Raw genomic sequence first — 57357 nt, 5'->3', positions numbered from 1 at the left:
ACTTGCGCTCCGGCACCCAGAACAGCGGGTCGTAGCCGAAACCGTGTTCGCCGCTGGCTTCGAACAGGATGCTGCCGTGCCACAGGCCTTCGCAGAGGATCGGCAGCGGGTCGTCGGCGTGCCGCACCAGGGCCAGAACGCAGACGAACTGCGCGCCGCGCTGGTCTTCAGGAACGTCCTTGAGCGCATCGAGCAGCTTGGCGTTGTTCGCCGCGTCGCCCTTGCCGTCGGCATAGCGCGCCGAGTAGATACCCGGCGCGCCGCCGAGGAAGTCCACCGCCAGGCCCGAGTCGTCGGCCAGGGCCGGCAGGCCGGAGATGCGCGCGGCATTGCGCGCCTTGAGGATGGCGTTCTCGACGAACGACAGGCCGGTTTCCTCCGGCTCAACCTGGCTGAATTCACCAATCGAGCGAAGGTTCACGGACTCGCCGAGCATGGCCTGCAGTTCCTTGAGTTTGCCGGCGTTATGGCTGGCCAATACGAGTTGCTGGATATTCATCATTCGCCTGGGAACACTTCCTGATTGAAGCTGAGTTTATTGCTGACGCCGCCGGTCTCGACGTTGAGGTCGAAGGTGACGGTCTCGGCCTGGTCGATCTTGAACTGTGCGATGTAGTACACCGCACCCTGATCGGTAATCTGCTTGAACGACAACGGACTGCTGCGCCCGGTGAGATCTTTCACTGTGCCGCTGACTACCGCCATCGCGGGTTTGCTGGCCTTGAGCACGGCGATGTTGAGTACGCCCTGGTTCTTGCTGCGGGTCAGGCCCGTGGCGGCAGCGATGTCGGGTTGCAGCATGCTTGAGGTGAAGGCGCTGTAGTGGATCGTCACATCACCGAACACTTCCTTGCGCTCGGGCCTGGCGGCATCGGCAGCCAGTACCGGCAAGGCCAGGCACAGGCTGATCAGAAACAGTGCTAGTCGACGCATGATGCCATTCCTCCGTTGAGGGTCAGACCGCGAGCTGATGCTCCTGCAGGCCCGGGCTGCTGACCCGATAGATACCGATCTCACCTAGAAGATTAGGCCAAAGCCGTCCACCCAACCCGTTACGGTGCAGGTGGTCGACGGCGAGGCGGTCGAGGACCTTGGCCTTGCGCTCATGGCACAGGTTCTCGAAATCCTCGAAGGTGCAGAAGTGGATGTTCGGTGTGTTGTACCAGGTATACGGCATGAAGTCCGAGACCGGCATGCGACCCTTGGTCGCCAGGTACCAGCGGCAGCGCCAGTGGCCGAAGTTGGGGAAGGTGATGATGCACTGGCGGCCCACCCGCAGCATTTCGTCGAGGATCCGGTCAGGGTACTCCACGGCCTGCAGGGCCTGGGTCATGACCACCACGTCGAAGCTGTTGCTGGCGAAGTTGCCCAGGCCCTTGTCCAGATCCTGCTCTATTACGTTGACGCCCTTGGCCACGCAGGCGGCGATGTTGTCGGGGTCGATCTCCAGGCCGTAGCCGGTGACGTTCTTGCGCTCGCGCAGCGAGGCCAGCAGTTCGCCGTTGCCGCAGCCCAGGTCGAGTACCCGGCTGCCGGCGGGGATCCAGTCTTGGATGATTTCCAGGTCGGCTCTCATTGGGTCCTCAAACGGCGATGCGGTTCATGTAGTTGGCGAAACCCTGCATGTAGCGGGGGGTCGGGATGAGGAAGGCGTCGTGGCCGTAAGGCGAGTCGATGTCCAGGTAGCAGACGTTCTTGCGCGCGGCCATCAGGGCGTCGACGATCTCCCGCGAACGGGCCGGCGAGAAGCGCCAGTCGGTGGTGAACGACATGATGCAGTAGTCCGCCGTCACATGTGCCAGGGTCGCCGCCAGGTCACCGCCGTGGGCGGCGGCCGGGTCGTAATAGTCCAGGGCCTTGGTCATCAGCAGGTAGGTGTTGGCGTCGAAGCGCCCGGAGAACTCCTCGCCCTGGTAGCGCAGGTAGCTCTCGACCTGGAATTCGACGCTGTGGAAGTCGTAGTTGAGCTTGTCGCTCTTGAGCTCGCGGCCGAATTTCTCGCCCATCGAGTCGTCGGACAGGTAGGTGATGTGACCGACCATGCGCGCCAGCATCAGGCCGCGCTTGGGGATCACGCCCCGGTCCTGGAACGAACCACCGTGGAATTCCGGGTCGGTGAGGATGGCCTGGCGCGCCACTTCGTTGAAGGCGATGTTCTGCGCCGACAGCTTGGGCGCCGAGGCGATGTCCACGCAGTGGCGCACCCGGTCCGGGTAGGTGATGGTCCATTGCAGCGCCTGCATGCCGCCCAGGCTGCCGCCGACGATGGCGGCCCAGGTGTGGATCCCCAGGCGATCGGCCAGGCGCGCCTGGCTGTGCACCCAGTCTTCCACGGTCAGCACCGGGAAATCGGCGCCGTAGGGCTTGCCGGTGGCCGGATTGAGACTGCTTGGGCCGGTGCTGCCATTGCAACCGCCGAGGTTGTTCAGGCTGACCACGAAGAAACGGTTGGTGTCGATGGGCTTGCCGGGGCCGATGCAGCTGTCCCACCAGCCCGGCTTGCGGTCGGTGGCGGCATGGTAGCCAGCGGCATGATGGTGGCCGGACAACGCATGGCAGATCAGCACGGCATTGCTGGCGTTGCTGTTGAGGGTGCCATAGGTTTCGTAGATCAGCTCGTACGAGGCCAGGGCGCGGCCACAGGCCAGGGCCAGCGGTTCATCGAACCGGGCGATCTGCGGTGTTACCAGACCGACGGAATCTTCGGGAAGGACAGTGGACATCGACCCTGCTCACGCTTGACGGAGGCGTAAGTCTAAAGAGCGCTACCCCCAGCGGCAAGCAAAGGCTTGCCGCTGGATGCAGGGTGGGTCAGATCATCCGCCACAGCTCTTGCGGCATGCCGGCGTAGGCTGCCAGCTGGGGCATGAGGAACGACTGGATCACCTGGATGGCGATGAAGGCGAAGATCGGCGAAATGTCCATGCCGCCGAGGTTCGGCACCAGGCGGCGGAACGGCGCCAGCACCGGTTCGCTGATCTGGTAGGCCAGTTCTGCAGCAGGGTTATGGCTGTTCGGCGCGACCCAGGAGACGATCACCATGACGATCATCGCCACCCAGAAGATCTTCAGGAACAGCGAGGTGATGCCCAGGATCGACCACATCAGCAGGTGCAGGACGTCGCCGAAGGTGCCGTAGGTGACCATCAGCACGAAGGCCATCAGCAGCGCCTGGATGATGATCGACAGCAGCAGCGAGGAGGTATCCAGGCCAGCGATGCTGGGGACCACGCGGCGCAGCGGCTTGAGCAGTGGCTGGGTGGCGCGCACGGCGAACTGGCTCAGCGGGTTGTAGAAGTCGGCCTTGACCAGCTGCAGCACGAAGCGCAGCAGGACGATCACCAGGTACAGGCTGACCAGGGTTTGCACCACGAAGATCGCGGCGCCGGACAGTGCATTCATCAAAAGCTCCTTATTTGCCCAGTTTCTCGGCCAGCTCGGCCGAGCGTTTCGCCGCGGCCTGCAGGGCCTGTTCGACGATGGCCTCGAAGCCGTTGGCCTGGAACGATTTGATCGCCGCTTCCGTGGTGCCGGCCGGCGAGGTCACGCGGCGACGCAATTCGGCGGCGTCGACGTCGCTGGAAACCGCCATGCGGGCGGCGCCCAGGGCGGTCTGCAGGGTCAGTTGCGAGGCGGTCTCGCGCGGCAGACCGAGTTTTTCGCCGGCAGCGGTCATGGCCTCGATCAGCAGGAAGAAGTACGCCGGGCCGCTTCCGGAAACAGCGGTCACGGCGTCCAGCTGCTGTTCTTCATCAAGCCACAGGGCGGTGCCCACGGCCGACAGCAGTTGTTCGGCCTGGCGGCGTTGTTCCATGGTTACTTCCCGGGTCGCATACAAGCCGCTGACGCCTTGGCGCAGCAGCGCCGGGGTGTTCGGCATGCAGCGCACCAGGGGGATCGCGCCCAGCCAGGCCTGCAGGCTGGCGCAGGTGATGCCGGCGGCAATGGAAACCACCAGCTGGCCTGGTTTCAGGTTCGGCTTCAGCGTTTCGCAGACCGCTTTCATTACCTGCGGTTTGACTGCCAGGACGACCACGTCCACGCCATCGATGGCCTGGGCGTTGTCTTCAAAGGCTTCGATGCCGTGCTCGGCCGTGATCCGTGCGCGGGTTTCGGCACCCGGGTCGCTGGCGCGGATCAGCGCGGTGTCCAGGCCCTGGGCGCGCAGGCCGCCAATCAGGCTGGCGGCCATGTTGCCGGCGCCGATAAAGGCAATACGAGTCTTGCTCATGTCGGGTCCTTGTGGGGGAAGGGAGAGTTAAGCATGGATTCAGGCCTGACCGTAGTCGCGGGCGCCGAACAAGGCGGTACCGATGCGGACCCAGGTCGCACCTTGGGCGATGGCGGCTTCCAGGTCATGGCTCATGCCCATGGACAGGGTGTCCAGGTCGAGGCCGAGCTGGGCCTGCAGTTCACGTAGCGTGGCGAAAGCGGCCTCTTGCTCGGCGCGGTCCTCGGTAGGTTCCGGGATCGCCATCAACCCGCGCAGGCGCAGGCCGGGCAGGGCGTTCACGGCCTGCGCCAGGGCTGGCAGTTCGGCGGGCGAGCAACCGGACTTGCTGGCCTCGCCGCTGACATTCACCTGCAGGCAGATGTTCAGCGGCGGCAGCGCGGCGGGGCGCTGCTCCGAGAGGCGTTGGGCGATCTTCTGGCGGTCCACGGAATGTACCCAGTCGAAGTGCTCGGCGATGGCCTTGGTCTTGTTCGACTGAATGGGGCCGATGAAGTGCCAGATCAAGGGCAGGTCGGAAAGCGCCTGTTGTTTTGTCAGCGCTTCCTGAAGGTAGTTCTCACCCATGTGGCAAAGGCCGGCGGCATGAGCTTCGCGGATGGCGCTGGCGGGCTTGGTCTTGCTCACTGCCAGCAGCTGCACGCTGGCCGGATCACGCCCGGCGGCCCGGGCCGCGCTGTCGATGCGGTGGGCAATGACGGAAATATTGTCTGCTAGGGTGGACATGGTTCGTCGCCGACGGCTTTGGGGTCTGCGGCATTCTACCTGCTTGATCGCCGTTGGGGAGTCTCATGGATGTGACTGAGCTGCTGGGCCGGGCCGTGGCCGCGGGCGCCAGCGACCTGCACCTGGCCGTGGGCGAGCCGCCGTTGCTGCGCCTGGATGGCGAGCTGCGGCGCATGGCGGTGCCGGTGCTGACCTGCGCAGCTCTGGAGCAGGGAATGGCCGACCTGCTCGATGACGGGCAGCGGCGGCAATGGCTGAGCGGTGATGAACTGGACCTGGCGCTGAGCTTGCCCGGTGTGGGGCGCCTGCGCTTGAACCTGTTCCGCCAGCGCAATGGGTTGGGCGCAAGCGCGCGCCTGATCCCGGCTCGGGTCCCGAGCCTCGATGAGCTTGATCTGAACGATGTGTATCAAGTCGTTGCGCAATGCCGGGATGGCCTGGTGCTGGTGGGCGGGCCGACGGGTAGCGGCAAGTCCAGCACCCTGGCGGCGCTGCTCGATCAGATCAATCGCGAACGCGCGTTACAGGTCATCACCCTTGAAGATCCTATCGAATTTATCCACAGCGGCCAGGGTTGCCTGGTCAACCAGCGGGAGATCGGCGTGCACAGCCGTGACTTCGCCCAAGGGCTGCGCAGCGCCCTGCGCCAGGATCCGGATGTGATCATGGTGGGTGAGTTGCGTGATCTGGAGAGCATCCGCCTGGCGTTGCGCGCGGCAGAAACCGGGCATCTGGTGCTGGCAACGGTGCACACCCGCTCGGCGGTGAACAGCATCGACCGGCTGGTAGAGGTGTTCGCGGCCGAGGAGAAGCCGCTGGTGCGCATGATGCTGGCTGAATCACTGCGCCTGGTGGTGGCTCAGGTGCTGCTCAGGCGGGTGGGCGGCGGCAGGGTCGCCGCAAGAGAGGTACTAATAGCGACGCCAGCGGTGCGCAACCTGATTCGCGAGGGGCGCATGGCACAGGTGCAGTCGGTGATGCAGGCGGGGGCGGCATTTGGGATGCAGACGATGGAGGGAGCAATGCGGGCGCTCAGGCAGAACGGCCTGGTTGATTAGCATTGCTGCCTGCTGGGGCAAGCCCGCGATTGAGGGCTTAGCGCTTGGCCAGGGCCAACGCCTGCTGGTTCTTGGGCAGGACGCGCTTGGCTACCACGTAGTGCTTTTGCCAATAAGGTTTTTCCAGGCTGTCGATGCTCACCCGTTTGCCGGTGCGTGGCGCGTGGATGAAGCGATCGTTGCCCAGGTAGATGGCTACGTGATTGACCCGGCGACTCTTGATGTTGAAGAAGATCAGGTCGCCCGGCTTGAGATCGCTCTTGGCCACCTTGACGCCCTGGCCCCGGGCCATTGCGTTGGAGGTGCGCGGCAGGTCGACATCGGCCACATCGTTGAACGCGTACTTGACCAGGCCGCTGCAATCGAAGCCCTTCTTCGGGCTACTGCCGCCCCAGCGATAGGGCGTGCCAAGTACGTTCACGGCGCGGCTGAGCACTTCGCTGCTCTGCTTGGGTGACATGGCCACCGCCTGCATGCCCACAGCTTGTTGCTGCTTGGCGGCGTTGGCCGGGCGAGCGCGCGCGGAACTGCTGCGATACTGGATCGGGGTGCGTTTCACCGTGGCATCGGCGTTGGTCGTATAGCCGGTGAATCCGCTGGGAAGTCGTTGCTCACGGTTGGTGGCGTGGGCGGCCAGGGGTAACAAAAGGCAGAGGGTCAGCCATGTCTTGATAAAAGGTGGCATAGATGAAGCTCTTATAAGTGTTGGCGCGCAACTTTATAACAGCTTTTTGATCAAATTCTGATCCGTTGGTCGCTCAAGCACGTACCATATGTCGGGTAAAAACGAAAAAGTCACATTTTTCCTTAGAAAATTTTCGGCTATCCCACGAGGGCTTCGAATGAATGGTTATCAACAGGGTGCTCCCTCGCACGACACCCATAGCAAGGTTCTCGGCTACCTGCTGTGGATCTTCGGCTTCACCGGCTCGCACCGCTTCTACTACGGCAAGCCGATCACCGGAACCATCTGGTTCTTCACCCTGGGCCTGCTGGGCATCGGCTGGCTGATCGACCTGTTCCTGATCCCGTCGATGGACCGTGAGGCAGACATGCGTTTCGAGTCGGGCGGCGTGGACTACAACCTGGCGTGGATACTCCTGACCTTCCTCGGCATCTTCGGCGTGCATCGGCTGTATCAGGGCAAGTGGATCAGCGCGCTGATCTACCTGTTCACCGGAGGGTTGTTCCTGTTGGGTGTGCTGTATGACTTCTGGACGCTCAACAGCCAGATTTCCCAGGTCAACGCCGAGCGTCGCCGGGTATGAAAAAAGGCCTTGTCGCTGAGCGGCAAGGCCTTTTTCGTTACTGACGCCGCTGTTGCAGCAGCAGGTTGCTGAAACCTGCCCCGGCCAGCTGTTTCTGCGCCACGGTCAGCTGTTCGCGGTTGCTGAACGGGCCGACCATCACGCGGTACCAGGTCTCTTCCTTCACCGTGCCCGACTCAACCTTGACCGCCTGGCCAAGCAGGATGATCTGCGCACGGACCTTGTCGGCATCGGCCTGCTTGCGGAACGAGCCGGCCTGCAGGAAGAACTGGGTCGTGGCCGCTGGCTTGATCACCGGTGGTGCCGGTGGCGGTGTCTGGCCCAGCAGGGCGGCCTGGGCCCGGGCGGTGTCGATCTTCGCCGCTTCCGCAGGGGTGACCGGCGTGCTTGGCACGGGCGGTTGCGCCGGTACCGGCGGAGTTTTCTCCGGCACGGCCTCGGGCGGTACGATCACTTCCGACTCCGGCAGCAGCGTATAGAAGTCGTACTTCGGCTTCACCGGTTGCTGTGGCGTCGGCGTGGTGGTCTTGCTCGCTTCGGCGACCTTCTCCTGCTTATGTTGCTCGGGCTTGGTGCGCTTGATATCAGCGCCACCGGGTTCGAGCTTCATCAGGAAGACGATGAACGCCCCCACGGTCAGGCCGACCGCCAGCCACACCCAGCCCGGAATCGGCTGCTTGCTGGCGGGCGGCTGGGAGCGGCTGGCGCCGCGCTTGGGTGCGGGTTTCTTCTTTGCAGCCAACTTACATGCGCTCCAGGGTTTCCAGGCCGAGCAGTTCCAGGCCCTGCTTGAGGGTGCGGCCGGTCAGGGCGGCCAGGCGCAGGCGGCTCTGCTGTTGTTCGGCGGTTTCGGCGGAAAGGATCGGGCAGTTCTCGTAGAAGCTGGAGAACAGGCCGGCGAGGTCGTACAGGTAGGTGCACAGCACGTGAGGCGTGCCTTTTTCGGCGACGTTGTTGAGGATCTCGCCGAACTGCGCCAGGCGCGCGGCCAGGTCCTGCTCGTGCGCTGCCTGCAGGACGATGCTGCCGTCGACTTCGTCGAAGCCCTTGCCGAGCTTGCGGAACACGCCGGCCACGCGGGTGTAGGCGTACAGCAGGTACGGCGCGGTGTTGCCCTCGAAGTTCAACATCAATTCGAAGTTGAAGCTGTAGTCGCTGGTGCGGTGCTTCGACAGGTCGGCGTACTTGACCGCGCCGATGCCGACCACTTCACCGATGTGGCGCAGCTCGTCCTCGGCCAGCGACGGGTTCTTCTCCTTGACCAGCGCATAGGCGCGGTCCTTGGCCTCGGTGAGCAGGTCGATCAGCTTGACGGTGCCGCCATCGCGGGTCTTGAACGGGCGGCCATCGGCGCCGTTCATGGTGCCGAAGCCCATGTGCTCCATCTTCATCGGGTGGCCGACAAAACCTGCGCGGCGGGCCACTTCGAACACCTGGTTGAAGTGCAGGGCCTGGCGCTGGTCGACGAAGTACAGGGCACGGTCGGCCTGCAGCTTGTTGCTGCGGTAGCGCACGGCGGCCAGGTCGGTGGTGGCGTATAGGTAACCGCCGTCGGCCTTCTGCACGATCACCGGCAGCGGCTCGCCCTCGGCGTTCTTGAATTCCTCGAGGAACACGCACTGCGCGCCCTGGTCCTCGACCAGCAGGCCCTTGGCCTTGAGGTCGGCGACCACGTTGGCCAGGTCGGCGTTGTAGGCGCTCTCGCCCATCACGTCGGCCATGGTCAGCTTGACGTTGAGCAGCTCGTAGGTCTTCTGGCAGTGCGACAGCGAGATGTCCTTGAAACGCGTCCACAGCGCCAGGCACTCGGGATCACCGGCCTGCAGCTTGACCACCAGCCCGCGGGCGCGGGTGGCGAACTCTTCGGACTCGTCGAAGCGCTTCTTGGCGGCGCGGTAGAAGTTCTCCAAATCCGACAGCTCGTCACTGGTGATCGGGTTTTCCTGGAGGTAGGCCATCAGCATGCCGAACTGGGTACCCCAGTCACCCACGTGGTTCTGGCGGATGACGTCGTCACCGAGGAACTCCAGTACCCGGGCAACGCTGTCGCCGATGATGGTCGAGCGCAGGTGGCCGACGTGCATCTCCTTCGCCAGGTTCGGTGCCGACATGTCGATCACCACTTTTTCCGCCGGGCCGGTCTTGCGCACGCCCAGGTGGCCATCGCTCAGGGCGGCGTCGAGGCGGCCTGCCAGCGCTTCGGTGTTCTGGAAGAAGTTCAGGAAGCCGGGGCCGGCGATCTCGGCCTTGCTGATGTCGGCGCTGGCCGGCAGGGCGGCGATGATCTTTTCGGCCAGGTCGCGCGGTTTCATGCCGGCCGGCTTGGCCAGCATCATGGCGATGTTGCTGGCGAAGTCGCCGTGGGTCTTGTCCCGGGCGTTTTCCACCTGGATCGCCGGCGTCAGCCCTTCAGGCAGCACACCGTCGGCGACGAGTTGGGTGAGGGCTTGCTGGATCAGCTGGCGAATGGTGTCTTTCATGAGGGTCTCTTTTCGACCGCAAGCGCGGTGGAGCGCTTCGATGCGCAGGTGGAAAAACTGGGCATTATCCGTTGCCGGGGGCGGGTTGCCAACCTTTTGGGGCACAGTCCATTGTCGGTGTGGGAGCGGGCTTGCCCCGCGATGACGCCATCGCGGGGCAAGCCCGCTCCCACGCCAACCCTCAAAAAGTCAGTAAAGGTCGACCGGATCGACATCCAGCGACCAGCGCACCTGGCGCCCCGACGGCATCTGCTCCAACACTAGCAACCAGGCACTGATCAGTCGATGCAGGGGTGCCCGGGCATTGGCCTGGAGCAATAGTTGCGCACGGAACCTGCCCGCCCGTCGCTCCATGGGTGCCGGGACCGGGCCGAGCAACTCGATGCCGTGCAGCCCCTGCTCGGCAAGTATGCGCTCGGCGGCGGCGCAGGCTTCGTCAAGGAAGCCTTCCGCCTGGCCCGGCTTGTGCGCGTCGGCGCGCAGCAGCGCCAGGTGAGCGAACGGCGGCAGCCCGGCCGCACGGCGCTCGCTCAAGGCCTGTTCGGCAAAGGCGAAGTAGCCCTGCTCTGTCAACTGCACCAGCAGTGGGTGATCGGCCAGGTGGGTTTGCACGATGACCTTGCCCGGCTCTTCGGCCCGGCCGGCCCGGCCGGCCACCTGGACGATCAGCTGGGCCATGCGTTCGCTGGCGCGGAAGTCGCCGGAGAACAGCCCGCCGTCGGCATCGAGGATCGCGACCAGGGTGACGCGGGGGAAATGGTGCCCCTTGGCCAGCATCTGGGTGCCGACCAGGATGCTCGGCTGACCACGCTGGATAGTGGCGAACAGGTTGTGCATGGCGTCCTTGCGCGAGGTGCTGTCGCGGTCCACGCGCAGGATCGGGTAATCCGGGAACAGCACCTTCAGGCGCTCCTCGGCACGCTCGGTACCGGCGCCTACCGGGCGCAGGTCGACGTGGGCGCATTGCGGGCACTGCAGCGGCAGGCGCTCGTCGTAGCCGCAATGGTGGCAGCGCAGCACGGCGGAGCGTTGGTGCACGGTCATGCGCGCATCGCAACGTGGGCATTCGGAGAGCCAGCCGCAGTCGTGGCACAGCAATGTGGGGGCGAAGCCGCGGCGGTTGAGGAACACCAGCACCTGCTGGCCGGCCTCGAGTGTCTGGCGGATGGCCTGCTGCAATGGGCCGCTGATGCCGCTGTCCAGTGGCAGGCTGCGTACGTCAAGGCGCAGGAAGCGCGGTGCTTTGGCGCCGCCGGCGCGCTGGTTCATGCGCAGCAGGCCGTAGCGGCCACTGTGGGCGTTGTGCAGGCTTTCCAGCGACGGTGTGGCCGAGCCCAGCAGAATCGGGATGTTCTCCTGGTGCGCACGCACCACGGCCAGGTCGCGGGCGTGGTAGCGCAGGCCTTCCTGCTGTTTATAGGAGCCGTCGTGTTCTTCGTCGATGATGATCAGGCCCGGGTTCTTCATAGGGGTGAACAGTGCCGAGCGGGTGCCGATGATGATGTCCGCATCGCCATCGCGTGCCGCCAGCCAGGCGTCCAGGCGCTCGCGATCACCCACCGCCGAATGCAGCAGGGCGATGCGCGCGTTGAAGCGTTGCTCGAAGCGTTGCAGGGTCTGCGGGCCGAGATTGATCTCGGGGATCAGGATAAGGGCCTGCTTGCCGGCTTCGAGGGTTTCGCGAATCAGCTGCAGGTAGACCTCGGTCTTGCCGCTGCCGGTGACGCCAGCCAGCAGGTAGGCGTGGAAGGCGCTGAAGCCCGAGCGCACGGCCTCGAAGGCAGCGCGCTGTTCTTCGTTGAGCGGCAGTTCCGGTTGGGCCAGCCAGTGCTCGTGGCGTGCGGCCGGCAGATGGCGGCGTACTTCGACTTCCACCAGTTCCTTGGCCAGCAGCAGGTCGAGGCTGTCCTTGTTCAGACCAAGCTTGCTCAACAGGCTGTGGGCTACGCCGTGGGGGTGCTGCGACAGGGTCTTGAGAGCGTCGCGCTGGCGCGGGGCGCGGGCGATGCGCGGGTCTTCCAGGCGCGCACCGGGCGCGACATGCCAGAAGCGTTCCTGGCGCGCCTCGGCCGGTTCGCCCTGGCGCAGCAGCGTCGGCAGGGCCCAGTTGAGAGTGTCGCCCAGGCTGTGCTGGTAGTACTGGGCCGTCCACAGACACAACTTGAACAATGCCGGCGGCAGGGGGGAGACCGGGTCGAGCAGGGCGCTGGCCGGCTTGAGCTTGTCGGCTGGCACCTCGCTGTGCTCGGCGACTTCCACCAGTACCCCGATCATCTCGCGGCGGCCGAATGGCACGCGGATGCGCATGCCTGGCGTCAGTGCCTGGCGCGCCATGCTCGCGGGTGCCCGGTAGTCGAACAGGCGACGCAGGGGCGAGGGCAGGGCAAGGCGCAGAATGACGTCGGACACGCGGAAGGTCTCTGGAGGGTGTTTCACAAATCAGGCGAGCCTAGCAGACGACGGTCGGTGCAAGCGACAACTTGCGCTACGGCTGCTCTCTGGTATTATTCGCCGCCTAATTACGTGCGGTATTCAACAATAGGTGTTGGGTGGCGGCACGCAGCTCGAGGAAGTGACCATGAAAGCAGATATTCATCCGAACTACGAAGTAGTTGCAGTCACCTGCAGCTGCGGCAACAAGTTTGAAACTCGTTCGACCATGGGCAGCGTCCTGGCGATCGACGTTTGCAACCTGTGCCACCCGTTCTACACCGGTAAGCAGAAAGTCCTGGACACCGGCGGCCGCGTACAGAAGTTCGCCGATCGCTTCGGCATGTTCGGTGCCAAGAAGTAATCATGCACGTGGCGAAGCCTTCGGGGTTCGCGCTGTTGCAAAAGAAGGCGCCCCTTGTGGGCGCCTTTTTTGTGGGCGCGATCTGGCACTTTCCTGCCCTGGCCTTCTGCCCGATGCCCGAAAGGGTGCAAGCGGTGGCGGTACGTCAGGTGGTCGATGGCGACACCTTGCGCCTGAGCGATGGGCGCAGTGTGCGACTGATCGGTATCAATGCTCCCGAGATCGGCCGCAAGGGGCGCCCCAGCGAACCTTATGCCGAGGCTGCCAAGAAGCGCCTGCAGGCGCTGGTGAAGGCCAGCGATGGCCGTGTCGGGCTGGTTCCGGGCGTCGAACCCAAGGACAAGTATGGCCGTATCCTGGCGCATATCTACGGCCGCACTGGCAACAATCTGGAAGCACAACTGCTCAGCGAAGGCCTGGGCTACCAGGTGGCGATTGCACCCAACGTGCAACTGTCGGGCTGCCAGCAGCAGGCCGAGCAGCAGGCGCGCAAGGCCAGGGCAGGACTGTGGCGACAATCGCCGGTCACGCGTGGGCGCGATGTGCGGCAATCCGGATTCGCGGTGATCGGCGGCAGGATCAACGGGATCGAGCGTAATCGCGGCGGCATCTGGCTGGAGCTTGACGAGAGCGTCGTCCTGCAGGTTCCCGCTCGTCTGCAGCGCCACTTCCCCGCCAGCTTCTTCGCTAACCTCAAGGGACGCCAGGTCGAGGCGCGTGGCTGGGTGCTGGATCGTTCCCGCAAGGGCGGGCTCAAGCCTGGGCAGCGACGCTGGCTGTTGCCATTGACCGATCCGAGCATGTTGGCGCTTGTTTCTGGCTAAATAGTTGTAGACATTTTGCTATTGGATTGTACACACTGGCTCCCGAAAGCCCCGTGGGTTATAGCGTAAAGTCGTAGGCCAAAGGCCTTGACACATAGTGACCGGGCAGTCTTGTCGCCCCCCGGCTCTTTGCGTATCCTCGGCGGTCCGTCAGAACAGTAAATAGCGGAATGCCCATCATGTCAGACCTGAAAACCGCCGCTCTCGAATACCACGCTCAGCCTCGTCCGGGGAAACTGAGCGTCGAGCTCTCCAAGCCAACCGCCACCGCCCGTGACCTCGCCCTGGCCTACAGCCCGGGTGTCGCCGAGCCTGTGCGCGAGATCGGCCGTGATCCGGAGCTGGCCTACAAGTACACCGGCAAGGGCAACCTGGTTGCGGTGATCTCCGATGGCACCGCCATCCTCGGTCTGGGTGACCTCGGCCCACTGGCCTCCAAGCCGGTCATGGAAGGCAAGGGTGTTCTGTTCAAGCGTTTCGCCGGTATCGATGTGTTCGATATCGAAGTCGAGTCGGAGAGCCCGCAAGCCTTCATCGACACCGTTCGCCGCATCTCCATCACCTTCGGCGGCATCAACCTGGAAGACATCAAGGCACCTGAGTGCTTCGAGATCGAGCGCACGCTGATCGAGCAGTGCGACATTCCCGTCTTCCACGATGACCAGCACGGCACCGCTATCGTTACCGCGGCCGGCATGATCAACGCCCTGGAAATCGCCGGCAAGAAGCTCGAAGACGCCAAGATCGTCTGCCTGGGCGCCGGCGCCGCGGCCATCTCCTGCATGAAACTGCTGGTGAGCATGGGTGCCAAGGTCGAGAACATCTTCATGATCGACCGCAGCGGCGTGATCCACGCTGGCCGCGACGACCTGAACCAGTACAAGGCCCAGTTCGCCCACGCCACCGACAAGCGCACCCTGGCTGACGCCCTGAACGGCGCAGACGTGTTCGTCGGCTTGTCCGGCCCGAACCTGCTGAGCGCCGAAGGCCTGAAGTCGATGGCCGCCAACCCGATCGTGTTCGCCTGCTCGAACCCGGACCCGGAAATCGCCCCGGAACTGGCTCACGCCACCCGCAGCGATGTGATCATGGCCACCGGTCGTTCGGACTACCCGAACCAGGTCAACAACGTACTGGGCTTCCCTTTCATCTTCCGTGGGGCCCTCGACGTTCGTGCCAAGCGCATCAACGAAGAGATGAAGATCGCTGCCGCCATCGCCCTGAAGGACCTGGCCAAGTTGCCGGTGCCGAAGGAAGTCTGCGAGGCCTATGGCGTTCAAGGACTTGAGTTCGGCCGTGAGTACATCATTCCGAAGCCGCTGGACGCGCGCCTGATCACCGTGGTTTCCGATGCCGTGGCCAAGGCCGCCATCGAGTCCGGTGTGGCCACCCTGCCGTATCCGAAGCACTACCCGCTCAAGAGCGTGGATGACGTGTTCAACGGCTGATCCAGTCGTAGCGTCATGAAAAAGCCCCGGCTCGCAAGAGTCGGGGCTTTTTGTTGGACTGGGTTATTGCGGGGCAGGCCTGCTTACGCGGAGTTCAATATCATCCCTTTCAAGGCGATCGCGTCAGGGCTTGCTGGTGCTCGCCAACAGTCTTGCAGCGCCTGCCAGATCGAGCGCCGCCCGCGCGGCGCTCGATCTTGAGAGCGCTGCAAGGTTTTCGGCGAGCACCTGGCGGCCCTCACCGAAAACCTTCAAAGGTTGCCCTTTAGAACAGATCCATCGGCGCTGCTTCGTCTGCCGGCAGCGGGCTGCCCGGTGCTGCACCGTTACCCAGTTCGTCCGCCGACGGTGGCGAGTCCTCGGCCTTGAACAGTTCGAAGTAGGCGTTCGGCGTGCTTGGTGTGGCGGCGCGGCCGCTGATCGGGTCGACGCGCAGGCTGAGGATGCCCTCGGGTTCGGCTGGTGGATGCTCGGGCATGCCCTTGAGCGCGGCGCCCATGAAACTCATCCAGATCGGCAGGGCCACGGTGCCACCGTATTCGCGACGCCCCAGGGTTTCCGGCTGGTCGAAGCCGACCCACACGGTGGTGACATAGTCAGCGTTGTAGCCTGAGAACCAGGCGTCCTTGGATTCGTTGGTGGTGCCGGTCTTGCCCGCCAGGTCCGAACGGCCGAGGGCCAGGGCGCGGCGGCCGGTACCACGCTTGATTACGTCCTGCAGCATGCTGGTGAGGATGTACGAGGTACGGCCGTCGATGATCTGCTCGGCCACGGCGGGCACCTGGGGCACTTGGGATGCCGGGGTGACCTGGCCTGCGGCCGACGGCGCCTCGCCTGGCATCGGGGCGGCGCTGATGGGTGCCTCAGGTGCGGCGAGGCCGATCTGGTCTTGGCTGCCCTGCGGCACGCGTGGCGGGTTTGCGGTGAACAGCGTTTCGCCGTTGCGGCTCTCGACACGCTCGATCAGGTACGGGCTGATCTTGTAGCCGCCGTTGGCGAAGGTGCTCCAGCCGGTGGCAATCTCCATCGGCGTGAGCGTCGCGGTGCCCAGTGCCAGCGACAGGTTGCGCGGCAGGTCCTGCTTGTTGAAGCCGAACTTGGCGATGTAGTCGATGGTGCGATCCACGCCCATGGCCTGCAGCAGGCGGATCGATACGAGGTTGCGTGACTTGTACAACGCCTCGCGCATGCGGATCGGGCCGAGGAAGGTGTTGGTGTCGTTCTTTGGACGCCAGACCTTGTCCAAGTACTCGTCGACGAACACGATCGGCGCATCGTTGACCAGGCTGGCGGCGGTGTAGCCGTTGTCCAGCGCGGCGCTGTAGACGAAGGGCTTGAAGCTCGAGCCCGGCTGGCGCTTGGCCTGCATGGCGCGGTTGTAGTTGCTCTGCTCGAATGAGAAGCCGCCAACCAGTGCGCGGATGGCGCCATTGTAAGGGTCGAGGGTGACCAGCGCGCTCTGGGCGCCGGGAACCTGACTGAACTTGAGTTTGCCATCTTCCAGGCGTTGCAGGCGCACCAGGTCGCCGACCTGGGCCACATCGGCCGCTGATTGCGGCGAGCGTCCTTGGGAGTTGCTGTTAAGGTACGGGCGGGCCCATTTCATGGTGTCCCAGGCCACGTCTTCCTCCAGGCCGGCGCGGGTCATCACCTTCAGGCCGTTCTTCTCGACCTGGGTGACAATGGCGGGCTCAAGGCCGCCGAGGGTGCGTTGCTTGTTCAGTTCCTGCAACCACGCCGTGCGTGTCTTGCCAGGGAAGCGTGCCTCCGGACCGCGGTAGCCGTGGCGTTCGTCGTATTGGCTGAGGCCGTTGAGGACCGCGCTGTTGGCCATCTGCTGCATGTCGCTCGGCACTGTGGTGGTGACCCGGAAACCTTCGGTATAGGCGTCGCTGCCGTAGCGACCGACCATCTCGGCGCGGGCCATTTCGGCGACGTACGGCGCATTCACTTCCGGGGTCGGCACATGGTAGCTGGCATTCAGCGGTTCACCCAGGGCGGCCTGGTAGCTGGCCTCGTCGATCTTGCCGAGCTTGTACATGCGCCCGAGGATCCAGTCGCGGCGCTCCTTGGCGCGTACCGGGTTGGCCAGCGGGTTGAAGCGCGATGGGGCCTTGGGCAGACCGGCGATCATGGCCATCTGCGCCAGGCTGACGTCGCGAATCGACTTGCCGTAGTACACCTGCGCCGCGGCATCGATGCCGTAGGCACGGTTGCCCAGGTAGATCTTGTTTACGTACAGCTCGAGGATTTCGTCCTTGGTCAGTTCCCGCTCGATCTGCAGGGCCAGGAGAATCTCGTTGGTCTTGCGCGAGAAGCTGCGTTCGCTGGTAAGGAAGAAGTTCTTCGCCACCTGCATGGTGATGGTACTGCCGCCGCTCTGGATATGCCCGGACTTGACCAGCTGTGAGGCCGCACGCATGAGGCTGCTGGGGTCGACGCCATAGTGATTGAGGAAATTGTCGTCCTCGGCGGACAGAAGCGCCTGGATGAATTGTGGGGGAATTTCCTGGAACTTGATCGGCGAGCGCCGCATCTCGCCGAACTCGGCGATCAGCTTGCCGTCGCTACTGTAGACCCTCAGGGGGATTTGCAACTGGACGCTTCTGAGCGCGTCGACCGAAGGCAGGTTAGGACTAAGATACAGAAACGCACCGCTCACACCGAGTACGAGCGCGCAGATGACGGCGACGAGAGACCACCAGAAGAACTTCAGCAGGCGTATCAAGGCTTTTGGGTGTCCAGGTTGAGAGTGGATTGCGCGCAGGGCCGGCGGACAGGAAAAACGCTGGTCATTATAAGCATTTTTCGTCCCGCCGGGTGACCGCCCGGGGAGAGCGACGACCGCCTGCACCGCAAGGGTTCAGGCAGCCAATGACCAGGAAGGAACAGCCATGCTTGGACGCTTTGGCAGGGACACCGGTTCACTGCTGGGGGTGGAAATTACCTCCGACGCGATACGAATGCTGCACCTGCGCCGCCAGCGTGGCGGTTGTCGGGTGGTGGGCTGGGCGCACGAGCGCCTTGGGGCTGCGTCAGGTAGCTCATTGGAGTTTGATCAGATGGAGCGCCTGGTCGCGGGTTTGCGGCAGGCCCATGCCCGGTGTCGAACTTCGCAGTGCCGGGCCGCCCTGGCGTTGCCTGCATCGCAGGTCATCTGCAAGGTTTGCCGCCTGCCTGCCGGGTTGCCCGGCCATGCCGTCGAAGCTGCCTTGCTCGCGCAGGCCGAGCAGCTGTTTCCCTTTCCTGTGGAGGACCTTGCCCTGGATTTCCAGGTGCATGACCCATGCGTGGAGGATGTCGGGCAGGTCGAGGTGTTGGTGGTGGCCTGTAGGCAAAGTCAGCTCGACCCACTGGAGCGCGTGTTCGCGCAAGCCGGCTTGCAGTTGGTGGCCGTGGAGGTGGACAGTTTCGCGTTGCGGCGGGCGCTGGTGCCTGAGCCGCAGGCAGGCGACATGGCGCTGCTGCAGTTGGAGCCGGACGAGGTGATCCTGCACCGTTGGCAGGGAGGCCGCGTGCCGCATCGGCAGCGCATTGCCTTGCCTTCTCTGGAGCGCTGGGCCGAGGCTGTCGATGGGCTCTGGCAGCCGGATATCCAGGGCGCGTTTGAGCAGGTTGTTTTGTTCGGGGCCGCCGCCGATGAAGCTCGAGCGGCAGACTTGTCGGAGCGTCTGGGCGTGAAATGCCATGTCGGTCGCCCGGGCCCTCTGGTCAGCGGTTTCGATGAAACCAGCGTGCCCGCTGCTGCCATGGCTCTTGCCTGTGGTTTGGCAATGGGAGGCCCGGTATGAAAGGGCGACTGAACCTGATGCCCTGGCGCGAACAGCGCAGGGCAAGCGCTGTGCGGCGATTCCAGATCACCTTGGTCGGCACGCTTGTGGTGGCGCTGTGCGGGGTGATGTTGCTTGATCGAATGGCGCGGTCGCGTCTGGCCAGGCAGGCGCAGGTCATCGCCACGCAGCAGGCGGCCGTTGAGCGGTTGGACGCTTCGCTGCGGCAGATCGATAAGTTGCGTGAAGCACGGGATGCGTTGTTGGCCCAGCAAGCGACGGTGTCTGCGCTGAGCGCCGGACGGGCGCAGTTGCCTGGGCTGTTTCGCGCACTGGAGCAGGCAATGCCCGAAGGCGCGCGCTTGACCGAGGTAGGTGTGGAGGACGGGCGTCTGCGCCTTGCCGGGTTGGCTGCCTCTGCTTCAGTGGTGGCCAGGCTTATGCGCAGCCTGGAGCAGGTAAAGATGGTGCGGGACCTGGAGCTTGTTCACTTGCGGCGTCATGGCCAGGGCGATGAATTCCTGCTGGCGGCACGCTTGTTGGCGGGTGAGTCATGAACCGCCCGTGGCTCCAGGATTGGCAGGGCCTGGTGGCCCGGTCTTGGTTGGTCCGGTGGGTGCTGGCAGTAGGGCTGCTGTTTCTGGTGGTTTTCGCGGGTTATATCGCCCGCTTGCGTGAGCCGCTCAATAGCCATGCCGAGGCAGTCCAGAGGCAGTTGCAGCTACAGGGTGTCTTGGCGGATGGGGCGGAAAAACTTGTCGAGCTTGAGAGAGCGCAACAGGCTCTGGAACAAGCCATGACCGGGCTGCAAGCGTTGCGCTGGCGATTGGCTGCGGGAGAGGGCATGAGTGAACTGCTCGACCAGCTGGCTTTGTCGGGTCATGAGCATGGTCTGTCATTCGAACGCATCGAAGTAAACGAAGCGCAGGAGGCAGCAGGATATCGTCTGCAGCCTTTGGAGATCAGCGTGCACGGGCGCTACCCGGCGTTGCGCTTGTGGCTTGAGCAGTGGCTGCAGCAGTTGCGGTTGTTGAATGTGCCCCAGCTCAGGCTGGCCTTGCAGGAGGAAGGCTCAGAAGTGGTTGGCGCCCGGTTGCTGATACATGCCTATCACCCAGGGGAAGAGCTACCCGTGCCGGCTGCCTTGGCGGATGAACCTGCGCAGGCCGCTCTGTCGAAGACCACGTTCGATCCATTTCAAGCCTGGTTGCCCGCCACACCTGGTAAAGAGCTGCGGCATATTCCCTTGGCGCGACTGGAAATGGTCGGAAGCCTGTACCAGTCAGGGCGCCGGCAGGCATTGTTGCGTTCGGCGGAGCACTTGTACCGGGTTGGGCAAGGCGACCGGCTCGGATTGGATGAGGGGGTCGTGGTAGCCGTTGATGCTGGTCAGCTGGAGGTCCGCGAGCGGATCTACCTCGGCGGGCGCTGGCTGGCGCGTTATCGGTATCTGGTGCTTGAGAAGCGTGAGTAAGGAGAGGTCAGGGATGAGGCCGAGGCGATGGTTGAGTGGCTTAGGGTTGATGTCGAACATCCTGGCAGTGCAGGCAGCGCAATTCCAGGGTGAGCCGATATCGCTCAACTTCCAGGATGTCGAACTGCGCTCAGTGCTTCAGGTCATGGCGGAGCACGCCGGCGTCAACCTGGTCGCCAGCGATTCGGTGCAGGGGCGAATAACCCTGCACCTGGAAGACGTGCCTTGGGCCCAGGCACTTGACCTTGTGCTGCGCAGCAAGGGGCTGGGCCGGCGCCAGGAGGGCAACGTGCTGTTGATCGCTCCCGTTGCTGAGCTGGCCGGGCAGGCCCGGGGCATGGGCGAGGAGGTGTTGCTGGAGCCTTTGCGACGAGAGCTGATCCCTGTCTTTCATGCAAAAGCCGCCGAGCTGGCGGAACTGTTGCTTGCGAGCTTGGCCGATGACGGCATCCTGACTGGGCGCGGCAGCCTCAGTGTGGATGCACGGACCAACACGCTGGTGGTTACCCAGCCTGGCGAACGACTTGCCGATTTGCGAAGGTTGGTAGCGCAGTTGGATGTGCCGGTACGCCAGGTCATGATCGAGGCGCGTATCGTAGAAGCCAGTGTCGATTACGAGAAGGGCCTGGGTGTGCGATGGGGCGGCCCGTTGTATGGGGTGGACAGTCGCCTGGGTAGTGACCTGTTCGTCGACCTTGGGGTTGAACGGGCCACTTCCGGGCTCGGCGTGGGCCTGCTGCGCAGCGACATTCTGCTGGATCTGGAGCTCAGCGCCATGGAGAAGAGCGGCAATGGCGAGATCATCTCCCAGCCCAAGGTGGTCACGGCTGACAAGGAAACCGCCCGCATACTCAAGGGGACCGAAGTACCCTATCAAGAGACCACTCGCAGTGGGGCTACCTCCATTTCTTTCCGTGAGGCCTCCCTGTCGCTGGAGGTAACGCCGCAGATCACGCCGGATGGCAAGGTAGTGATGGATGTGCGCGTGACCAAGGACGAGCCCGACTTCATCAATGCACTCAACAATGTACCGCCGATCCGCAAGAACGAGGTTACGGCGAAGGTCCGGGTGACCGATGGGCAGACCATTGTGATTGGCGGCGTGTACTCGACGTCGCAGAACAAAGTGGTCGACAAGGTGCCATTTTTCGGCGATCTGCCGTATGTTGGGCGGCTGTTTCGACGCGATGCATTACAAGAGAAAAAATCCGAGCTGCTGGTCTTCCTGACTCCGCGTATCATGAGTGACCAGGCGATTGCTGTGAGTCGTTGATTCTGTGCGAAATTTGATACTTGTAGGGCCCATGGGCGCTGGGAAAAGCACCATCGGACGCCTGTTGGCCAAAGAGCTGCGCCTGCTGTTCAAGGATTCCGACAAGGAAATCGAGCTGCGAACCGGCGCCAATATCCCGTGGATCTTCGACAAGGAAGGCGAGCCGGGCTTTCGCGACCGCGAGCAGGCGATGATTGCCGAACTCTGCGCGCTTGATGGCGTGGTCCTGGCGACCGGTGGCGGCGCGGTGATGCGCGATGCCAACCGTGCCGCGCTGCACGCCGGTGGCCGGGTGATCTACCTGCATGCCTCGGTGGAGCAGCAGGTGGGGCGCACTTCCCGTGACCGCAACCGACCGCTGCTGCGCACAGCCAACCCGGAAGCCACCTTGCGTGCCCTGCTAGAAACCCGCGACCCGCTCTATCGCGAGATTGCCGACCTGGTGGTGGAAACCGACGAACGGCCACCTCGCATGGTCGTGCTCGACATTCTCGAGCGTCTGCAGAAGTTGCCGCCCCGCTGAGCGGGGTCTATCCTCGGCGACCAACGCCGAGACGGGGTTGAACGTCACCGCGTGGGGCCACAGTGCCACCGCGCCCAAGTACATTGTGGGGAAACATGCAGACACTTAAGGTCGACCTGGGCGAGCGTAGCTACCCGATCTACATTGGCGAAGGCCTGCTTGACCAGCCCGAGCTGCTGGCGCCGCACATTGCCGGCCGGCAGGTCGCCATCGTCTCCAACGAGACCGTCGCGCCCCTGTACCTCGAACGCCTGAGCAAGACCCTGGGTGCCTACTCGGTGCTGCCGGTGGTGTTGCCCGACGGCGAGGCCCACAAGAACTGGGAAACCCTGCAACTGATCTTCGATGCCCTGCTGACCGCGCGTCATGACCGGCGCACCACCGTGGTCGCCCTCGGTGGCGGCGTGATCGGTGACATGGCCGGCTTTGCCGCAGCCTGCTACCAGCGTGGGGTCGATTTTATCCAGGTGCCGACCACGCTGTTGTCCCAGGTGGACTCCTCGGTGGGCGGCAAGACCGGCATCAACCACCCGCTGGGCAAGAACATGGTGGGCGCCTTCTACCAGCCCAACGCGGTGCTGATCGATACTACCAGTCTGAAAACCTTGCCCGCGCGTGAGCTGTCCGCCGGTCTCGCCGAAGTCATCAAGTACGGCCTGATCTGCGACAAGCCATTCCTTGCCTGGCTCGAAGACAATATGCAGGCACTGCGTGCCCTGGACTCCGTTGCCCTGACCGAGGCCATCCGTCGCTCCTGCGCGGCCAAGGCTGCCGTGGTTGGCGCTGATGAGCGCGAATCGGGCGTGCGTGCCACGCTCAACCTTGGCCACACATTCGGCCATGCCATCGAAACACACATGGGTTATGGCGTCTGGCTGCACGGCGAAGCCGTGGCGGCCGGCACGGTCATGGCCCTGGAAATGTCCATGCGCCTGGGCTGGATCGACCAGCCGGCGCGTGATCGCGGAATTCGCCTGCTGCAGGACGCAGGATTGCCGGTGGTGCCACCACAGGAAATGACCCCGGCGCATTTCATGGAGCACATGGCGGTCGACAAGAAAGTGCTCGACGGGCGCCTGCGCCTGGTGCTGCTGCGCCAGCTGGGCGAGGCCGTCGTCACTGACGACTATTCGACAGAGATTCTTCAGGCCACGCTGGCGGCGGATTACCGCGCGATCGTGGCCCAGCTTTGAGGTTGTGACAACGCAATGACCAGTCTGCATGCCGATGAGGCGTTTCTCGATCATTACCAGCTGAGCCACGATCCGTTCGCCCCCCGGGTGCCCGGTTTCAAGTTCTTTCCCGCCCAGCGCAAGCCAGTGCTTGGCCAGCTGCATCATCTGGCGCGCTACAGCCAGCTGATGCTGGCGGTCACCGGCCCTGTGGGCAGCGGCAAGACCTTGCTGCGCCAGGCACTGGTGGCCAGCACCAACAAGCAGTCGGTGCAAAGCGTGGTGGTATCCGCCCGTGGTGCCAGCGACGCGGCCAGCGTGCTTGGCCAGGTGGCGCAGTCGCTGGGTGTGGCGCAGCCGGAAGTGCAGGCGATCCTGTCGCAGGTGGTGCAACTGGCGCTGACCGGCCAGGAAGTCTATCTGCTGGTGGACGATGCGGAACAACTGGACGAGTCGGCACTCCAAGCGTTGCTGGAGTTGGCGGCAGGCGTAGCTGAAGGACGCCCGCATGTGTTCCTGTTCGGCGAGCCTTCGCTGATCGCCGGGTTGGATGAGCTCAATGCCGATGGCGAGCGATTCCACGTCATCGAACTGGCCCCGTACAGCGAGGAAGAAACCCGCGAGTACCTGGAGCAGCGCCTGGAGGGTGCTGGCCGGGGCATCGAGGTGTTCACCGCCGAGCAGATCGTCGACATCCACGAAAACTCCGACGGCTGGCCTGGGAACATCAACCAGGTCGCCCGCGATACCTTGATCGAAGCCATGATCGCCAGCCGTACCACGGTCAAGCGACCATCCATGGGGTTCAAAATGCCTAAGAAACACGTGCTCGCGTTGTCCGCAGTGGTCGTGGTTGCCGTTGGCGCGGCGGTCCTGATGCCCAAGAAAGGCGACAAGGCCCCGGCCGACGCGCCCCCCGCTGCCCAGGCCCAATTGCCCCTGGGCCAGGGTGGCAACGGCGGCGCGCCCGCCATCGAGTTCTCCGGCTCCTCGCAGCCGATGCCGTTGCCGCTGGTCGGTCAGTCGCAGCCGGTGATGCGCGAACCGCTGGCCCAGGCCGCTGGCATGGGTGAAGGTGAAGACGGCGGGCCGGCCGACAACACTGCACTGCAGCCAGCCACGCCATCGGCTGCCGTGCCGCCGACCGTGACCACCATCGCGCCGCCGCAAGGTGCCACCGCCAGCCCTGCGCCGACTCCGGCCCAGCCGGTGACCAGCGCTCCGGTACAGCCGGTTGCGCCTGCGACAAAACCTGTAGCAACCCAGCCGGCAAAGCCGGTTGCACCTGCCAAGCCAGCCCCGGCTCCGACCCAGGTCGCGAGCGCCAAGCCCGCAGCCAAACCTGCCGAGAAACCGGCTGCCGGCGGCGCCGGCAACAGCAGCTGGTATGCTGGCCAGAAGCCCGGTAACTACGTGGTGCAGATCTTCGGCACCAGTTCCGAGGCGTCGGCACAGTCGTTCGTCAAGGCACAGGGTGGCGACTATCGCTACTTCAGGAAAAACCTGCAGGGCAAGCCGCTGTATGTGGTGACCTACGGCAATTTCGCCAGCCGCGATGCCGCCGCTGCGGCAATCAAGAACTTGCCAGCCAAGGTCCAGGCTGGTAAACCTTGGCCACGTACCGTGGGCAGCGTCCAACAAGAGCTGGCCACGGCCCGCTGATACCTTCCGGGCGGCATCACCCCGCCGCCCAGTTGCTGAGCGACTTTCTAGCTTTCAACTAGCCTGCTGCGCCCGAGCGCGGCAGGCTTTTCTGTCCCAGACTGCCGGCCACGAGCCCTTTCTTGCAGTCCTGGCTGAAACGCTTCAGACTCCAGTCATGCCGCTATCACGGCGTACGACTTAAAAACATTCAAAATTACGACATAAATTTTCAATGGTGAGACATGAAAATTTGTGGGCGTTGCTGTCGCTGTGCAAAAATGGTTTTCCATGGCCACCGCAAAAAAGCTGGCATTTGATCGGCGTGGATGGTAAGTGGTTGTTAAAAAAGAGATTTGCCTCCGGTTGAGAGGTGAACCTGGTGAGAAAGTGTCTATGAAAACAGGTCTGTACCATCCCGAAGAATTCAAGGACAACTGTGGTTTCGGCCTGATCGCCCATATGACGGGCGAGCCGAGTCACCACCTTCTGCAAACCGCCATGCAGGCGCTGACCTGCATGACCCACCGCGGCGGCATCAACGCCGACGGCAAGACCGGCGACGGTTGCGGTCTGCTCATGCAGAAGCCCGATCAATTCCTGCGCGCCGTGGCCCAGGAGCACTTCGCCGCCGAGCTGCCCAGGCAGTACGCCGTCGGCATGGTGTTCTTCAACCAGGACCCGGTCAAAGCCGAAGCCGCCCGCGCCAACATGGATCGCGAGATCGTCAATGCCGGCCTCACGCTGGTGGGCTGGCGCAAGGTGCCGATCGACACCAGCGTCCTTGGCCGTCTGGCCCTGGAGCGCCTGCCGCAGATCGAGCAGGTGTTCATCGGCGGCGAAGGCCTGAGCGATCAGGAATTCGCCATCAAGCTGTTCAGTGCCCGTCGCCGTTCGTCCGTGGCCAACGCCCACGACGCCGACCACTACATCTGCAGCTTCTCGCACAAGACCATCATCTACAAAGGCCTGATGATGCCGCGCGATCTCGCGGCGTTCTATCCGGACCTGGGTGACGAGCGCCTGCAGACCGCAATCTGCGTGTTCCACCAGCGCTTCTCCACCAACACCCTGCCGAAGTGGCCGCTGGCGCAGCCCTTCCGCTTCCTCGCCCACAACGGCGAGATCAACACCATCACCGGCAACCGCAACTGGGCCATGGCCCGTCGCACCAAGTTCGCCAACGACCTGATCCCCGACCTCGAAGAGCTCGGCCCGCTGGTCAACCGCGTCGGTTCCGACTCATCCAGCATGGACAACATGCTCGAGCTGATGGTCACTGGCGGCATCGACCTGTTCCGCGGCGTGCGCATGCTGGTACCGCCAGCCTGGCAGAACGTCGAGACCATGGACGCCGACCTGCGTGCCTTCTACGAATACAACTCCATGCATATGGAACCGTGGGATGGTCCGGCCGGTATCGTCATGACCGAAGGCCGCCACGCGGTGTGCCTGCTCGACCGCAATGGCCTGCGCCCGGCGCGCTGGGTGACCACCACCAACGGCTACATCACCATCGCCTCGGAAATCGGCGTATGGGGTTACCAGCCCGAGGAAGTCCTGGCCAAGGGCCGTGTCGGCCCAGGCCAGATCCTGGCTGTCGATACCGAGACCGGCCAGATCCTCGACACCGACGCCATCGACAACCGCCTGAAGTCGCGCCACCCTTACAAGCGCTGGTTGCGCCAGCACGCCACGCGCATCCAGGCGACCCTGAGCGACGACCAGGGCGTGGCCAGCTACGACGCTGACCAGCTCAAGCAATACATGAAGATGTTCCAGGTCACCTTCGAGGAACGTGACCAGGTGCTGCGCCCGCTCGGCGAGCAGGGCCAGGAAGCGGTCGGCTCGATGGGCGACGACACGCCGATGGCCGTGCTGTCGCAGCGCGTGCGTTCGCCGTACGATTTCTTCCGCCAGCAGTTCGCCCAGGTGACCAACCCGCCGATCGACCCGCTGCGCGAAGCGATCGTGATGTCCCTGGAAATCTGCCTGGGCGCCGAGCGCAACATCTTCCAGGAGTCCCCCGAGCATGCCTCGCGGGTGATCCTCAGCTCGCCAGTCATCTCGCCTGCCAAGTGGCGTTCGCTGATGAACCTGGAGCGCGAAGGTTTCGACCGCCAGCTGATCGACCTCAACTATGAGCAAAGCCTCGGCCTTGAAGCGGCCATCCGCAATATCGCCGACCAGGCCGAAGAAGCGGTGCGCGGCGGCAAGACCCAGCTGGTGCTCAGCGACCGCTACATTGCCCCGGGCAAGCTGCCGGTACACGCCTCGCTGGCCGTAGGCGCTGTACACCACCGTCTGACCGAACAAGGGCTGCGTTGCGACAGCAACATTCTGGTCGAGACCGCCACTGCCCGCGACCCGCACCACTTCGCCGTGCTGCTGGGCTTCGGTGCCTCGGCTGTATACCCGTACCTGGCCTACGAAGTGCTGGCCGACCTGATCCGCACCGGCGAAGTGCTGGGTGATCTGGACGAAGTGTTCAAGTACTACCGCAAGGGCATCTCCAAGGGTCTGCTGAAGATCCTGTCGAAGATGGGCATCTCCACCATCACCTCGTACCGTGGCGCGCAGCTGTTCGAAGCCATCGGTCTGTCCGAGGAGGTGGTTGGCCTAAGCTTCAAGGGTGTGTCGAGCCGTATCAAGGGGGCGCGTTTCGAAGACCTGGAGAGCGACCAGAAGCTGCTCGCAGCCGAAGCCTGGAGCGCGCGCAAGCCAATCCAGCAAGGTGGCTTGCTCAAGTTCGTCCATGGTGGCGAATACCATGCCTACAACCCGGACGTGGTCAACACCCTGCAGGCCGCCGTGCAACAGGGGGACTACGCCAAGTTCAAGGAATACACCTCGCTGGTCGACCAGCGTCCGGTGTCGATGATCCGCGACCTGCTGAAAGTGAAGGTGGCCGACCAGGCCCTGCCGTTGGATGAAATCGAGCCACTGGACGCGATCCTCAAGCGGTTCGACTCCGCTGGTATCTCCCTGGGCGCGCTGTCGCCAGAGGCGCACGAAGCCCTGGCCGAGGCAATGAACCGCCTCGGCGCGCGCTCCAACTCCGGCGAAGGCGGCGAAGACCCGGCCCGCTACGGCACCGTCAAAAGCTCGAAGATCAAGCAGGTGGCCACCGGCCGCTTTGGCGTGACCCCGGAATACCTGGTCAATGCCGAAGTGCTGCAGATCAAGGTCGCCCAGGGCGCCAAACCCGGCGAGGGCGGCCAGTTGCCGGGCGGCAAGGTCAACGGCCTGATCGCAAGGCTGCGCTATGCGGTACCGGGCGTGACCCTGATTTCGCCGCCGCCGCACCACGACATCTACTCGATCGAAGATCTGGCCCAGCTGATCTACGACCTCAAGCAGGTCAACCCGCAGGCCCTGGTCTCGGTCAAGCTGGTTGCCGAAGCCGGCGTGGGCACCATCGCCGCCGGCGTGGCCAAGGCCTATGCCGACCTGATCACCATTTCCGGCTACGACGGCGGCACCGGCGCTTCGCCGCTGACCTCGATCAAGTACGCCGGCGCTCCGTGGGAACTGGGCCTGGCTGAAACCCACCAGACCCTGCGCGGCAACGACCTGCGCGGCAAGGTGCGGGTGCAGACCGATGGCGGCCTGAAAACCGGCCTGGACGTGATCAAGGCCGCGATCCTCGGCGCCGAGAGCTTCGGTTTCGGCACCGCGCCGATGATCGCCCTGGGCTGCAAGTACCTGCGCATCTGCCACCTGAACAACTGCGCCACCGGCGTGGCCACCCAGAACGACAAGCTGCGCAAGGACCACTACATCGGCACCGTCGACATGGTGATCAACTTCTTCACCTTCGTCGCCGAAGAGACCCGCGAGTGGCTGGCCAAGCTGGGCGTGCGCAGCCTGGGCGAGCTGATCGGCCGTACCGACCTTCTGGATGTGCTGCCGGGCGACACCGAGCGCCAGGGCCACCTCGACCTGACGCCGCTGCTGGGTAGCTCGCATATCCCGGCTGACAAGCCGCAGTTCTGCCAGGTGGACAAGAACCCGCCGTTCGACCAGGGCGAACTGGCCGAGAAGATGGTCGCCATGGCCCTGCCGGCGATCCGCGACATGGCTGGTGGTGAATTCGCCATGGACATCTGCAACTGCGACCGTTCCATCGGTGCACGCATCTCTGGCGAAATCGCCAGGCTGCACGGCAACCAGGGCATGGCCGCCGCGCCGATCACCTTCCGCTTCAAGGGCACCGCGGGCCAGAGCTTCGGCGTGTGGAACGCCGGCGGTTTGAACCTGCACCTGGAAGGCGACGCCAACGACTACGTCGGCAAGGGCATGACCGGGGGCAAGGTGACCATCGTGCCACCGGCCGGAAGCCCGTTCGAAACCCAGCACAGCGCCATCGTCGGCAACACCTGCCTGTATGGCGCCACCGGCGGCAAGCTGTTCGCCGCAGGCACCGCGGGCGAGCGCTTCGCTGTACGTAACTCCGGCGCCCACGCTGTGGTCGAGGGCACCGGCGATCACTGCTGTGAATACATGACCGGCGGGTTTGTCTGCGTCCTGGGCAAGACCGGTTACAACTTCGGTTCTGGCATGACTGGCGGCTTCGCCTACGTGCTCGACATGGACAACAGCTTCTTCGACAAACTCAACCACGAGCTGGTGGAAATCCAGCGTATCAGTGGTGAGGCGATGGAAGCCTACCGCAGCCACCTGGCGCGGGTCCTGGGCGAGTACGTGGAAGAGACCGGCAGCGAGTGGGGGCGTGAGCTCTCGGAGAACCTGGACGACTACGTGCGGCGCTTCTGGCTGGTCAAGCCGAAGGCGGCCAACCTCAAGCACCTGTTGTCCAGCACCCGTGCCAACCCGCAGTAAGAACAGCTGCAAGTGACGGGCCCCGTGTGCGGGGTTCGTCGGGCTTAAGTGATCGTCTTGCAGCTTGCAGCGTGTAGCTGGCAACTGCGGTAAAGAGGTTTTGAAAAATGGCTGAACGTCTGAGCAACGACTTCCAGTTCATCGAAGTGGGGCGTAAAGACCCCAAGAAAAAGCTGCTGCGCCAGCGCAAGAAGGAGTTCGTCGAGATCTACGAACCTTTCAAGCCGCAGCAGTCCGTGGAGCAGGCGCACCGCTGCCTGGGCTGCGGTAACCCGTATTGCGAGTGGAAGTGCCCGGTGCACAACTTCATTCCCAACTGGTTGAAGCTGGTTTCCGAGGGCAACATCCTGGCGGCAGCCGAGCTGTCGCACCAGACCAACACCCTGCCGGAAGTCTGTGGCCGCGTGTGCCCGCAGGACCGCCTGTGCGAGGGTGCGTGCACCCTGAACGACGGCTTCGGCGCGGTAACCATCGGCTCGGTGGAGAAGTACATCACCGACACCGCCTTCGCCATGGGCTGGCGCCCGGACATGTCCAAGGTCAAGCCGACTGGCAAGCGTGTCGCCATCATCGGCGCCGGCCCTGCCGGCCTGGGCTGCGCCGATGTGCTGGTACGTGCCGGCGTGACCCCGGTGGTGTTCGACCGCAACCCCGAGATCGGTGGCCTGCTGACTTTCGGCATCCCCGAGTTCAAGCTGGAAAAGACCGTGCTGAGCAATCGCCGCGAAGTCTTCACCGGCATGGGCATCGAGTTCCGCCTGAACATTGAGGTGGGCCGCGACATCACCATGGAGCAATTGCTCGCCGAGTACGACGCGGTGTTCATGGGCATGGGCACCTACACCTACATGAAGGGCGGCTTCCCCGGCGAGGACCTGCCGGGTGTGCACGACGCGCTGGACTTCCTGATCGCCAACGTCAACCGCAACCTGGGCTTTGAAAAGTCGCCGGAAGACTTCGTCGACATGCAGGGCAAGAAGGTCGTGGTGCTTGGCGGAGGCGACACCGCGATGGACTGCAACCGCACCTCGATCCGCCAGGGCGCCAAGTCGGTGACCTGTGCCTATCGCCGTGACGAGGCCAACATGCCGGGTTCGCGCAAAGAGGTGAAGAATGCCAAGGAAGAGGGCGTGAAGTTCCTCTACAACCGCCAGCCCATCGCCATCGTCGGCGAGGACAAGGTCGAGGGCGTGAAGGTGGTCGAGACCCGTCTCGGCGAGCCGGATGCCCGTGGTCGCCGCAGCCCCGAGCCAATCCCGGGCTCCGAGGAGATCCTGCCGGCCGACGCCGTGGTGATTGCCTTCGGCTTCCGCCCGAGCCCGGCGCCGTGGTTCGAGCAGTTCGGTATCCAGATGGACAGCCAGGGCCGCGTGGTGGCCCCGGAGAAAGGCAAGTTCAAGCACCAGACCAGCAACCCGAAAGTGTTTGCCGGTGGCGACATGGTGCGGGGTTCGGACTTGGTGGTGACGGCGATCTTCGAAGGGCGTACCGCAGCCGAAGGCATTCTGGATTACCTCGAAGTCTGATCCAGCCTTATCGCGGGGTAATCCCGCTCCCACGCCAGTGATAAGGCTGCGTGGGAGCGGCGGTGCGGCGATCCGACTGGCCCCGCGATGCTTTTTGTATACAAAAATGCTTGATCCATGGCACCTGATAGACAAAACGCATGGCCATGGCCGTGCCTTTTGCGTCCGCGTCTGAGAAAATGCCCGCACTTTTTTTCCGGATGCCGACATGACTGCCCTGAAGAACGATCGTTTCCTGCGTGCACTGCTCAAGCAACCTGTAGATGTCACCCCGGTATGGATGATGCGCCAGGCCGGCCGCTACCTCCCGGAGTATCGCGCCAGCCGCGCCAAGGCCGGTGACTTCATGAGCCTGTGCATGAACCCGCAGTTTGCCTGCGAGGTCACCCTGCAGCCGCTGGACCGCTACCCGCTGGACGCGGCGATCCTGTTCTCGGACATCCTCACCATCCCCGACGCCATGGGCCAGGGCCTGTACTTCGAGACCGGCGAAGGCCCGCGCTTCAAGAAAGTCATCAGCACCCTGGCGGACATCGAAGCGTTGCCGATCCCCGATCCGCAGAAGGACCTGGGCTACGTGATGGACGCGGTCAGCACCATCCGCCGCGAACTCAACGGCCGTGTGCCGCTGATCGGCTTCTCCGGCAGCCCATGGACCCTGGCCACCTACATGGTCGAAGGAGGTTCGTCCAAGGACTTCCGCAAGATCAAGGCCATGGCCTATGACAACCCGCAGGCCCTGCACCTGCTGCTGGACAAACTGGCGCAGTCGGTCACCAGCTACCTCAACGGGCAAATCCAGGCGGGCGCCCAGGCGGTGCAAATCTTCGATACCTGGGGTGGCAACCTGTCTGCGGCGGCCTACCAGGAGTTCTCCCTGGCCTACATGCGCAAGATCGTCAGCGGCCTGATCCGCGAGCATGAAGGGCGCAAGGTGCCCGTGATCCTGTTCACCAAGAACGGCGGTCTGTGGCTGGAAAGCATCGCCGATGTCGGTGCCGACGCCCTTGGCCTGGACTGGACCTGCGAAATCGGCGACGCCCGCCGCCGCGTCGGTGACAAGGTCGCGTTGCAGGGCAACATGGACCCGACCGTGCTGTACGCCAACCCCGAGGCGATTCGCAAGGAAGTGGCGCGCATCCTGGCCAGCTACGGCAAGGGCAGCGGCCATGTGTTCAACCTGGGCCATGGCATCACCCCGGAAGTCGATCCGGAGCACGCCGGCGTATTCATCAACGCCGTGCACGAGCTGTCGGCGCAGTACCACCAGTAACCGGTGTGCAACGCTAGAAGCCCGGCCAAGTGCCGGGCTTTTTGTTGTATTAAGTTTCAATTCAGCGATCGTCGGTAATCTGGTGCCATCAAAACGCAAACAGGACCCGATCACCATGAAAGCCCGTTACCTGCCTCTGATCCTCGCCCCACTGTTCAGCACCGCGGCCCTGGCCGCCGGCTACACCGGCCCCGGTGCCCAGTCCGTGACCACGGTGGCTGCCGCCAACGATGCCGCCGACGACACCCCGGTGGTGTTGCAAGGCTACGTGATCAAGAAGATCAACAACGACGACAAGTACGAGTTCAAGGACAACACCGGCACCATCACCGTCGAGATCGACGACGAAGACTTGCCAGCGACGCCGTTCAACGACAAGACCAAGGTCAAGCTGACCGGTGAGGTGGAGAAGCACCTGATGAGCCGTGAGGTGGATGTGGATATCGTCGAGATCATCAACTGATCCAAAGGCCCAATCACCGCGGCTTGTCGTGGCGACGAACCGCGGCGATTGGGCTGCAAAGCAGCCCTACTCAGGCAGTCTTCGGCGCCAACCTGCTCAAATGCAACGCCACCAGCAAGGCCACCATCAGCAAACTGCCAATGAACATTCCAACCCCCTCCCACCCGGCGTAATGCCAGAACACCCCACCTACCGTCCCCGCCACACTCGACCCTGCGTAATAGCTGAACAGGTACAGCGAAGAAGCTTGCCCCTTGGCCCTCAGCGCCCGGCGGCCGATCCAGCTGCTGGCCACCGAATGCGCGCCAAAGAAGCCAAAGGTGAACACCAGCATGCCGAGAATGATCATGGCCAGCGGGTTGGCCAATGTCATGAGCAGGCCGCCGGCCATGACCACGATACTGGCCCAGAACACCTTGCGCCGCCCGAGCTTGTCGGCCAGCGCGCCGACCTGCGCCGAGCTGTAGATCCCCGACAGGTACACCACCGACAGCAGGCCGACCAGCGCCTGGTTCATATGGTACGGCCCGGCGAGCAGGCGATAGCCGATGTAGTTGAACAGGGTGACGAAGGCGCCCATCAGCAGGAAGGCCTCAAGGAACAGCCAGGGCAGCCCGGCATCCTTGAAGTGCATGACGAAACCGTCCAGCAGGCTGCGGGGTTTCAATGACTGGGGCCGGAAGTTACGCGATTCGGGCAGCACCTTCCAGAACACCACGGCCGCCATAAGGGCCAGGCCGCCGATCACCAGCATCGCCGTGTGCCAGCTGACGAAGTCGATCAACACGCCGGTGATCAGGCGCCCGCTCATGCCGCCAATGGCATTGCCGCCGATGTACAGCCCCATGGCCAGGCCGATGTGCTGCGGGTGGATCTCTTCGCTAAGGTAGGTCATCGCAACCGCTGCCAAGCCGCTCAGCGACAAACCCACCAGTGCCCGCGTGGCCAGCACCAGCTCCCAGCTCGGCATCACCGCGCTGGCCAGGGTCGATAGCGCCGCGCACAGCAAGGCGAAGACCATCACCGGCTTGCGGCCGATACGGTCGGAAATGGGGCCGGTGACCAGCAACCCGATCGCCAGCATGGCGGTGGACACCGACAGCACCAGGCTGCTCTGCGCGGCGTTGATGGCGAACTCCTGCGACAGCAGCGGCATCATCGGCTGCACGCAGTACAGCAGGGCGAAGGTGGCAAAGCCGCCGCTGAACAGCGCCAGCACGGTTTTCATGAAGGCGGGGGTGCCTTTCTCGATCCAGATGTCGTTGGAGGCAGGTTTGGGTTCGACGGGCAGGGGGGCGACGGCGGATCTCACGGGAGCGGTACCTCGGGGCGTTGCGATGGAAAAATCATATAGCTGGCTAATAATTAGATCCAATATATTGTTCGACCTGTTTAAGACGTTTAACGACCTGTTCGGAGCCGGCCATGGAGCTGCGACACCTGCGTTATTTCATCGCTGTAGCCGAAGAGCTGCACTTTGGCCGTGCCGCCCAGCAACTGGGCATCTCGCAACCGCCGCTGAGCCAGCAGATCCAGGCCTTGGAGCAGGAGCTGGGCGCACGGCTGTTCGAGCGCACCAACCGCCGGGTCGAGCTCAGCGAGGCCGGGCGGTTGTTCCTCGACGAGGCCCGGCAAGTTCTGGCCCAGGTGGAAAAGGCCGCTGATGTGGCCCGCCGGGCGCAGCTGGGCGAATTGGGTGAGATGAAGATCGGATTCACCTCGTCGGCGCCTTTCACCTCGCGGATTCCCAAGGCTATTCACGCCTTTCGCCATCGTTTCCCCTCGGTGCATCTGAATTTGAAGGAAATGAGCAGCCGTGAAGTGGTCGAGGCGGTGTTCGATGAGTCAATCGAAGTAGGTCTGATGCGACCGATGCCACTGCCCGAAGGGATCGCTTGTACCGAACTGTTCCGCGAACCTTTGGTGGCCGTGCTCAACGCATCGCATCCGCTGGCCAGCGGCAGCGAGCAGGGGCTGTACATGCAGGCTCTGGCCCACGAGCCCTTCGTGTTCTTTCCGCGCAGCTATGGCAGCGGCCTGCATGCCCAGTTGCTGAGCCTGGCGCGCCAGGCGGGTTTCAGCCCGCATTTTGCCCAGGAGGCCGGGGAGGCGATGACCATCATTGGCCTGGTCTCTGCGGGGCTCGGAGTGTCGGTGCTGCCAGCGTCGTTCCAGCGCATGCGCATCGAGGGAGTGGTGTATCGCACACTGCTCGACGAGCAGGCCATGACCGCCGTGTGGCTGGTGCGCCGCGAAGCGTCTGGCTCGGCCATGGCCAATGCCTTCGTCGCGTTGCTGGCCGGGCTGGAGCAACCCGAAGGTGCTGGCTAAACCGCCGCGCTGGCCACATACTCGGGCATTCGTTGATACACGGAGGTCTGACATGCGGCGCGTGGTGTTCAATCAGAAAGGTGGCGTGGGCAAGTCGAGCATTGCCTGCAATCTTGCGGCGGTCAGTGCCAGTGAAGGCTATCGGACCTTGCTGATCGACCTGGATGCCCAGGCCAACTCGACCCAGTACCTCACCGGCCTGACTGGCGACGATATCCCCATGGGCATCGCCGACTTTTTCAAGCAGTCACTGTCCAGCGGACCGTTCGCCAAGAAGAACAAGGTCGATATCTACGAAACCCCTTTCGACAACCTCCACGTGGTGACCGCCACCCCCGAGCTGGCCGACCTGCAGCCCAAGCTCGAGGCCAAGCACAAGATCAACAAGCTGCGCAAACTGCTGGACGAGCTGGACGAGGACTACGAGCGGATCTATATCGATACCCCTCCAGCACTCAATTTTTACGCGGTTTCCGCATTGATCGCGGCCGATCGCGTGCTGATCCCCTTCGATTGCGACAGCTTCTCGCGCCAGGCCCTGTATGGCCTGCTGGCCGAGATCGATGAGCTCAAGGAAGACCACAACGACGACCTGATGGTCGAGGGCATCGTGGTCAACCAATTTCAGTCTCGCGCCAGCCTGCCCCAGCAGATGCTCGACGAACTGCTGGCCGAAGGCCTGCCGGTGCTACCGGTTTACCTCGGCAGTTCGGTGAAGATGCGTGAGTCCCACCACGCCAGCCTGCCGCTGATCCACCTGGAGCCACGGCACAAGCTGACCCAGCAGTTCGTCGAGTTGCATGATCTGCTGGAGCGCAGCGCCTAGATCCCTTGGCTGCGTAGCCATTCGAGTAATGACTGAAGTGGAAACGCGCCGGCCTGGCGGGTCACTTCGCGGCCGTTCCTGAACAGGATCAGGCTCGGGATTGAGCGGATGACCAGTTGCCCGGCCAGGTTGCGGTTGGCCTCGCTGTCGAGCTTCGCCAGGCGGCAGCGGCCCGAGAGCTGCCGCGCCGCTTGCTCGAAGGTCGGGGCGAAGCTCTTGCACGGGCCGCACCAGTCGGCCCAGACATCCAGCAGCAGCGGCAGATCACCTTTGATCTGGGCGGCATAGTTGCCTTCGGTCAGCTCGAACGAGCTGCTCAGCAGCACGTTCTGTTTGCAGCGGCCGCATTTCGGCGTGTCGCCCAGGCGCTCGGCGGGGATGCGGTTGAGGCCGTTGCAGTGTGGGCAGGGGATTAGCAGTGGATCAGGCATGTTCAGCTCCAATGGGCATTCAAGGGGCACTGTGGGAGCGGGCCCCACAAAAGGGCGTCGTTCAGGACGAACAGCTGATCTCCAGGTGCTTGCCCCATTCCGGCGGTCGCTCGGCATACGCTTGCATCCCGGGTTGTTCCTCGAACGGTTTGCTCAGCACCTGATGCAGCCGACGCACTTCACTGTAGTCACCGGCTTCTGCTGCTTCGATAGCCTTCTGCGCCAGATAATTGCGCAGTATGTACAGAGGGTTGACCGCATGCATCCGCTCACGGCGACCTTCGGCATTACCCGGCTCACGCTCGCAGCGTGCCAGGTAGTCCGCACCCCAGGCATCGAAACCGGCCAGGTCGACGAAATCGTCGCGCACCACTTGCAGGGCGCCGGCCACCGGTTGCTCGCCCAGGCGGCGGAAGAACAGCGTGTAGTCCACGCCGCCGCTCTGCATGCGTTGCAGCAGGCGTTCGACCAGAGCCATGTCGTCGTCCTCGGCGGTGGTCAAGCCCAGGCGGCGGCGCATCAGGTCCAGATAGTGGGCCTGGTACAGCGGCAGGAACAGCGCCAGCATCTCCTTCAGTGGCTCGACCTCGATCACCGTGGTCAGGGCCTGGGCCAGGGCGCTGAGGTTCCAGTGGGCGATCGGCACCTGGTTGGCGTAGCTGTAGCGGCCGCGGTCGTCGGAGTGGTTGCAGATGAAGTTGGCGTCAAAGTCGTCGAGGAAGGCGTAGGGGCCGAAGTCGAAGGTGATGCCGAGGATCGACATGTTGTCGGTATTCATCACCCCATGACAGAAGCCGTAGGCCTGCCAGCGAGCGATCAGCTCGGCATTGCGTTCGACGATGGTGCGAAACATGGCCAGGTAAGGCTGTGCGGCGTCGCGGCATTCGGGATAGTGCTGGTGCAGCACATGGTCGATGAGCACGCGCTGCTGTTCTGGCTGTTTCGTGTAGTAGAAGTACTCGAAATGGCCGAAGCGCACATGGCTATGGGCCAGGCGCAGCAGCATCGCGGCGCTTTCGCGGGTTTCCCGCCACACCGTGGTGCTCGAGCCGATCACGCACAGTGCCCGGCTGCTGGGGATGCCCAGCGCGCTCAGGGCCTCGGAGGCAAGGAACTCGCGAATCGACGAGCGCAGCACGGCCCGGCCATCACCCATGCGTGAGTAAGGCGTCTGGCCGGCGCCCTTTAGGTGCAGGTCCCAGTGTTCGCCGGCCTCGTTGAGGATCTCGCCCAGCAGCAGGCCGCGGCCATCGCCCAGGCGCGGGTTGTAGGAGCCGAACTGGTGGCCGGAGTAGACCATCGCACGCGGGTCGGCCTCCTCCCAGAGCTTGTGGCCGCTGAACAGCTCGGCGAACACTGGCAGTTCGGCCTGGGCCGGGTCGAGGTCGAGCAGGGCCATTGCCGAATCGCTGGCAACGACCAGGCGGGGGGCGGCGATCGGGTCGGGCAGGACCTGGGTGGAGAAGGCATCGCCGAGTTGGGCGAAGCGGTTGTCGAAGGTCAGGTGGTCAAGGGTTTTCACAGGCCGGCTCCGCGATTGGAATGATCGCGGGGCAAGCCCGCTCCCACACAGCTGCGTGGGAGCGGGCTTGCCCCGCGAGGCGGTAGGACATTGTCAGGGCGCATGCCCCCTGGCGTCCACTCAGCTCGGCGGCGTGCTGTCCGGTTTGCTGTCGATCGGGATCAACTGCTGCTTGCCGTTCTTCGCGTCCATGAGGAACACCTCCACCTGGCGCACCGAGATCTTGATGTTGTGCGCCTTGAACTCACGGTTGATATAGCGGTTTAGCTCGTCCAGCGTCGGGTTGCGGTCGCCGAGGTCGCGCACGTGCATGCGCAGCTCGTGGTCCAGCGAGCTTTCGCCGAAGTTGAGGAAGTACACCAGCGGTTCCGGATCCTTGAGCACCCGTGGGTTCTCGTGGGCGCCCTTGAGCAGCAGGTCGCGCACCAGGTCAAGGTCCGAGCCGTAGTCTATGCCCAGCTTCAGCGTCACCCGGGTGACCGTGTCGGTCAGCGACCAGTTGATCAGCTGGCCGGTGATGAAGGTCTTGTTTGGGACGATGATGTCCTTGCGGTCGAAATCGGTGATGGTGGTGGCGCGGATGCGGATCCTGCTCACCGTGCCGGACAGGTTGCCGATGGTGATGGTGTCGCCGATGCGTACCGGGCGTTCGAACAGGATCATGATGCCGGAGATGAAGTTGGCGAATATCTCCTGCATGCCGAAGCCCAGGCCCAGTGACAGGGCCGCCACCAGCCATTGCAGCTTGTCCCAGCTGACCCCGAGGGTGGCCAGGGTGCTGACGATACCGACCCCGGCGATCACATAGGACAGCAGCGTGGTAATGGCGTAGGCGCTGCCCTGGGCCAGGTTCAGGCGCGACAGCACCAGCACTTCGAGCAGGCCGGGCAGGTTGCTGGCCAGGGCCACGGCGATGCCGGCGATGACCATGGCGCCGAGCAGGTCGCCGAGGCTGATCGGTACCATGCTGGCAGCTGCGCCGGTGCCGCTGCTGTATTCGTACAGGGTGATGTTGTTGAGGTAGGCGAATACTGTGATCAGGTCCGCCCACACCCAGTACAAACCGCCGATGAAGCCGCCGAGCAGGGCCAGGCGGATCAGGCGTAGCGACTGCTGGTTGACCTGCTCGATGTCCAGGGTCGGTTCCTCCACCACCACCTCGCCATCCAGGCCTTCCTTGGCGGCCTGGCGTTTGCTCAGGGCACGCTGGTAGGCCAGGCGCCGCGCCGCGACCGACAGGCCGCGCACGAACGCGGCCTCGATCACCAGCCAGAACAGCAGCAGGTAGAGGGTGTAGATCAGCCTGTCGGTGAGCTTGAGGGCGGTGTAGTAGTAGCCGAAGCACACCGCCACGAACAGGGCGATGGGCAGGGCGGTGAAGGCCACCCCGACCGCCTTGCGGAATAACGAGGTATTCTGGTGCGCCGGGCTGCTCAGCAGCAGGCGGCTGAGCAGCCAGGCCATCAGCGCATAGCAGGTCAGCACCACGCCAATGCCCAACACGTCGTCGGCCAGGGCCGACGGCTGATGCTCGGCCACCGCCACCACGCCGACCAATGCCAGCACCACGGTACCGAGCCGGCGCACCCAGCCGCGCAGAAACTCGACCTGGGGTTTGTGCCAGCGGAAATGGATCTCGGCAACCCCGCCCGGGGCAAGGATGCGGTAGGCGGTGTAGAACACCAGCCAGGCCTGGGCGATCTGCCAGAGGGCGGCGCCGAGATTGGCGTTCTGACCACGGGCATCGATCTGCAAGGCATAGCTGCCCAGGGTCAAGGCCAGGGCCACCGGCAGTGCAAGCAGGATGTTGATCAGGATTGCCTGGGGCGTATGCCACTGGCTGTCGCGCTTGAAGTGGCCAATATCCTGATGGACCTTGCCCAGGCGCCGGTATAGCGCCTTGCGCCGCCACAGCAGGGCGCCGATCACCAGGATCAGTGGCAGGAACAGTAGCGGCTGTTGCACCAGACCGTCGCCCAGCTCCTTGATGCCGGCGCCCCATGGCAGGCTGGCCACCTGGTAGGTCAGACGTTCGGGCACTTCGCGCAGCCACTGCCAGTCCAGCGGCTTGTTGCTGGGGATCCAGAACATCTGCTCTTCCAGTGTAGTGCGCAGGTTCTGGGCGGTGCTCAGCAGCTGTTTCTGGTTCAGCTGCAGGGTGATGCACTCGTTGAGCAGGGCCGAGAGCTCACGGTTCAGCCGTTCGAGCAGATCGCCTCGAGTGATCGCCACCTCCAGCAGCGCCTTGCGCAACTGTGGGGTCACGTCCTCCTCAGGCTGGTTGGCCAGCAGCTTGTCCACATAGTTGGATGGGCTGCTCATCTGCTCGCGTTGCTGGTTGACCTCGAACTGGTAAAGGCGGATATCGGCGATCTGGTCCGCCAGGTCGCGGTCGACCTTCAGGTGCGGCAGAGCTTGTTTCTGCTTGTAGAGGATCTTTGACAGCAGCAGGCTGCCCTTGAGCACGTTGATCTGCTCGTCCAGGGCCTGGTCCGCCTGGGTGAGGCTGTCGAGTTGCTGCTTGGTGCGCAGGTTCTGCTGGGTGACCTCGTTGAGGCGGTCGGTGCTGCGCAGCAAGTAGTCGGACAGCTGCAGGTTGGCCGTGCTCTCTGTGGCCAGCAGGTTGCTGCCGCCGGCCTTCTGCGCTTCGATCGACTGGCGGGTGACGGTCTGTTGCGACTGGGCCAGGCGCTTCTCGTTTATCAGCGTCTGCAGGTCCTGGATTTCCTGTTCCAGGCGGGTGGCGCGTTCGATCAGCAGGTCGTGGCGGGCGTTGCCCAAGTCCTGCAGCACGCTATTGCTCGCCAGCTCCTGGCGGCGCAGCAAGGTCAGGGCGTTGAGCGACGCCAGCTCGGCATTGAGCTGGTTGCGCTGGTCGGCGTTAAGCGATTTCCCATTGTCCTTGCCGCTCTTGAGGCTGTTGTTGATCTGCTGGGCGCGCATCTGGTTGCTGCTGATCTCAGCCTGGGCGCGTTCAGGGCGGGTCTGCGAATTGATGATCAGGCTGTTGGCTTCGGAGAGCCCCTTTTGCAGGTCGCCCTGTTGGGTACTGCGTTCGCTGAGCATCTGCTCCAGCTGCGGTACCGTCAGGTTGGCGTAGCGCTGCGCCACCGGCAGGGTGGCACTAGCCTTGAGCTTGATCAGCTCGCGTTGGCTGTCGCGGATCTCCTGGGGCGCGTTGGCCAGCTGCTGCTTGAGCGCTTCGAGCTTCTTTTCGCTGTCGTCGCGGGCGTTGAGCAGCGCCAGGGTCTGCTCCAGCACCTGTTGCACGGCTTTCTGCTCGGTCTCCGGCAGTTTGCGCTCGGCGATCTTGCTGAGGCTGCTCTGGATGCCCGGAGTGGTCGGGATTTCCACCGCAGCGGCGGCGAACGAGAGGGTCAGGCACAGCCCCAGCAGGGCTGCCCGGCAATGGTCACGCAGGGACATAGGCAGAGTTCTTGTGTTACGCGGCAAATCGGAGTTTAGAGGAACAGCCCGGGGCCGGGGCGGGTACCTTCGGGGAATCTGACGCCCACTTTCTGGATCTTGTTCCCGTCCATGACCGCGACGGTCCAGATCGTGCCGTGCCATTCGATCTGGTCGCCTACTACTGGAGCGCCTCCGACCTTTTGTCGGATGAACTGAGCCAGCGGCATCTTCGCGTCCAGGCCATCGAGTTTCAGGCCATAAAGTGCAGCCACCGCGCCCAGCTCGGCATCGCCTTCGAGTACGAAGTCGCCGAAGAACCGCAGGTCCAGGCCGCGTTGCGGTGCTTGGCTGAACAGCTTGCCCAGCGCCGGCAGGTTATGTTCGTGGCCGATCACGCAAAGCATGTCGCCGACCTCCAGCACGGTGCTGCCCGACGGGTGCAGCAGCTGTTCGCCACGGAACAAGGCGGCGATCCGCGTGCCCTCGGGCATCTTTAGCTCGCGCAGGGCGGCGCCGATGCACCATTTTTCGGCGCCCAGACGGTAGACGAACAGCTCCCATTCGCTGGTGACGTGCACTTCGAGCGCGGAGCGGGAAATCGGTGCCGGGTCCGGCGGTACCGTGACCTTCAGCAGTTTGGCCATCCACGGCAGGCTGGTGCCTTGTACCAACAGCGACACCAGCACGATGAAGAACGCCAGGTTGAAGAACAGTTGGGCCTGGGGCAGGCCGGCCATCAGCGGGAACACCGCCAGGATGATTGGCACCGCGCCGCGCAGGCCGACCCAGCTGATGAAACCTTTCTCGCGACCATGGAAGGCCTTGAACGGCAGCAAGGCGGCGACCACCGACAGCGGCCGGGCCACCAGGATCATCCACAGTGCCAGGCCCAGGGCGGGCAGGGCGATGGGCAGCAGGTCGTGGGGCGTGACCAGCAGGCCGAGCACCAGGAACATGCCGATCTGCGCCAGCCAGGCCATGCCGTCGAGCATGTGCAGGATACCGTGACGGCTGCGGATCGGCCGGTTGCCCAGCACCAGCCCGCACAGGTATACGGCGAGGAAACCGCTGCCGTGCAGGGCGTTGGTCAGGGAGAACACCACCAGGCCGCCGGCCACCACCAGGATCGGGTACAGGCCGCCGGCCAGGTTGATACGATTGACCAGTTGCAGCATCAGCCAGCCGCCGCCCAGGCCCATCAGGCCGCCAATGCCGAACTCGCGCAGCAGGTGGGTGAGCAGGCTCCAGTGCAGGCCGGTCTGGCCGCTGGCGATCATGTCGATCAGGGTCACGGTGAGGAACACCGCCATCGGGTCGTTGCTGCCCGACTCGATTTCCAGGGTGGCGGTGACCCGTTCGTTAAGCCCCTTGCCGCCCAGCAGCGAGAACACCGCCGCGGCGTCGGTGGAGCCGACGATGGCGCCGATCAGCAGGCCTTGGATCAGGCTCAGGTCGAACAGCCAGGCGGCGACCATGCCGGTCAGCCCGGTGGTGATCAACACGCCCACCGTGGCCAGCGACAGCGCCGGCCACAGCGCCACGCGGAAGCTCGCCACCCGGGTGCGCAGGCCGCCGTCGAGCAGGATGACGGCAAGCGCCAGGTTGCCCACCAGGTAGGCGGTCGGGTAATTGTTGAAGATGATGCCGCCACCGTCCACGCCCGCGACCATGCCGACGGCGAGGATGATGACCAGGATGGGGATGCCCAGGCGCGATGACAGCGAGCTGACCAGGATACTTGCGCCCACCAGCAATGCGCCGATCAGGAACAGGCTGTTGATGGTGCTTGCATCCAAAGGCAGGTACTCCGGGACAGCGGGAAAGGAACTTGCAACTGTGAACTAGCAGGTCGCGTGCCAATCGATTCTAACCTGATGAATTGGCAGGCTGTAAAGCGTTTCTGCAGATGTAGAAAAGGCACCTCGAAAGGTGCCTTTTCTTGTGTGGTCAGTGCTGGCCCTTCGCGGATGAATCCGCTCCTACAAGGTGCTACGCGTTTGTAGGAGCGGATTTATCCGCGATTGAGTCGGCGCAGGTCAGGCCTGCTTCACTTCACGCATCGGCTTGCCCTTCACCGGTGCATCACCCGCCACGTAGTACTTGGCGGTGCTGCGCGGCAGCGGCTTGCGGCCACGGATCTTGTCCGAGATCTTCTCGGCGATCATGATCGTGGTCGCGTTGAGGTTGCCGGTGATGATCAGTGGCATGATCGAGGCGTCGACCACTCGCAGGCCCTGCATGCCGTGCACGCGACCCTCGCCGTCGACCACCGCCATCTCGTCGGTGCCCATCTTGCACGAGCAGGACGGGTGGAATGCGGTTTCGGCGTGCTCGCGGATGAATTTGTCCAGCTCTTCATCGGTCTGCACGTGCGCGCCCGGGCTGATCTCGCGGCCGCGGTACGGATCCAGCGCTGGCTGGGCCATGATTTCGCGGGTCAGGCGGATGCCGTCGCGGAATTCCTGCCAGTCCTGCTCGGTGGACATGTAGTTGAACAGGATGCTTGGGTGCTGGCGTGGGTCTTTCGACTTGGCCTGGATCCGACCACGGGCAGGTGAGCGCATGGAGCCCATGTGGGCCTGGAAGCCGTGCTCTTTCACACCGTTCGAGCCGTTGTAGTTAATCGCTACCGGCAGGAAATGGTACTGGATGTTCGGCCACTTGAATTCAGGACGGGTGCGGATGAAGCCGCCGGCCTCGAACTGGTTGCTGGCGCCGATGCCGGTGCCGTTGAACAGCCACTCTGCACCGATGGCCGGTTGGTTCCACCACAGCAGCGACGGATACAGCGACACCGGTTGGGTGCAGGCGTACTGCAGGTAAAGTTCAAGGTGGTCCTGCAGGTTCTCGCCGACGCCCGGCAGGTCGTGGACCACCGGGATATCGAGGCTTTCCAGCAGCGCGCGCGGGCCGACGCCGGAACGCTGCAGCAGCTGCGGCGAGGCGATGGCGCCGGAGGATACGATGACTTCCTTGCGCGCGCGGGCTTCGACGCGCTCTTCGCTGTCACCGACCAGGTAGGTCACGCCAATGGCGCGCTTGCCATCGAACAATACACGGTCGCTGAGGGCGTGGGTGACGATGGTCAGGTTCGGACGCTTCTTGGCCTGGTCCAGGTAGCCGCGGGCAGTGCTGGAGCGACGGCCGTTCTTGGTCACCGAACGGTCCATCGGGCCGAAACCTTCCTGCTGGTAGCCGTTGAGGTCTTCGGTGCGCGGGTAGCCGGCCTGCACGCCGGCTTCGACCATGGCGTGGAACAGCGGGTTGTTGCCGGCTTTCGGCGTGGCCACGCTGACCGGGCCTTCGCCGCCGTGGTAGTCGTTCGGGCCGATGTCGCGGGTTTCGGCTTTACGGAAGTACGGCAGGCAGTCCAGGTAGGTCCAGTCCTCGAGGCCCGGCAGTTCAGCCCAGCCGTCGAAGTCCATGGCGTTGCCGCGGATGTAGCACATGCCGTTGATCAGCGAGGAGCCACCCAGGCCCTTGCCGCGGCCACATTCCATGCGGCGGCCGTCCATGTGCGGCTCCGGATCGGTCTCGTAGGCCCAGTTGTAGCGACGGCCCTGCAGGGGGAAGGCCAGGGCGGCCGGCATCTGGGTGCGGAAGTCGAAGCGGTAGTCCGGGCCGCCGGCTTCGAGCAGAAGGACGGTGACGCTGGCGTCTTCGGTCAGGCGGGTGGCCAGGGTGTTACCGGCCGAACCGGCACCGACGATGATGTAATCGAATTCTTGGGACATTGAAGTACCCTCGTTGGCAGTTGTCAGGGAGCGGAAACGCCCGCGCTCAAGGGCGCGGGCGTGGCGGGACCAGGTTTAGAAAACCGAGTTGTAGCCGCCCAGCTCGACCTGAACCGACTTGATGCGAGTGTATTGCGCCAGCGAGCTGACACCGTTTTCACGGCCGACGCCCGACTGCTTGTAACCGCCAACCGGCATTTCGGCCGGCGACTCGCCCCAGGCGTTGATCCAGCAGATACCGGCTTCGAGCTTGTGGATGATGCGGTGGGCGCGGCTGATGTCGTTGGTGCAGACACCGGCGGCCAAGCCGTATTCGGTGTCGTTGGCGCGACGGATGACTTCTTCCTCGGTCTCGTAGCTGAGGATGCTCATCACTGGGCCGAAGATCTCTTCCTTGACGATGGTCATGTCGTCGGTGCAGTCGGTGAACACGGTCGGGGCGACGAACGCGCCCTTGGCGAAGTCGCCGTTCAGCAGGCGCTCACCGCCGCAGAGGACGCGGGCGCCTTCTTCTTTACCCTTGGCGATGTAGGACAGTACGCTTTCCATGTGCTGGAAGCTGACCAGCGGGCCGAAGTTGGTGTTCTCGTCTTCCGGGTTGCCGGCACGGATACGGGCAACGCGCTCGGCGATCTTGGCTTCGAAGGCGGCTTTCATCGCGGCAGGGATGAACACTCGGGTGCCGTTGGTGCAGACCTGACCGGAGCTGTAGAAGTTGGCCATCATGGCGATGTCGGCGGCCTTGTCCAGGTCGGCGTCGTCGCAGATGATCAGCGGCGACTTGCCGCCCAGTTCCATGGTGACTTCCTTGAGCGACGAGCTCGAGGCGCTGGCCATGACTTTCTTGCCGGTGGTGGTGCCACCGGTGAAGGAGACTTTCTCGATGCGCGGGTGCTCGGTCAGCCAGGTGCCGACTTCGCGACCGCTGCCGGTCAGGACGTTGAACACGCCGTTCGGCAGGCCGGCTTCGGTGAAGATCTCGGCCAGTTTCAGGGTGGTCAGCGAGGTGACTTCCGACGGCTTGAAGATCATCGCGTTGCCGGCGGCCAGGGCCGGGGCGGATTTCCACAGGGCGATCTGGATCGGGTAGTTCCAGGCGCCGATACCGACGGTCACGCCCAGCGGCTCGCGGCGGGTGTAGACGAAGGACGATTCGCGCAGGGGGATCTGCTCACCTTCGATGGCCGGTACCAGGCCTGCGTAGTACTCCAGCACGTCGGCGCCGGTGACGATGTCGACGTAGCGGGTTTCGGAGTACGACTTGCCGGTGTCCAGGGTTTCCAGCATGGCCAGCTCGTCGTTGCGCTCGCGCAGGATGTCGACGGCGCGGCGCAGGATGCGCGAACGCTGCATGGCGGTCATGGCGGCCCAGACTTTCTGGCCACGCTCGGCGCTTTCGACGGCCTTCTCGACGTCAGCTTGAGTTGCGCGCTGCACGTGGGCGAGGACTTCGCCGGTAGCTGGGTTGATGGCTTCGAAGGTGGCATCGCTGCCGGCGTCGACGTAAGCGCCATCGATGTAGAGTTTTTGCGTTCCGAAACGGGCCATAGTGTCCTCGCAAGTGCAGTGTGTGGTTGGCTGCCGCGTCACGCTCCTGCCGGCTGGCTGGTCGCTGCGCGCGGCTGTTCAGCGGCCTGGTCGTTCGTGCCCAGGGTCTGCTGCTTAGCCAGTTGTAGATCCATGTATTCGTAAGCGATGCGTATTGCCTGCTCGGTGTCGAATGCGTCACCCGACAGGGCGCCACGCAGCCACAGGCCGTCGATCAACGCTGCCAGGCCGCGGGCAGCCTTGCGCGCATGGTAGAGCGGCAGGGCGCGGCGGAACTGGCAGCACAGGTTGGAATACAGGCGGTGGTCGTTGATCCGCTGCAACCTGTGCAAAGACGGCTGGTGCATGCTGGAGGCCCAGAAGGCCAGCCAGGTTTTCATAGCCGGGCCATTCACCTGGCTCGCATCGAAGTTGCCTTCGATGATCACCTTCAGGTGGGCGCGCGGGCTGTCGTCCGTGAGGGCCTGACGACGCGCGATCACACCCTCGTTGAGCATGTTCATGATGTAGCGCATCGTCGCTGCGATCAGGCCGTTCTTGTCCTGAAAGTAGTGACTGATGATGCCGTTCGACACACCGGCCAAACGGGCAATCAGCGCAATGCTGGCATCTCCCAGTCCGACCTGATCGACCGCCTGCAAGGTGGCTTCGATCAACTGCTGGCGGCGGATGGGTTGCATACCGACCTTGGGCATCTTGCTCTCTCCTCAGGCCTGCGGGCAGACGACAAGCGGCTACCTCGGCGAAGACCAGTCTATTTTGTTTTGATTGAACGTTCAATCAATAAAGAATAAGCTCTGCGACAATTTGTGCCATTGACAGTTTTTCGGACGGTCACAGAGGCACGAATCGACACCCCAGGAAATCGCGTAACCCCCGGAATACAAGGCGTTGACGGGCATGAGCGATGCGAAAGACAGATTTTGCCGAGCAGTCACGGGCTGCGCGGCCGGCCCTTTGGAGCGGGCCAGGTGGCTGTGGCGAATGCGCGCACCTCCTCAGGGAGAGCAAGATTTGCCACAGGCGACCGGTCTGATTTTTTTGCAACGTTTCTATTCGGGATCACGGTTTCCAGGGTGCTTTTATAACACCTGACGCAGTAGGGCTATTGCACCAATTGCGTGGGAAATAACTGTTTAGCCTCCACTGCCGCACTGCCCGGAGCATTCGTGCAATGAGTTCTGCCTCCCTGACAAAGCCCCCCGCCGAGCGGGTACGGGTCAATCGCGTGGTGTTCTACACCTCGGCGCTGATGATCCTCGTTCTGACTGCCTTGCTGATCGCTGTACCCGAAGCCGCCGGCCAGGTGCTGGGCGTCGCCCAGAAATGGCTGACCCGCACCTTTGGCTGGTACTACATGCTGGTCATCTGTGGTTACCTGCTGTTCGTCGTCTACCTGGCCTTCTCCGACTTCGGCAAGCTCAAGCTGGGCGGCAAGGACGACACCCCGGACTTCAGCTACGGCGCCTGGGCCGGCATGCTGTTCTCCTCTGGTATCGGTATCTCGCTGCTGTACTTCGGTGCCTCCGAGCCGCTGGATCACTACTTCAACCCGCCGGAAGGCACGCCTGCCAGCCTCGAGGCCGCGCGCCAAGGCTTGCAACTGACTTTCCTGCACTGGGGCCTGCACGGCTGGGCGATCTACGCCTTGGTCGGCCTTGCCGTGGGTTACTTCGCCTACCGCCATAACCAGCCATTGGCACTGCGCTCGGCGTTGTATCCGCTGGTCGGCGAGCGTTGGGTCAAGGGCGGTGCCGGCCATGCCGTGGACATCTTCGGCATGTTCGTCACCCTGCTGGGCCTCGTGACCAACCTGGGTATCGGCTCGATGCAGGTGGCCTCGGGCCTGGAATACCTGTTCGGCATGGACCACAGCAAGACCAACCTGCTGGTGGTGATCCTGGTCATGGCCGGCGTAGCCACCGTGGCCGCGGTGTCGGGCGTGGAGAATGGCATCCGCCGCCTGTCCAACCTGAACATCCTGCTGTTCAGCGGCCTGCTGATCTTCGTGCTGCTGGCCGGCAATACCCTGCACCTGCTCAACGGCTTCGTGCAGAACATCGGTGACTACCTCAACGGCGTCGTGCTGAAGACCTTCGACCTGTATGTGTATGAAGGCGACAACGACAAGTCCGAGCGCTGGCTGGGCCTGTGGACCGTGTTCTACTGGGCCTGGTGGATCTCCTGGGGCCCGTTCGTCGGCATGTTCATTGCCCGTATCTCCAAGGGCCGGACCGTGCGTCAGCTGGTCAGCGGCGTGCTGCTGATCCCGCTGGGCTTCACCCTGGCCTGGCTGTCGATCTTCGGCAACACCGCGCTGGACCTGGTGATCAACCAAGGCGCGGTGGAACTGGGCAAGACCGCGCTCGAACAGCCATCGATGTCTATCTACCAGCTGCTGGAATTCTTCCCGGCCGCCAAGATCGTCATCGGCCTGGCAGTGTTCGTCGGCTTCGTGCTGTTCCTCACCCCCGCCGACTCCGGCGCGGTGATGATGGCCAACCTGTCGTGCAAAGGCGGCAAGGTCGACGAAGACGCCCCGCACTGGATGGTGGTGTTCTGGTCGGTGGTCATCACCCTGGTCACCATCGGCCTGCTGTTCGCCGGTAACTTCGAAGCCATGCAGACCATGGTGGTACTGGCCGGCCTGCCGTTCTCGGTGGTCCTGGTGCTGTTCATGTTCGGCCTGATGAAGGCGATGAAGCAGGACGTCGCGGTCGAGAGCGAGCGCGCCGAACTGGCCGCCCGTGGTCGTCGCGGTTTCAGCGAGCGTCTCAGCCAGCTGGACCTGCAGCCGACCCAGGCCGTAGTGCAGCGGTTCATGGACAAACAGGTCAGCCCGGCGCTGAAAGAAGCCGCCGAGCAGCTGCGTAACCTGGGCTTCGAGGTCGAGACCCGGGTAGGTCAGTCGCGCAACATGATGGGCCTGCGTGTGATGATGGAAGAGGGAAACCCCTTCGTCTACGAGGCCAGCCTGGATGGCTACCTGGCCGCGCCGAGCGAGGCGCCGGTCGAGGGCGAGCCGGAAGTGCAGCAGCGCTTCTACCGCGCCGAGGTGTACCTGCACGACGGCAGCCAGGAGTACGACCTGATGGGCTTCACCCGCGAGCAGATCGTGCGTGATGTGCTTGATCAGTTCGAAAGCCACCGCCAGTTGCTGGGACGTGTGTACAGCTGATATCGGCTGATATCAGGCAAGGGCCCGGTTCGTGAGAGCCGGGCCCTTTTTGTTTTCGTTGTCAGTGGGTGGCTGCCTCCAGGAGGTTCTCCCGAGGCACAGGGGATCATTGCTTTCTGACAGGGCTCGCATTCGTGTAGCGGCCTTGCCTGCCGTGGGCGGGCATGGCCTGGTTACCGCGTTCGGCGATCATCTGTCGCAGGCTGATCAACTCGATCCCCTGGCTCTTGAGCCGGGGAATCTCTTGCGCCAGGACGCTCAGTGTCTGCGGATATGGGTGCCCAATGAGTACCGCCGAACCCTGCTTGCGGGCCACCTCGATACCAAGACGCAGTTGCCCGGCAATGGCCTCGTTCGTTCGTACGTCGTCAAGAAAAACATCCCGCGAGAGATGCGCCAACCCCAGCGCCTGGGCCTCTGCCGCCGCCACCGTCGCCGCACTGGTGCGGCTGTCGACGAAGAACAGATGGCGGCGTTGCAGTTCACCCATCAACCAGGCCATCGGCTCGCGCTGGGCGGTCATGCGGCTGCCCATGTGGTTGTTGATGCCGGCGGCGTAGGGCACCTTGACCAGGGCGGCATCCAGGCGCCGGGCCAGTTCGTCGAGGGCGATGCCTGGGTGCCAGGCGTAGGGCCCGGTGGCAGGGTCCATGGGCATGTGCAGGATCACCGTGCGCCCAGCCTTGTGGGCCTGGCGGGCGAAGTCGGTGGCGTGCGGGGTGTCGGGCATGATCGCCATGGTCACCGGGCCGGGCAGGGCGAGCGTACGGCTGTCGCGTTCGCTGCTCTGGCCCAGGTCGTCGATGATGATGCTCATGTAGGCCTTGGCCGGGGCCGCTTGTGCAACGCCGGCCAGCAGGCAGAACAGCAGGGACAGCAGATAACGCATGGCGGGTATCAGTCACCCTTGGTGATGTTCAGGCCCTTGAGCAGGCTGAGGGCCTGGCTGAGCTGGAAGTCGTTGTCCTGTGGGCGATCCTTGCGCTTGGTACTGCCGGTCGGTCGGTCGGCGCCGCCGTTGCCGTTGCCCAGGTGACCCTGCAGGTCGGCTTCCTTGAAGTTGTCGTTGTCGGCTTCGGCGGTCAGCTTGGCCGGGCGCACTTCGATGTCCGGGACGATGCCCTGGGCCTGGATCGAGCGGCCATTGGGGGTAAAGTACAGAGCGGTGGTGAGCTTCAGCGCACGGTCGTTGGCCAACGGCAGTACGGTCTGCACCGAGCCCTTGCCGAAACTGTCGGTGCCCATCAGCACGGCGCGCTTCTGGTCCTGCAGGGCGCCGGCGACGATCTCCGAGGCCGAGGCGCTGCCGCCGTTGATCAATACCACCAGTGGCACGCCTTCGCTGGCATCGGCCGGGTCGGCGGAGTAGCGCAGTTCGGAATTGGCGATGCGGCCCTTGGTGTAGACGATCAGGCCTTTGGTGAGGAAGTGGTCGGCCACTTCGACCGCCGACTGCAGCACGCCGCCGGGGTTGTTGCGCAGGTCGAGGACCACGCCGCGCAGCTTCTTGCCGTTGTCCTTGCGCAGCTTGGCCAGGGCCTTGCCCACCTCGTCGCCGGTCTTGACCTGGAACTGGGTGATGCGGATGTAGCCGTAGTCGTTCTCCAGCAACTGGCTCTTGACGCTCTTGACCTGGATCACCGCCCGGGCCAGCGTCACGTCGAACGGCGTGCCGCCGTCGCGCACCAGGGTGAGGGTGATCTTCTCGCCGATCTTGCCGCGCATCTTGTCCACGGCCTCGGTCATGGTCTGGCCACGGGTCGGCGCGCCGTTGATCTTGACGATCAGGTCGCCGGCCTCGATGCCGGCGCGGGAGGCCGGTGTGTCGTCGATGGGCGAGACAACCTTGACGAAGCCGTCCTCCATGCCGACCTCTATGCCCAGTCCGCCGAACTCACCGCTGGTGCTTTCCTGCAGCTCCTGGAAGTCTTCGGGGCCGAGGTAGGCCGAGTGTGGGTCGAGGTTGCTGAGCATGCCCTTGATGGCGTTTTCCAGCAGGGTCTTGTCGTCGACCGGTTCCACATAAGCCGCCTTGATGCGGTCCATGACCTCGGCGAAAGTACGCAGCTCCTCCAGCGGCAAGGGTGCCTTGGCGGTCACCTCGGTGGCCGGCACCGCGGCCTGCTTGGCCCCTGGCTTGGCCGGTTCGGCGGCAATGGCCAACGGCGCGCCGATGACCAGGGCGATGGTCAGGGCCAGCTGGGTGAGACGAGGCGAGTGCAGCATGTCGAACGAACTCCTGATCCTGTTGGTGCTCCCAGCGGGAGCATCGGCGCCGCCGTTTCGTGGATGGCGCCGTAAAAGTAGCACTAACTAACCTCGGCACCATTGCGCGGGGTCGGTGGGCTGGCCCTGCTGGCGAATCGCGAAGTACAGGCCGGCGCTGTCCTGGCCACCACTGTCGCCGACCGTGGAAATGGCCTCGCCGGCCTTGACGATGTCGCCGGCGCTCTTGAGCAGGCTCTGGTTGTGGCCGTACAGGCTCAGGTAGCCATTGCCATGGTCGAGAATGACCAGAAGTCCAGCGCCGCGCAACCAGTCGGCGAACACCACCCGCCCGCCATGCACGGCGCGTACCTGGGTGCCCGCACTGGCGCTGATCATCACCCCGTCCCACTTGGCCCGCGCATCACCGCCGCGGGTGTCACCGAAGCGTGCCAGCAATCGACCATTGACCGGCCATGGAAGTTTTCCCCGTGCCGAAGAAAATGCGCCGCCATAGCTGGCCGTGTCGCTGGAAACCACCGGGCCCAAGGTAGTCCGGGCCTTCTTTGGGGCTTCCTCGGGTTCCTGGCTGCGGCGCGCGGCGGCCAAAGCCTGCGCCTTACGGCGTTTCTCTTCTTCCTGTTTGGCCAGCAGTGCCCGCTGACGTGCCTCTTCGGCCTCGCGTGCCTGGCGGGCGAGGGTTTCCTCAATGGTCTTGAGCACCTTGCTCAGGTCGGCCTGGTCCTGCTCGCGGCTCTGAAGTTTCTGGTCGCGCTCCTTCATGTCGTTGCTGAGCTTGGCCAGCACCTGTTGGCGCTTGTCGCGTTCGGCGACAAGGGCCAGACGCTGAGTGTCGAGCTCGGCACGTTGTGCCAGCAACTGCTGCTGGTGGCCGGCGATGTCCTGCTCGACGTTGGCCAACTGGCGCAAGGTCTCGTTGAAGGTGCGCAACTGGTCCATGCGCGCTTTGCTGAGATAGTCGTAATAGGTGAGGGTACGGGCGAACTTCTCGGGATTCTGCTGGTTCAGCAGCAGCTTGAGGTATTCCTCGCGACCGTTGTTCTGGTAGGCCGAACGGGCCTGGATGGCAATCAGGCGTTGCTGTTCAACGCGGGCGCTCTGGAGTTTTTTTTTCTCGTGGTCAAGGCGCTCCAGCTCGCCCTCGGTCTTTTTTAGTTCTTGCTGCAGAGCCTCCACCTGTTTCTCGAGGTTGCCGATATCGGTCTCGGTGGCCTTGAGGTCTTTCTGCACGCCGGACTTTTCCTCTTGGAGCTTGCCCAGCATCTTTTTCAGCTCGGCGATGTCCTGGCGGGTGGCGTCCAGCTGTTGTTGGGTCTGCGCGCGCTCATCGGCAGCGAAGGCCGGAGCAAGCAGGCATGACAGGGCGAGTAGGAACAGGGCGCGGAGCATGGGGTTGGGCGTACCAGGGATGGAGACTGGCCTAGTATGCCCGCGCAGCCGTGCAAAAAAAACGCCCAGCGGCGTGTGCGGCGGGGCGTTGGTCTGGAATTCAACTGTTTTGGGGGCCGCAAGGCAGCCCCGCTACATCGATCAGGCGTCGATCAGGATCGAGGTGCCGGTCATCTCCGCCGGTTTTTCCAGCCCCAGCAGCTTGAGCATGGTCGGCGCCACGTCTGCCAGTACACCGCCGTCACGGACCTTCACGTGACGCTTGCCGACATAGATGAACGGCACCGGCTCGGTGGTATGGGCGGTGTGCGCCTGGCCGGTGCATTCGTCTTCCATCTGCTCGACGTTGCCGTGGTCGGCGGTGATAAGCGCTTCGCCGCCGACCTTGTCCAGCGCCTCGACGATGCGACCGACGCAACCGTCCAGCGCCTCCACGGCCTTGACCGCGGCATCGAACACGCCGGTGTGGCCGACCATGTCGCCGTTGGCGTAGTTGACCACGATCACGTCATAACGCTGCTGCTCGATGGCCTCGACGATACGATCGGTGACTTCAGGGGCGCTCATTTCCGGCTGCAGGTCGTAGGTGGCGACCTTCGGCGACGGGATCAGGATGCGTTCTTCGCCTTCGAACGGCTCTTCGCGCCCGCCCGAGAAGAAGAAAGTGACATGGGCGTACTTCTCGGTTTCGGCGATGCGCAGCTGGGTCTTGCCGTTCTTCGCCAGGTACTCGCCGAGCACGTTGTTCAGGCTGGCCGGGGCGAAAGCCGCCGGGGCCGGGATCTTCGCCGAGTACTGGGTCAGGCCGATGTAGGCCGCCAGCTTGGGCAGGCGCGCGCGCGGGAATTCGTTGAAATCGGGCTCGACGAACACGCGTGACAGCTCGCGGGCGCGGTCGGCACGGAAGTTCATGAAGATCACGGCGTCGCCGTCTTCGACCTTGACCGCCTCGCCAATGCGCGTGGCCTTGACGAACTCGTCGCTCTCGTCGCGGGCGTAGGCGGCTTCAAGGCCGGCCACGGCGGTCGCTGCGGTGAATTCGGCGGCGCTGTCGACGATCAGATTGTAGGCGGCGCTGACGCGGTCCCAGCGGTTGTCGCGGTCCATCGCATAGTAGCGGCCGATCAGGCTGGCGATGCGGCCCTTGCCGAGCTTGGCGAAGGTGGCGTCGAGCAGCTCGATGGACGATTGCGCGCTGCGCGGCGGCGTGTCGCGGCCGTCAAGGAAGGCATGCAGGTAGATCTTTTCGGCGCCACGTTGCGCGGCCAGTTCGGCCATGGCCACCAGGTGGTCCTGGTGGCTGTGCACGCCACCGTCGGAGAGCAGGCCGAGGATGTGCACGGCCTTGCCGGCACCCACGGCCTTGTCCACTGCGCCGGTGAGCACCGGGTTTTCGAAGAAGTCGCCGTCGCGGATGGCCTTGGTCACCCGGGTGAAGTCCTGGTACACCACGCGGCCGGCGCCGAGGTTCATGTGACCGACTTCCGAGTTGCCCATCTGCCCGTCGGGCAGCCCCACGTCCATGCCGGAGCCGGAGATCAGACCATGCGGCTGGGTGGCGCGCAGGCGGTCGTAGACCGGCGTGTTGGCGGCGAAGATGGCGTTGTATTCGGGGCTTTCGCTGTGACCGAAGCCATCCAGGATGATCAGGGCCAGGGGTTTAGGCGTACTCGTCATCAATCAAACTCACGGTTGTTCAAAGATGATAAAGACACGCATTTTAGGGCAAATCCGCCAGCGACGGCGAATATTCCTCCCTTTGCCCGACCAGCGCGGTCAGGCATGCAACATGAAGGCGTGTTTGCCGCCAGCCCGGTGGGCTTTGGCGGTCATGGGGGGCTGTGTATACTGGCCGCCATTTTCAATCGCCTGGAACACCCCTGATGGTTGCTCACCTGATTCAATTCGCGACAGATCACTTCATCCTGGTGGCCATTTTCGTCGTCCTGCTGGTCCTGCTGCTGGTCAATGAAGTCCGCCGTGGCGGCCAGAGCCTGAGCAACGGCCAGCTGACCGCCTTGGTCAACGCCGACAAGGCCGTGGTGATCGATATCCGTACTGCCAAGGAATACTCGGCCGGGCATATCGTCGGTGCACTGAGCATGCCGCAGGACAAAGTGGCCGGCCGCATGACCGAGCTGGAAAAACACAAAGACAAGACCCTGATCGTCGTCGACGCGATGGGCCAGCAGTCCGGTACCCTGTGCCGCGAACTGCTCAAGGCTGGTTACACCGCCGCCAAGCTCAGCGGTGGCGTTTCCAGCTGGAAAGCCGATAACCTGCCCCTGGTGAAGTGATATGAAGCCCGTCATCGTCTATTCCAGCGACTACTGCCCCTACTGCATGCGCGCCAAGTACCTGCTCGAGAGCAAGGGCGTGGCGTTCGAGGAGATCAAGGTCGACGGTAAACCCCAGGTTCGCGCCGAAATGAGCCAGAAGGCCGGCCGTACCTCGGTGCCGCAGATCTGGATCGGCAGCACGCACGTCGGTGGATGCGATGACCTCTATGCCCTGGAGCGCGCGGGCAAGCTCGACGCGCTGCTGGCGGCCTGATTCGCACTGCATTCAAGAACATTAGGAAAAGGATCTGCCATGACTGACCAACAGAACAACGGCGCTGGTGCTGAAGAAACCGCACCACAATTCTCCCTGCAGCGCATCTACGTGCGCGATCTGTCGTTCGAGGCTCCGAAAAGCCCGCAGATCTTCCGCCAGCAGTGGGAGCCGAGCGTATCGCTGGACCTGAACACCCGCCAGAAAGCCCTGGAAGGCGACTTCCACGAAGTGGTGCTGACCCTGTCGGTGACCGTCAAGAACGGTGACGAAGTGGCGTTCATCGCCGAAGTGCAACAGGCCGGCATCTTCCTGATCGCCAACCTCGATGCCGCTTCGATGAGCCACACCCTCGGCGCGTTCTGCCCGAACATCCTGTTCCCGTACGCCCGCGAGACCCTGGACAGCCTGGTGACCCGTGGTTCGTTCCCGGCGCTGATGCTGTCGCCGGTCAACTTCGACGCCCTGTACGCGCAAGAGATGCAGCGCATGCAGGAAGCCGGTGAAGTGCCGACCGTGCAGTAATTTCTGCCGGTAAAGCAAAAGGCGACCTTCGTGGTCGCCTTTTTCATGCCTTGCTGGTGATCGGGCCCGAGCGGCAAGCGCATCAGCTTCCGGCAAACCCCTGCTGGCGCCACGCCTCGTACACCGTCACCGCCACGGTATTGGACAGGTTCAAGCTCCGGCACCCCGGCCGCATCGGCAGGCGCAGGCGTTGTTCGGCAGGCAGGCTGTCCAGCACCTCGGCCGGCAGGCCACGACTTTCAGGCCCGAACAGGAAGGCGTCACCGGGCTGGTACTCGACCTCATGAAACGGGTGCGAGCCTTTGGTGGTGAACGCGAACAGCCGAGGCTGATTCAGGCTTTCCAGGCATTCGGCCAGGCTTTGGTGGCGCTGTAGCGTGGCATACTCGTGGTAGTCCAACCCTGCCCGGCGCAAGCGCTTGTCGTCCAGTTCGAAGCTGATGGGCTCGATCAGGTGCAGGGCGCAGCCGCTGTTGGCGCACAGGCGGATGATGTTGCCGGTATTCGGCGGAATTTCTGGTTGAAAAAGGATGACGTGAAACATGCACGGCTCCAAGCGTGAAGATGACGAGCATTCTACCCCCGAACCCGACCCGCGTTCGAAGGCCTGGCCGCGGGTGCTGCTTTCGCTGGCGATCTTCGGCATGCTCGTGGGCCTGATGATCGGCCGGCTGACGGCGCCCGAGGAGCGGGTGCTGGAGCAGGTCGAGGTGGTCCAGGGCGGGCTGGACCTGTGGTTCAACGAAGAGCCGCAACTGCATGGCGAGAATGTCGAGGGTACCGTGGCCGTGGTGTTCCAGGCCGAGGGCAAGGCCGCGCGGGGCCAGTTGATGTTGCAGGACAAGCCGGTGGGCTGGCGTTTGCAGAAGAGCGAGAAAGGCTTGCTGTTGACGCTCGTCG

General features: G+C 63.8%; 48 protein-coding genes (2 of these 48 running past the window's edge). 23 read left to right on the top strand and 25 right to left on the bottom strand.

Translation table 11 applies throughout. The features are described from left to right. From rdgB to LU688_RS25685, 7 genes are all read right to left on the bottom strand, one after another. Positions 1-502 carry the 5' portion of an RdgB/HAM1 family non-canonical purine NTP pyrophosphatase gene (rdgB, locus tag LU688_RS25715; protein WP_104444773.1) on the bottom strand. 95 nt of this gene lie to the left of the window's left edge, so only the first 502 of its 597 coding nucleotides appear in the window; it begins with the start codon at positions 500-502; its stop codon lies beyond the left edge, outside the window. After that, on the bottom strand, positions 499-933 hold the full coding sequence (locus LU688_RS25710) for a DUF4426 domain-containing protein (protein WP_160291173.1): 435 nt from the start codon (positions 931-933) through the stop codon (positions 499-501). Before LU688_RS25710 ends, rdgB begins: the two co-directional genes overlap by 4 nt. Before the next feature lie 22 nt (positions 934-955). Continuing rightward, entirely contained in the window at positions 956-1576 is a 621-nt protein-coding gene (metW, locus tag LU688_RS25705; RefSeq protein ID WP_023630879.1) for a methionine biosynthesis protein MetW, read from the bottom strand. Positions 1577-1583: 7 nt separating this feature from the next. Further along, positions 1584-2723 carry a homoserine O-succinyltransferase MetX gene (metX, locus tag LU688_RS25700; protein WP_104444775.1) on the bottom strand — a complete coding sequence of 380 codons (1140 nt, stop codon included), beginning with the start codon at positions 2721-2723 and terminating at the stop codon, positions 1584-1586. Positions 2724-2811: 88 nt separating this feature from the next. Beyond that, on the bottom strand, positions 2812-3402 hold the full coding sequence (locus LU688_RS25695; protein WP_023630880.1) for a YggT family protein: 591 nt from the start codon (positions 3400-3402) through the stop codon (positions 2812-2814). A gap of 10 nt (positions 3403-3412) precedes the next feature. Then, positions 3413-4231: a pyrroline-5-carboxylate reductase gene (gene proC, locus LU688_RS25690; protein WP_094011023.1), complete on the bottom strand. Its 819-nt coding sequence runs from the start codon at positions 4229-4231 to the stop codon at positions 3413-3415. Positions 4232-4270: 39 nt separating this feature from the next. Beyond that, positions 4271-4957 (bottom strand): YggS family pyridoxal phosphate-dependent enzyme, encoded by a 687-nt coding sequence (locus LU688_RS25685; RefSeq protein WP_023630213.1) that lies wholly within the window; start codon positions 4955-4957, stop codon positions 4271-4273. A gap of 65 nt (positions 4958-5022) precedes the next feature. Between LU688_RS25685 and LU688_RS25680 the strand changes: the two genes are divergently transcribed. Next, the gene (locus LU688_RS25680; protein WP_104444776.1) at positions 5023-6015 is read left to right on the top strand and encodes a type IV pilus twitching motility protein PilT; all 993 of its coding nucleotides are present in this window, start codon (positions 5023-5025) and stop codon (positions 6013-6015) included. Between the two features lie 37 nt (positions 6016-6052). Here LU688_RS25680 and LU688_RS25675 read toward each other — a convergent pair whose 3' ends face one another. Beyond that, positions 6053-6700, bottom strand: a complete 648-nt coding sequence (locus tag LU688_RS25675; RefSeq protein WP_023630211.1) for a C40 family peptidase — start codon at positions 6698-6700, stop codon at positions 6053-6055. Between the two features lie 157 nt (positions 6701-6857). On the opposite strand from LU688_RS25675, the gene LU688_RS25670 reads away from it, so the two are divergent. Then, positions 6858-7283 (top strand): NINE protein, encoded by a 426-nt coding sequence (locus tag LU688_RS25670; RefSeq protein WP_023630210.1) that lies wholly within the window; start codon positions 6858-6860, stop codon positions 7281-7283. Positions 7284-7320: 37 nt separating this feature from the next. Here LU688_RS25670 and LU688_RS25665 read toward each other — a convergent pair whose 3' ends face one another. The 3 genes from LU688_RS25665 to LU688_RS25655 all read right to left on the bottom strand — a co-directional run bounded on the left by LU688_RS25665 (position 7321) and on the right by LU688_RS25655 (position 12172). Further along, positions 7321-8025 carry an SPOR domain-containing protein gene (locus LU688_RS25665; protein WP_023630209.1) on the bottom strand — a complete coding sequence of 235 codons (705 nt, stop codon included), beginning with the start codon at positions 8023-8025 and terminating at the stop codon, positions 7321-7323. A 1-nt stretch (position 8026) separates the two neighbouring features. Beyond that, a complete protein-coding gene (gene argS / locus LU688_RS25660; RefSeq protein ID WP_094011027.1) occupies positions 8027-9763 on the bottom strand; it encodes an arginine--tRNA ligase in 1737 nt (578 codons plus the stop codon). A gap of 189 nt (positions 9764-9952) precedes the next feature. Continuing rightward, positions 9953-12172, bottom strand: coding sequence for a primosomal protein N' (locus LU688_RS25655; protein ID WP_094011028.1), 2220 nt, complete (start codon positions 12170-12172; stop codon positions 9953-9955). 169 nt (positions 12173-12341) lie between these two features. On the opposite strand from LU688_RS25655, the gene rpmE reads away from it, so the two are divergent. From rpmE to LU688_RS25640, 3 genes are all read left to right on the top strand, one after another. Next, positions 12342-12557 (top strand): 50S ribosomal protein L31, encoded by a 216-nt coding sequence (gene rpmE / locus LU688_RS25650; RefSeq protein ID WP_031315083.1) that lies wholly within the window; start codon positions 12342-12344, stop codon positions 12555-12557. A gap of 2 nt (positions 12558-12559) precedes the next feature. Then, on the top strand, positions 12560-13381 hold the full coding sequence (locus tag LU688_RS25645) for a thermonuclease family protein (protein ID WP_023630576.1): 822 nt from the start codon (positions 12560-12562) through the stop codon (positions 13379-13381). Between the two features lie 179 nt (positions 13382-13560). Continuing rightward, a complete protein-coding gene (locus LU688_RS25640; RefSeq protein ID WP_023630575.1) occupies positions 13561-14829 on the top strand; it encodes a malic enzyme-like NAD(P)-binding protein in 1269 nt (422 codons plus the stop codon). 265 nt (positions 14830-15094) lie between these two features. On the opposite strand, the gene LU688_RS25635 is transcribed toward LU688_RS25640, so the two are convergent. Beyond that, entirely contained in the window at positions 15095-17554 is a 2460-nt protein-coding gene (locus tag LU688_RS25635) for a penicillin-binding protein 1A (protein ID WP_371041496.1), read from the bottom strand. 169 nt (positions 17555-17723) lie between these two features. Here LU688_RS25635 and pilM point away from each other — a divergent pair, with 169 nt between their 5' ends. The 11 genes from pilM to LU688_RS25580 all read left to right on the top strand — a co-directional run bounded on the left by pilM (position 17724) and on the right by LU688_RS25580 (position 32786). After that, positions 17724-18620, top strand: coding sequence for a type IV pilus biogenesis protein PilM (gene pilM, locus LU688_RS25630; RefSeq protein WP_104444779.1), 897 nt, complete (start codon positions 17724-17726; stop codon positions 18618-18620). A gap of 17 nt (positions 18621-18637) precedes the next feature. Next, positions 18638-19156: a PilN domain-containing protein gene (locus LU688_RS25625; RefSeq protein ID WP_160291120.1), complete on the top strand. Its 519-nt coding sequence runs from the start codon at positions 18638-18640 to the stop codon at positions 19154-19156. Then, entirely contained in the window at positions 19153-20073 is a 921-nt protein-coding gene (locus LU688_RS25620; RefSeq protein ID WP_104444780.1) for a pilus assembly protein PilP, read from the top strand. The genes LU688_RS25625 and LU688_RS25620 overlap by 4 nt, the downstream gene beginning before the upstream one ends. Positions 20074-20122: 49 nt before the next feature. After that, entirely contained in the window at positions 20123-21346 is a 1224-nt protein-coding gene (locus tag LU688_RS25615; protein WP_023629542.1) for a type IV pilus secretin PilQ, read from the top strand. Between the two features lie 4 nt (positions 21347-21350). Next, the gene (gene aroK, locus LU688_RS25610) at positions 21351-21869 is read left to right on the top strand and encodes a shikimate kinase AroK (RefSeq protein ID WP_038706967.1); all 519 of its coding nucleotides are present in this window, start codon (positions 21351-21353) and stop codon (positions 21867-21869) included. Between the two features lie 95 nt (positions 21870-21964). Next, entirely contained in the window at positions 21965-23062 is a 1098-nt protein-coding gene (aroB, locus tag LU688_RS25605; RefSeq protein ID WP_023631794.1) for a 3-dehydroquinate synthase, read from the top strand. A gap of 15 nt (positions 23063-23077) precedes the next feature. Then, positions 23078-24703 (top strand): AAA family ATPase, encoded by a 1626-nt coding sequence (locus tag LU688_RS25600; protein WP_104444781.1) that lies wholly within the window; start codon positions 23078-23080, stop codon positions 24701-24703. A gap of 375 nt (positions 24704-25078) precedes the next feature. Continuing rightward, positions 25079-29524, top strand: a complete 4446-nt coding sequence (gene gltB, locus LU688_RS25595) for a glutamate synthase large subunit (protein ID WP_104444782.1) — start codon at positions 25079-25081, stop codon at positions 29522-29524. Between the two features lie 107 nt (positions 29525-29631). Next, entirely contained in the window at positions 29632-31050 is a 1419-nt protein-coding gene (locus tag LU688_RS25590) for an FAD-dependent oxidoreductase (protein WP_094011032.1), read from the top strand. Positions 31051-31258: 208 nt separating this feature from the next. Beyond that, positions 31259-32323, top strand: a complete 1065-nt coding sequence (gene hemE / locus LU688_RS25585; RefSeq protein ID WP_023631238.1) for a uroporphyrinogen decarboxylase — start codon at positions 31259-31261, stop codon at positions 32321-32323. Positions 32324-32438: 115 nt separating this feature from the next. Next, positions 32439-32786 (top strand): YgiW/YdeI family stress tolerance OB fold protein, encoded by a 348-nt coding sequence (locus LU688_RS25580; RefSeq protein WP_038706964.1) that lies wholly within the window; start codon positions 32439-32441, stop codon positions 32784-32786. 70 nt (positions 32787-32856) lie between these two features. Here LU688_RS25580 and LU688_RS25575 read toward each other — a convergent pair whose 3' ends face one another. Then, positions 32857-34098, bottom strand: coding sequence for an MFS transporter (locus LU688_RS25575; protein WP_160291122.1), 1242 nt, complete (start codon positions 34096-34098; stop codon positions 32857-32859). Between the two features lie 113 nt (positions 34099-34211). On the opposite strand from LU688_RS25575, the gene LU688_RS25570 reads away from it, so the two are divergent. Continuing rightward, a complete protein-coding gene (locus tag LU688_RS25570; protein WP_160291123.1) occupies positions 34212-35117 on the top strand; it encodes a LysR family transcriptional regulator in 906 nt (301 codons plus the stop codon). Between the two features lie 52 nt (positions 35118-35169). Further along, a complete protein-coding gene (locus LU688_RS25565; RefSeq protein ID WP_094011035.1) occupies positions 35170-35943 on the top strand; it encodes a ParA family protein in 774 nt (257 codons plus the stop codon). On the opposite strand, the gene trxC is transcribed toward LU688_RS25565, so the two are convergent. The 7 genes from trxC to betI all read right to left on the bottom strand — a co-directional run bounded on the left by trxC (position 35940) and on the right by betI (position 47281). Further along, on the bottom strand, positions 35940-36374 hold the full coding sequence (gene trxC, locus LU688_RS25560; RefSeq protein ID WP_160291125.1) for a thioredoxin TrxC: 435 nt from the start codon (positions 36372-36374) through the stop codon (positions 35940-35942). The genes LU688_RS25565 and trxC overlap by 4 nt on opposite strands. A gap of 61 nt (positions 36375-36435) precedes the next feature. Next, the gene (gene selO / locus LU688_RS25555; RefSeq protein WP_094011037.1) at positions 36436-37896 is read right to left on the bottom strand and encodes a protein adenylyltransferase SelO; all 1461 of its coding nucleotides are present in this window, start codon (positions 37894-37896) and stop codon (positions 36436-36438) included. Between the two features lie 120 nt (positions 37897-38016). After that, a complete protein-coding gene (gene mscK, locus LU688_RS25550; protein ID WP_110604198.1) occupies positions 38017-41322 on the bottom strand; it encodes a mechanosensitive channel MscK in 3306 nt (1101 codons plus the stop codon). A 35-nt stretch (positions 41323-41357) separates the two neighbouring features. Further along, complete coding sequence (locus tag LU688_RS25545; RefSeq protein WP_038706947.1) at positions 41358-43100, bottom strand: potassium/proton antiporter; 1743 nt, start codon at positions 43098-43100, stop codon at positions 41358-41360. 240 nt (positions 43101-43340) lie between these two features. Beyond that, on the bottom strand, positions 43341-45038 hold the full coding sequence (betA, locus tag LU688_RS25540) for a choline dehydrogenase (RefSeq protein ID WP_023630708.1): 1698 nt from the start codon (positions 45036-45038) through the stop codon (positions 43341-43343). A gap of 75 nt (positions 45039-45113) precedes the next feature. Further along, on the bottom strand, positions 45114-46586 hold the full coding sequence (betB, locus tag LU688_RS25535) for a betaine-aldehyde dehydrogenase (RefSeq protein ID WP_038706946.1): 1473 nt from the start codon (positions 46584-46586) through the stop codon (positions 45114-45116). A gap of 38 nt (positions 46587-46624) precedes the next feature. Beyond that, positions 46625-47281 (bottom strand): transcriptional regulator BetI, encoded by a 657-nt coding sequence (betI, locus tag LU688_RS25530; RefSeq protein ID WP_023630707.1) that lies wholly within the window; start codon positions 47279-47281, stop codon positions 46625-46627. A 479-nt stretch (positions 47282-47760) separates the two neighbouring features. Between betI and LU688_RS25525 the strand changes: the two genes are divergently transcribed. Then, a complete protein-coding gene (locus LU688_RS25525; protein WP_269152075.1) occupies positions 47761-49764 on the top strand; it encodes a BCCT family transporter in 2004 nt (667 codons plus the stop codon). 106 nt (positions 49765-49870) lie between these two features. Here LU688_RS25525 and LU688_RS25520 read toward each other — a convergent pair whose 3' ends face one another. The 4 genes from LU688_RS25520 to gpmI all read right to left on the bottom strand — a co-directional run bounded on the left by LU688_RS25520 (position 49871) and on the right by gpmI (position 55056). Beyond that, the gene (locus LU688_RS25520; protein ID WP_160291126.1) at positions 49871-50653 is read right to left on the bottom strand and encodes a divergent polysaccharide deacetylase family protein; all 783 of its coding nucleotides are present in this window, start codon (positions 50651-50653) and stop codon (positions 49871-49873) included. 8 nt (positions 50654-50661) lie between these two features. Next, positions 50662-51990, bottom strand: coding sequence for a S41 family peptidase (locus LU688_RS25515; protein WP_023628824.1), 1329 nt, complete (start codon positions 51988-51990; stop codon positions 50662-50664). 87 nt (positions 51991-52077) lie between these two features. Next, positions 52078-53379 (bottom strand): murein hydrolase activator EnvC family protein, encoded by a 1302-nt coding sequence (locus LU688_RS25510; protein WP_094011040.1) that lies wholly within the window; start codon positions 53377-53379, stop codon positions 52078-52080. Positions 53380-53520: 141 nt separating this feature from the next. Next, a complete protein-coding gene (gpmI, locus tag LU688_RS25505; protein WP_160291127.1) occupies positions 53521-55056 on the bottom strand; it encodes a 2,3-bisphosphoglycerate-independent phosphoglycerate mutase in 1536 nt (511 codons plus the stop codon). A 206-nt stretch (positions 55057-55262) separates the two neighbouring features. Here gpmI and LU688_RS25500 point away from each other — a divergent pair, with 206 nt between their 5' ends. From LU688_RS25500 to secB, 3 genes are read left to right on the top strand one after another with little or no spacing between them, the layout of a single operon-like run. Further along, entirely contained in the window at positions 55263-55676 is a 414-nt protein-coding gene (locus tag LU688_RS25500) for a rhodanese-like domain-containing protein (RefSeq protein WP_023628822.1), read from the top strand. A 1-nt stretch (position 55677) separates the two neighbouring features. Then, on the top strand, positions 55678-55932 hold the full coding sequence (gene grxC / locus LU688_RS25495; protein ID WP_003249204.1) for a glutaredoxin 3: 255 nt from the start codon (positions 55678-55680) through the stop codon (positions 55930-55932). 39 nt (positions 55933-55971) lie between these two features. Further along, positions 55972-56457, top strand: coding sequence for a protein-export chaperone SecB (gene secB, locus LU688_RS25490; protein WP_023628821.1), 486 nt, complete (start codon positions 55972-55974; stop codon positions 56455-56457). An 82-nt stretch (positions 56458-56539) separates the two neighbouring features. Here the strand turns inward: secB and trmL are convergent, their stop codons facing one another. Next, a complete protein-coding gene (gene trmL / locus LU688_RS25485; protein WP_031314454.1) occupies positions 56540-57001 on the bottom strand; it encodes a tRNA (uridine(34)/cytosine(34)/5-carboxymethylaminomethyluridine(34)-2'-O)-methyltransferase TrmL in 462 nt (153 codons plus the stop codon). Between trmL and LU688_RS25480 the strand changes: the two genes are divergently transcribed. Then, a protein-coding gene (locus LU688_RS25480; protein ID WP_023628819.1) for a hypothetical protein crosses the window boundary here: on the top strand, positions 57000-57357 show its 5' portion. 80 nt of this gene lie beyond the right edge of the window; only the first 358 of its 438 coding nucleotides appear in the window; it begins with the start codon at positions 57000-57002; its stop codon lies beyond the right edge, outside the window. The genes trmL and LU688_RS25480 overlap by 2 nt on opposite strands.

Origin of the sequence: Pseudomonas soli (assembly GCF_021283165.2) — a bacterium.
GTDB lineage: Bacteria > Pseudomonadota > Gammaproteobacteria > Pseudomonadales > Pseudomonadaceae > Aquipseudomonas > Aquipseudomonas soli.
Note: the sequence above shows the minus strand (reverse complement) of the source record. Positions and strands in the feature narration are given on the sequence as shown.

Excerpts from the sequence above, each read along its gene's own strand:
- LU688_RS25640 (WP_023630575.1), top strand. The coding sequence starts at position 13,561 with ATGTCAGACCTGAAAACCGCCGCTCTCGAATACCACGCTCAGCCTCGT.
- grxC (WP_003249204.1), top strand. The coding sequence starts at position 55,678 with ATGAAGCCCGTCATCGTCTATTCCAGCGACTACTGCCCCTACTGCATG.
- LU688_RS25695 (WP_023630880.1), bottom strand. The coding sequence starts at position 3,402 with ATGAATGCACTGTCCGGCGCCGCGATCTTCGTGGTGCAAACCCTGGTC.
- LU688_RS25645 (WP_023630576.1), top strand. The coding sequence starts at position 12,560 with ATGCACGTGGCGAAGCCTTCGGGGTTCGCGCTGTTGCAAAAGAAGGCG.
- trxC (WP_160291125.1), bottom strand. The coding sequence starts at position 36,374 with ATGCCTGATCCACTGCTAATCCCCTGCCCACACTGCAACGGCCTCAAC.
- betA (WP_023630708.1), bottom strand. The coding sequence starts at position 45,038 with ATGTCCCAAGAATTCGATTACATCATCGTCGGTGCCGGTTCGGCCGGT.
- LU688_RS25680 (WP_104444776.1), top strand. The coding sequence starts at position 5,023 with ATGGATGTGACTGAGCTGCTGGGCCGGGCCGTGGCCGCGGGCGCCAGC.
- argS (WP_094011027.1), bottom strand. The coding sequence starts at position 9,763 with ATGAAAGACACCATTCGCCAGCTGATCCAGCAAGCCCTCACCCAACTC.
- rpmE (WP_031315083.1), top strand. The coding sequence starts at position 12,342 with ATGAAAGCAGATATTCATCCGAACTACGAAGTAGTTGCAGTCACCTGC.
- LU688_RS25565 (WP_094011035.1), top strand. The coding sequence starts at position 35,170 with ATGCGGCGCGTGGTGTTCAATCAGAAAGGTGGCGTGGGCAAGTCGAGC.
- aroB (WP_023631794.1), top strand. The coding sequence starts at position 21,965 with ATGCAGACACTTAAGGTCGACCTGGGCGAGCGTAGCTACCCGATCTAC.
- betB (WP_038706946.1), bottom strand. The coding sequence starts at position 46,586 with ATGGCCCGTTTCGGAACGCAAAAACTCTACATCGATGGCGCTTACGTC.
- trmL (WP_031314454.1), bottom strand. The coding sequence starts at position 57,001 with ATGTTTCACGTCATCCTTTTTCAACCAGAAATTCCGCCGAATACCGGC.
- mscK (WP_110604198.1), bottom strand. The coding sequence starts at position 41,322 with ATGTCCCTGCGTGACCATTGCCGGGCAGCCCTGCTGGGGCTGTGCCTG.
- LU688_RS25510 (WP_094011040.1), bottom strand. The coding sequence starts at position 53,379 with ATGCTCCGCGCCCTGTTCCTACTCGCCCTGTCATGCCTGCTTGCTCCG.
- hemE (WP_023631238.1), top strand. The coding sequence starts at position 31,259 with ATGACTGCCCTGAAGAACGATCGTTTCCTGCGTGCACTGCTCAAGCAA.
- LU688_RS25685 (WP_023630213.1), bottom strand. The coding sequence starts at position 4,957 with ATGTCCACCCTAGCAGACAATATTTCCGTCATTGCCCACCGCATCGAC.
- LU688_RS25590 (WP_094011032.1), top strand. The coding sequence starts at position 29,632 with ATGGCTGAACGTCTGAGCAACGACTTCCAGTTCATCGAAGTGGGGCGT.
- LU688_RS25600 (WP_104444781.1), top strand. The coding sequence starts at position 23,078 with ATGACCAGTCTGCATGCCGATGAGGCGTTTCTCGATCATTACCAGCTG.
- LU688_RS25525 (WP_269152075.1), top strand. The coding sequence starts at position 47,761 with ATGAGTTCTGCCTCCCTGACAAAGCCCCCCGCCGAGCGGGTACGGGTC.
- secB (WP_023628821.1), top strand. The coding sequence starts at position 55,972 with ATGACTGACCAACAGAACAACGGCGCTGGTGCTGAAGAAACCGCACCA.
- LU688_RS25625 (WP_160291120.1), top strand. The coding sequence starts at position 18,638 with ATGCCCTGGCGCGAACAGCGCAGGGCAAGCGCTGTGCGGCGATTCCAG.
- LU688_RS25620 (WP_104444780.1), top strand. The coding sequence starts at position 19,153 with ATGAACCGCCCGTGGCTCCAGGATTGGCAGGGCCTGGTGGCCCGGTCT.
- proC (WP_094011023.1), bottom strand. The coding sequence starts at position 4,231 with ATGAGCAAGACTCGTATTGCCTTTATCGGCGCCGGCAACATGGCCGCC.
- LU688_RS25515 (WP_023628824.1), bottom strand. The coding sequence starts at position 51,990 with ATGCTGCACTCGCCTCGTCTCACCCAGCTGGCCCTGACCATCGCCCTG.
- gpmI (WP_160291127.1), bottom strand. The coding sequence starts at position 55,056 with ATGACGAGTACGCCTAAACCCCTGGCCCTGATCATCCTGGATGGCTTC.
- LU688_RS25580 (WP_038706964.1), top strand. The coding sequence starts at position 32,439 with ATGAAAGCCCGTTACCTGCCTCTGATCCTCGCCCCACTGTTCAGCACC.
- LU688_RS25570 (WP_160291123.1), top strand. The coding sequence starts at position 34,212 with ATGGAGCTGCGACACCTGCGTTATTTCATCGCTGTAGCCGAAGAGCTG.
- LU688_RS25615 (WP_023629542.1), top strand. The coding sequence starts at position 20,123 with ATGTCGAACATCCTGGCAGTGCAGGCAGCGCAATTCCAGGGTGAGCCG.
- LU688_RS25710 (WP_160291173.1), bottom strand. The coding sequence starts at position 933 with ATGCGTCGACTAGCACTGTTTCTGATCAGCCTGTGCCTGGCCTTGCCG.
- LU688_RS25675 (WP_023630211.1), bottom strand. The coding sequence starts at position 6,700 with ATGCCACCTTTTATCAAGACATGGCTGACCCTCTGCCTTTTGTTACCC.
- LU688_RS25520 (WP_160291126.1), bottom strand. The coding sequence starts at position 50,653 with ATGCGTTATCTGCTGTCCCTGCTGTTCTGCCTGCTGGCCGGCGTTGCA.
- gltB (WP_104444782.1), top strand. The coding sequence starts at position 25,079 with ATGAAAACAGGTCTGTACCATCCCGAAGAATTCAAGGACAACTGTGGT.
- metW (WP_023630879.1), bottom strand. The coding sequence starts at position 1,576 with ATGAGAGCCGACCTGGAAATCATCCAAGACTGGATCCCCGCCGGCAGC.
- LU688_RS25500 (WP_023628822.1), top strand. The coding sequence starts at position 55,263 with ATGGTTGCTCACCTGATTCAATTCGCGACAGATCACTTCATCCTGGTG.
- betI (WP_023630707.1), bottom strand. The coding sequence starts at position 47,281 with ATGCCCAAGGTCGGTATGCAACCCATCCGCCGCCAGCAGTTGATCGAA.
- pilM (WP_104444779.1), top strand. The coding sequence starts at position 17,724 with ATGCTTGGACGCTTTGGCAGGGACACCGGTTCACTGCTGGGGGTGGAA.
- LU688_RS25670 (WP_023630210.1), top strand. The coding sequence starts at position 6,858 with ATGAATGGTTATCAACAGGGTGCTCCCTCGCACGACACCCATAGCAAG.
- metX (WP_104444775.1), bottom strand. The coding sequence starts at position 2,723 with ATGTCCACTGTCCTTCCCGAAGATTCCGTCGGTCTGGTAACACCGCAG.